The sequence below is a fragment of the Vibrio sp. 947 genome (assembly GCF_033339115.1).
Classification (GTDB): domain Bacteria; phylum Pseudomonadota; class Gammaproteobacteria; order Enterobacterales; family Vibrionaceae; genus Vibrio; species Vibrio alginolyticus.
On the sequence record NZ_JAWOTX010000030.1, the window covers coordinates 1 to 56,748 of the forward strand.

The 56,748-nt window shown below is 46.5% G+C and carries 60 protein-coding genes (1 of these 60 only partly in view); 11 read left to right on the forward strand and 49 right to left on the reverse strand.

Features of this window, described 5'->3' with window-relative positions; genetic code table 11:
• Positions 1-43: 43 nt before the first annotated feature.
• On the reverse strand, positions 44-409 hold the full coding sequence (locus tag R7Q39_RS25090; RefSeq protein ID WP_318077007.1) for a PAS domain-containing protein: 366 nt from the start codon (positions 407-409) through the stop codon (positions 44-46).
• Positions 410-773: 364 nt separating this feature from the next.
• Between R7Q39_RS25090 and R7Q39_RS25095 the strand changes: the two genes are divergently transcribed.
• Positions 774-1,094, forward strand: a complete 321-nt coding sequence (locus tag R7Q39_RS25095; RefSeq protein WP_318077008.1) for a DUF2623 family protein — start codon at positions 774-776, stop codon at positions 1,092-1,094.
• 211 nt (positions 1,095-1,305) lie between these two features.
• Here R7Q39_RS25095 and R7Q39_RS25100 read toward each other — a convergent pair whose 3' ends face one another.
• The 15 genes from R7Q39_RS25100 to R7Q39_RS25170 form a co-directional block, all read right to left on the reverse strand.
• Complete coding sequence (locus R7Q39_RS25100; RefSeq protein ID WP_042522713.1) at positions 1,306-1,566, reverse strand: hypothetical protein; 261 nt, start codon at positions 1,564-1,566, stop codon at positions 1,306-1,308.
• The gene (locus R7Q39_RS25105; RefSeq protein WP_318077009.1) at positions 1,559-2,044 is read right to left on the reverse strand and encodes a hypothetical protein; all 486 of its coding nucleotides are present in this window, start codon (positions 2,042-2,044) and stop codon (positions 1,559-1,561) included. The genes R7Q39_RS25100 and R7Q39_RS25105 overlap by 8 nt, the downstream gene beginning before the upstream one ends.
• Before the next feature lie 14 nt (positions 2,045-2,058).
• A complete protein-coding gene (locus R7Q39_RS25110) occupies positions 2,059-2,697 on the reverse strand; it encodes a DNA N-6-adenine-methyltransferase (protein ID WP_025558929.1) in 639 nt (212 codons plus the stop codon).
• Complete coding sequence (locus tag R7Q39_RS25115) at positions 2,675-2,917, reverse strand: hypothetical protein (protein ID WP_237306696.1); 243 nt, start codon at positions 2,915-2,917, stop codon at positions 2,675-2,677. The genes R7Q39_RS25110 and R7Q39_RS25115 overlap by 23 nt, the downstream gene beginning before the upstream one ends.
• Complete coding sequence (locus tag R7Q39_RS25120) at positions 2,910-3,206, reverse strand: HU family DNA-binding protein (RefSeq protein WP_158159308.1); 297 nt, start codon at positions 3,204-3,206, stop codon at positions 2,910-2,912. Before R7Q39_RS25120 ends, R7Q39_RS25115 begins: the two co-directional genes overlap by 8 nt.
• The gene (locus tag R7Q39_RS25125) at positions 3,206-3,529 is read right to left on the reverse strand and encodes an HU family DNA-binding protein (RefSeq protein WP_318077010.1); all 324 of its coding nucleotides are present in this window, start codon (positions 3,527-3,529) and stop codon (positions 3,206-3,208) included. The genes R7Q39_RS25120 and R7Q39_RS25125 overlap by 1 nt, the downstream gene beginning before the upstream one ends.
• The gene (locus tag R7Q39_RS25130) at positions 3,508-3,747 is read right to left on the reverse strand and encodes a hypothetical protein (RefSeq protein ID WP_318077011.1); all 240 of its coding nucleotides are present in this window, start codon (positions 3,745-3,747) and stop codon (positions 3,508-3,510) included. The genes R7Q39_RS25125 and R7Q39_RS25130 overlap by 22 nt, the downstream gene beginning before the upstream one ends.
• 149 nt (positions 3,748-3,896) lie before the next feature.
• Positions 3,897-4,595, reverse strand: a complete 699-nt coding sequence (locus R7Q39_RS25135; RefSeq protein WP_017634077.1) for a hypothetical protein — start codon at positions 4,593-4,595, stop codon at positions 3,897-3,899.
• A 26-nt stretch (positions 4,596-4,621) separates the two neighbouring features.
• Positions 4,622-5,350, reverse strand: coding sequence for a VRR-NUC domain-containing protein (locus R7Q39_RS25140; protein WP_318077012.1), 729 nt, complete (start codon positions 5,348-5,350; stop codon positions 4,622-4,624).
• A gap of 2 nt (positions 5,351-5,352) precedes the next feature.
• Complete coding sequence (locus tag R7Q39_RS25145; protein WP_318077013.1) at positions 5,353-5,565, reverse strand: hypothetical protein; 213 nt, start codon at positions 5,563-5,565, stop codon at positions 5,353-5,355.
• The gene (locus R7Q39_RS25150) at positions 5,537-5,689 is read right to left on the reverse strand and encodes a hypothetical protein (RefSeq protein WP_318077014.1); all 153 of its coding nucleotides are present in this window, start codon (positions 5,687-5,689) and stop codon (positions 5,537-5,539) included. Before R7Q39_RS25150 ends, R7Q39_RS25145 begins: the two co-directional genes overlap by 29 nt.
• A gap of 139 nt (positions 5,690-5,828) precedes the next feature.
• Positions 5,829-6,128 (reverse strand): hypothetical protein, encoded by a 300-nt coding sequence (locus tag R7Q39_RS25155; RefSeq protein WP_033905414.1) that lies wholly within the window; start codon positions 6,126-6,128, stop codon positions 5,829-5,831.
• Positions 6,129-6,131: 3 nt separating this feature from the next.
• Positions 6,132-6,623, reverse strand: a complete 492-nt coding sequence (locus tag R7Q39_RS25160; protein WP_033905415.1) for a single-stranded DNA-binding protein — start codon at positions 6,621-6,623, stop codon at positions 6,132-6,134.
• 3 nt (positions 6,624-6,626) lie between these two features.
• Positions 6,627-6,929: a helix-turn-helix domain-containing protein gene (locus tag R7Q39_RS25165; RefSeq protein WP_017634072.1), complete on the reverse strand. Its 303-nt coding sequence runs from the start codon at positions 6,927-6,929 to the stop codon at positions 6,627-6,629.
• A complete protein-coding gene (locus tag R7Q39_RS25170; RefSeq protein ID WP_213868158.1) occupies positions 6,904-7,182 on the reverse strand; it encodes a hypothetical protein in 279 nt (92 codons plus the stop codon). The genes R7Q39_RS25165 and R7Q39_RS25170 overlap by 26 nt, the downstream gene beginning before the upstream one ends.
• A gap of 292 nt (positions 7,183-7,474) precedes the next feature.
• On the opposite strand from R7Q39_RS25170, the gene R7Q39_RS25175 reads away from it, so the two are divergent.
• Complete coding sequence (locus R7Q39_RS25175; protein ID WP_318077015.1) at positions 7,475-7,708, forward strand: hypothetical protein; 234 nt, start codon at positions 7,475-7,477, stop codon at positions 7,706-7,708.
• Positions 7,709-9,509: 1,801 nt separating this feature from the next.
• On the opposite strand, the gene R7Q39_RS25180 is transcribed toward R7Q39_RS25175, so the two are convergent.
• Together R7Q39_RS25180 and R7Q39_RS25185 are read right to left on the reverse strand one after the other, a co-directional pair.
• Entirely contained in the window at positions 9,510-10,586 is a 1,077-nt protein-coding gene (locus tag R7Q39_RS25180; protein WP_054577229.1) for a replication initiation protein, read from the reverse strand.
• Positions 10,587-10,675: 89 nt separating this feature from the next.
• On the reverse strand, positions 10,676-11,593 hold the full coding sequence (locus tag R7Q39_RS25185; protein WP_318077016.1) for a hypothetical protein: 918 nt from the start codon (positions 11,591-11,593) through the stop codon (positions 10,676-10,678).
• A gap of 549 nt (positions 11,594-12,142) precedes the next feature.
• On the opposite strand from R7Q39_RS25185, the gene R7Q39_RS25190 reads away from it, so the two are divergent.
• Complete coding sequence (locus R7Q39_RS25190) at positions 12,143-12,496, forward strand: hypothetical protein (RefSeq protein WP_136976906.1); 354 nt, start codon at positions 12,143-12,145, stop codon at positions 12,494-12,496.
• Between the two features lie 91 nt (positions 12,497-12,587).
• Here R7Q39_RS25190 and R7Q39_RS25195 read toward each other — a convergent pair whose 3' ends face one another.
• Positions 12,588-13,541, reverse strand: a complete 954-nt coding sequence (locus tag R7Q39_RS25195) for a hypothetical protein (RefSeq protein ID WP_318077017.1) — start codon at positions 13,539-13,541, stop codon at positions 12,588-12,590.
• Between the two features lie 13 nt (positions 13,542-13,554).
• A complete protein-coding gene (locus tag R7Q39_RS25200; RefSeq protein WP_050550056.1) occupies positions 13,555-15,228 on the reverse strand; it encodes a portal protein in 1,674 nt (557 codons plus the stop codon).
• Between the two features lie 381 nt (positions 15,229-15,609).
• Between R7Q39_RS25200 and R7Q39_RS25205 the strand changes: the two genes are divergently transcribed.
• The 5 genes from R7Q39_RS25205 (at position 15,610) to R7Q39_RS25225 (ending at position 25,179) form a co-directional block, all read left to right on the forward strand.
• The gene (locus tag R7Q39_RS25205) at positions 15,610-22,329 is read left to right on the forward strand and encodes an SNF2-related protein (RefSeq protein WP_318077018.1); all 6,720 of its coding nucleotides are present in this window, start codon (positions 15,610-15,612) and stop codon (positions 22,327-22,329) included.
• Between the two features lie 38 nt (positions 22,330-22,367).
• On the forward strand, positions 22,368-22,793 hold the full coding sequence (locus tag R7Q39_RS25210) for a hypothetical protein (RefSeq protein ID WP_213963484.1): 426 nt from the start codon (positions 22,368-22,370) through the stop codon (positions 22,791-22,793).
• A 455-nt stretch (positions 22,794-23,248) separates the two neighbouring features.
• Entirely contained in the window at positions 23,249-23,488 is a 240-nt protein-coding gene (locus R7Q39_RS25215; protein WP_017634062.1) for a hypothetical protein, read from the forward strand.
• Positions 23,489-23,491: 3 nt separating this feature from the next.
• Positions 23,492-24,265, forward strand: a complete 774-nt coding sequence (locus R7Q39_RS25220) for a ParA family protein (RefSeq protein WP_054579117.1) — start codon at positions 23,492-23,494, stop codon at positions 24,263-24,265.
• Complete coding sequence (locus R7Q39_RS25225) at positions 24,262-25,179, forward strand: ParB/RepB/Spo0J family partition protein (RefSeq protein ID WP_318077019.1); 918 nt, start codon at positions 24,262-24,264, stop codon at positions 25,177-25,179. Before R7Q39_RS25220 ends, R7Q39_RS25225 begins: the two co-directional genes overlap by 4 nt.
• Positions 25,180-25,202: 23 nt before the next feature.
• On the opposite strand, the gene R7Q39_RS25230 is transcribed toward R7Q39_RS25225, so the two are convergent.
• The 21 genes from R7Q39_RS25230 to R7Q39_RS25330 form a co-directional block, all read right to left on the reverse strand.
• Positions 25,203-25,535, reverse strand: coding sequence for a hypothetical protein (locus tag R7Q39_RS25230; RefSeq protein ID WP_318077020.1), 333 nt, complete (start codon positions 25,533-25,535; stop codon positions 25,203-25,205).
• 92 nt (positions 25,536-25,627) lie between these two features.
• On the reverse strand, positions 25,628-27,073 hold the full coding sequence (locus tag R7Q39_RS25235; RefSeq protein WP_213963482.1) for a hypothetical protein: 1,446 nt from the start codon (positions 27,071-27,073) through the stop codon (positions 25,628-25,630).
• A 28-nt stretch (positions 27,074-27,101) separates the two neighbouring features.
• On the reverse strand, positions 27,102-27,224 hold the full coding sequence (locus R7Q39_RS25240; RefSeq protein ID WP_017634057.1) for a hypothetical protein: 123 nt from the start codon (positions 27,222-27,224) through the stop codon (positions 27,102-27,104).
• A gap of 125 nt (positions 27,225-27,349) precedes the next feature.
• The gene (locus R7Q39_RS25245; protein WP_318077021.1) at positions 27,350-28,054 is read right to left on the reverse strand and encodes a hypothetical protein; all 705 of its coding nucleotides are present in this window, start codon (positions 28,052-28,054) and stop codon (positions 27,350-27,352) included.
• Positions 28,055-28,101: 47 nt separating this feature from the next.
• Complete coding sequence (locus R7Q39_RS25250) at positions 28,102-32,895, reverse strand: hypothetical protein (protein WP_318077022.1); 4,794 nt, start codon at positions 32,893-32,895, stop codon at positions 28,102-28,104.
• On the reverse strand, positions 32,892-33,518 hold the full coding sequence (locus R7Q39_RS25255; protein ID WP_033905426.1) for a hypothetical protein: 627 nt from the start codon (positions 33,516-33,518) through the stop codon (positions 32,892-32,894). The genes R7Q39_RS25250 and R7Q39_RS25255 overlap by 4 nt, the downstream gene beginning before the upstream one ends.
• Positions 33,511-33,924, reverse strand: coding sequence for a hypothetical protein (locus R7Q39_RS25260; protein ID WP_136976912.1), 414 nt, complete (start codon positions 33,922-33,924; stop codon positions 33,511-33,513). The genes R7Q39_RS25255 and R7Q39_RS25260 overlap by 8 nt, the downstream gene beginning before the upstream one ends.
• Positions 33,921-34,244, reverse strand: a complete 324-nt coding sequence (locus R7Q39_RS25265; protein WP_017634052.1) for a hypothetical protein — start codon at positions 34,242-34,244, stop codon at positions 33,921-33,923. Before R7Q39_RS25265 ends, R7Q39_RS25260 begins: the two co-directional genes overlap by 4 nt.
• A gap of 400 nt (positions 34,245-34,644) precedes the next feature.
• The gene (locus R7Q39_RS25270; protein WP_318077023.1) at positions 34,645-35,205 is read right to left on the reverse strand and encodes a hypothetical protein; all 561 of its coding nucleotides are present in this window, start codon (positions 35,203-35,205) and stop codon (positions 34,645-34,647) included.
• Between the two features lie 96 nt (positions 35,206-35,301).
• Complete coding sequence (locus tag R7Q39_RS25275) at positions 35,302-37,272, reverse strand: hypothetical protein (protein ID WP_318077024.1); 1,971 nt, start codon at positions 37,270-37,272, stop codon at positions 35,302-35,304.
• A gap of 94 nt (positions 37,273-37,366) precedes the next feature.
• A complete protein-coding gene (locus R7Q39_RS25280; RefSeq protein WP_318077025.1) occupies positions 37,367-38,485 on the reverse strand; it encodes a hypothetical protein in 1,119 nt (372 codons plus the stop codon).
• Between the two features lie 71 nt (positions 38,486-38,556).
• A complete protein-coding gene (locus tag R7Q39_RS25285) occupies positions 38,557-39,816 on the reverse strand; it encodes a hypothetical protein (RefSeq protein ID WP_318077026.1) in 1,260 nt (419 codons plus the stop codon).
• Positions 39,816-40,277 (reverse strand): hypothetical protein, encoded by a 462-nt coding sequence (locus R7Q39_RS25290; protein WP_033905433.1) that lies wholly within the window; start codon positions 40,275-40,277, stop codon positions 39,816-39,818. The genes R7Q39_RS25285 and R7Q39_RS25290 overlap by 1 nt, the downstream gene beginning before the upstream one ends.
• Positions 40,278-40,333: 56 nt before the next feature.
• The gene (locus R7Q39_RS25295; protein WP_054579128.1) at positions 40,334-41,173 is read right to left on the reverse strand and encodes a hypothetical protein; all 840 of its coding nucleotides are present in this window, start codon (positions 41,171-41,173) and stop codon (positions 40,334-40,336) included.
• A 156-nt stretch (positions 41,174-41,329) separates the two neighbouring features.
• Positions 41,330-42,727 (reverse strand): hypothetical protein, encoded by a 1,398-nt coding sequence (locus R7Q39_RS25300; RefSeq protein WP_318077027.1) that lies wholly within the window; start codon positions 42,725-42,727, stop codon positions 41,330-41,332.
• Positions 42,724-43,071 carry a hypothetical protein gene (locus tag R7Q39_RS25305; protein WP_033905435.1) on the reverse strand — a complete coding sequence of 116 codons (348 nt, stop codon included), beginning with the start codon at positions 43,069-43,071 and terminating at the stop codon, positions 42,724-42,726. Before R7Q39_RS25305 ends, R7Q39_RS25300 begins: the two co-directional genes overlap by 4 nt.
• A 3-nt stretch (positions 43,072-43,074) precedes the next feature.
• Positions 43,075-45,747 (reverse strand): hypothetical protein, encoded by a 2,673-nt coding sequence (locus tag R7Q39_RS25310; RefSeq protein ID WP_318077028.1) that lies wholly within the window; start codon positions 45,745-45,747, stop codon positions 43,075-43,077.
• Entirely contained in the window at positions 45,722-45,937 is a 216-nt protein-coding gene (locus R7Q39_RS25315) for a hypothetical protein (protein WP_152560875.1), read from the reverse strand. The genes R7Q39_RS25310 and R7Q39_RS25315 overlap by 26 nt, the downstream gene beginning before the upstream one ends.
• Entirely contained in the window at positions 45,876-46,688 is an 813-nt protein-coding gene (locus R7Q39_RS25320; protein ID WP_318077029.1) for a hypothetical protein, read from the reverse strand. Before R7Q39_RS25320 ends, R7Q39_RS25315 begins: the two co-directional genes overlap by 62 nt.
• Positions 46,688-47,203: a hypothetical protein gene (locus tag R7Q39_RS25325; protein WP_049878014.1), complete on the reverse strand. Its 516-nt coding sequence runs from the start codon at positions 47,201-47,203 to the stop codon at positions 46,688-46,690. The genes R7Q39_RS25320 and R7Q39_RS25325 overlap by 1 nt, the downstream gene beginning before the upstream one ends.
• An 11-nt stretch (positions 47,204-47,214) precedes the next feature.
• On the reverse strand, positions 47,215-47,775 hold the full coding sequence (locus R7Q39_RS25330) for a hypothetical protein (RefSeq protein WP_318077030.1): 561 nt from the start codon (positions 47,773-47,775) through the stop codon (positions 47,215-47,217).
• Between the two features lie 224 nt (positions 47,776-47,999).
• On the opposite strand from R7Q39_RS25330, the gene R7Q39_RS25335 reads away from it, so the two are divergent.
• The 3 genes from R7Q39_RS25335 (at position 48,000) to R7Q39_RS25345 (ending at position 50,187) form a co-directional block, all read left to right on the forward strand.
• Complete coding sequence (locus R7Q39_RS25335) at positions 48,000-48,287, forward strand: type II toxin-antitoxin system RelE/ParE family toxin (protein WP_318077031.1); 288 nt, start codon at positions 48,000-48,002, stop codon at positions 48,285-48,287.
• Positions 48,288-48,385: 98 nt separating this feature from the next.
• Positions 48,386-48,715: a HigA family addiction module antitoxin gene (locus tag R7Q39_RS25340; protein ID WP_318077032.1), complete on the forward strand. Its 330-nt coding sequence runs from the start codon at positions 48,386-48,388 to the stop codon at positions 48,713-48,715.
• 140 nt (positions 48,716-48,855) lie between these two features.
• A complete protein-coding gene (locus R7Q39_RS25345; RefSeq protein WP_318077033.1) occupies positions 48,856-50,187 on the forward strand; it encodes a Fic family protein in 1,332 nt (443 codons plus the stop codon).
• Between the two features lie 65 nt (positions 50,188-50,252).
• On the opposite strand, the gene R7Q39_RS25350 is transcribed toward R7Q39_RS25345, so the two are convergent.
• The 8 genes from R7Q39_RS25350 to R7Q39_RS25385 all read right to left on the reverse strand — a co-directional run.
• Complete coding sequence (locus R7Q39_RS25350; RefSeq protein ID WP_169629044.1) at positions 50,253-50,750, reverse strand: baseplate protein; 498 nt, start codon at positions 50,748-50,750, stop codon at positions 50,253-50,255.
• Between the two features lie 13 nt (positions 50,751-50,763).
• Positions 50,764-51,372, reverse strand: coding sequence for a hypothetical protein (locus tag R7Q39_RS25355; RefSeq protein WP_169629043.1), 609 nt, complete (start codon positions 51,370-51,372; stop codon positions 50,764-50,766).
• Positions 51,373-51,381: 9 nt separating this feature from the next.
• Positions 51,382-52,050, reverse strand: coding sequence for a hypothetical protein (locus R7Q39_RS25360; protein WP_169629042.1), 669 nt, complete (start codon positions 52,048-52,050; stop codon positions 51,382-51,384).
• Positions 52,051-52,072: 22 nt separating this feature from the next.
• Positions 52,073-53,647, reverse strand: a complete 1,575-nt coding sequence (locus tag R7Q39_RS25365; RefSeq protein ID WP_318077034.1) for a hypothetical protein — start codon at positions 53,645-53,647, stop codon at positions 52,073-52,075.
• Positions 53,640-54,071: a DNA-directed RNA polymerase subunit alpha C-terminal domain-containing protein gene (locus R7Q39_RS25370; RefSeq protein WP_054577210.1), complete on the reverse strand. Its 432-nt coding sequence runs from the start codon at positions 54,069-54,071 to the stop codon at positions 53,640-53,642. The genes R7Q39_RS25365 and R7Q39_RS25370 overlap by 8 nt, the downstream gene beginning before the upstream one ends.
• Positions 54,072-54,117: 46 nt before the next feature.
• Positions 54,118-55,767: a hypothetical protein gene (locus tag R7Q39_RS25375; protein WP_318077035.1), complete on the reverse strand. Its 1,650-nt coding sequence runs from the start codon at positions 55,765-55,767 to the stop codon at positions 54,118-54,120.
• A gap of 281 nt (positions 55,768-56,048) precedes the next feature.
• A complete protein-coding gene (locus R7Q39_RS25380; RefSeq protein WP_318077036.1) occupies positions 56,049-56,399 on the reverse strand; it encodes a hypothetical protein in 351 nt (116 codons plus the stop codon).
• Positions 56,399-56,748, reverse strand: the 3' portion of a protein-coding gene (locus tag R7Q39_RS25385; protein ID WP_318077037.1) for an N-acetylmuramoyl-L-alanine amidase. 202 nt of this gene lie beyond the right edge of the window; only the last 350 of its 552 coding nucleotides appear in the window; its start codon lies beyond the right edge, outside the window — the gene reads right to left on this strand; it ends in the stop codon at positions 56,399-56,401. Before R7Q39_RS25385 ends, R7Q39_RS25380 begins: the two co-directional genes overlap by 1 nt.

A 56,748-nucleotide genomic window follows, 5' to 3' on the forward strand; every position in this document is an offset into this window, starting at 1 on the left:
GTGCCATGGATTCTGAGTACCTATTGAAGGTGCTAGCAAGCCTTTATTGATGGGGATGTTCATGATTTTTCCGTGCCGTTCTCAGCCACGACTCCTCACCATTACCTTTAAGAACCTGTAATGCGCCATTCCAAAACGCTTTATCTTGAACAGCTCGTCTCATCCTATGAAAGTGCTCTGTACCTCGCGCGTTAGGTGGCACTAATTCTGAAATACACTTATTTAAAACATCAGCATCATTTAACAGCATTTGTTGCTGTAAATTAGTATTTATTGAAGTAATACAACCTTTGCCATCGAGTGTTAAACAAAGCATTTCCTCATTTAAGCTGCTATGGATCTGTTGCAGTCTATGTAAATCCTGCTTTAATCTTTGGTTTTCTTTCTGAAGCGATTTGTTGAAAAACATGACTCTCTCGTTTAATTAGCTTCAACGCTAATTCACATTTTATTCTTTGTATTTTCATTACCTTGATAAGCACGAACGTATTCAAAATTCCATTGCATACCAGCCCACATCTAGTTAATAGCGTGAGCTTATCAGGTTATTTTTTCTACGGCACTCATTGTGGGCAGTATACTTAATTATCCTAATGACCCAAGCGATTTGGCTTCCAGGCTGACCTTTACAAACAAGCTTGTTGCTGAAATTGGCACCTCTCTACTTTTCATGCTTTGAGTAACATTATGTATTCTCTGCACTTCGATTGGGGCAACAATAGATAAGTGATAGCATTGCCTAATATCTCAACCGAAACAATTAAGGATTTAGCATGGACGACGCACAGTTTGAGCTAGGGAAAAAGGATGGTTACTCAGCTGGAACGCTTGTATCAGGGCTTGCTATGAGCGAAAAACCTCAGAGTTATGCTGTAGGTTATATTGCTGGATATGCATCGTACGTAGCTAGCATGGAGCATGGAATAAAGAGAGCAGCATACGAGTCAGGAAAGCTTGCTTTTAGATACCGTGTTGCTAGGGATATTATCAAGGCCATTGTCCTCGATGACATTCTAAAGACTACAGATAATGCCACTTATGAATGGTTCGAGAATGGTGTAGAGGCAGAGCTCGAAGACTTCGATAAAGATTAACCCTATACCGAAGACCAAAGGGCTGACCCTCTTTCGAAGATCAACCCTTTGCCCTCTTTGGGAGCCTGTAGGTTTTACCCTACAACGCTTGCACAACCTTATTAAACAAGCGCACCGTATAGGAAGTCGTATCCGTCACTGTCCTATGGGAATAATACTAAACCCATTCCGAACACATCACAATATTAGTTTGTATTTAATTTTTTGTTTTTTACCCATTTAAAGATTGTTTCTGTCGCTTTTTGCTGGTGGCTTTCTTGAGTGTTTCATAGTAGCCAATCTTTATCAAAAACAAGTACCAGAGCGCATTAAGAGTCGTGATTTGCCTAAACTGTAGGTCAGCAAACCAGAATCGCTTTTTCAGATGCTTAATGGCCATGTAGGCTAACCATTGGTGTTTGAATCTAAGTACCGTCACTAGGCGCGTTTTCTTCACCTTAAGCGTGAATACATAAACCCTTGGTTTACTCATAGCTTGCTTTCCCCTCTAACTGGTATCGAAGCGGAGCAGTAAGCCATCCCCAACGTTTATGTCGCCATATGTCGCTAATCGTGGACTGGTGTACCCCGTATTCCTCGGCTAGCGTGTATTGGCATACCTGTTTAGTGAATAACAGCTCATAGATGCGTAGAACTTCACTAGGGGATAACTTGGATGCGCAGTTCTTTCCTCGGCGGTCTACGTTGTCCTTTACGGCCTTTTCAGCGGGTACACCAGCCTTAAGGCGTCTTAGCACTCTGCGGTAACTGGTATCGGTAACGGCGCATAGCTGTCTTGCGGTCATTACCTTGCCTTGGTAGGTCACAAGGTGCTTGGTAGCCTCGGCCAGTAGTTCCTCTCCGGTTCGTAGTCCTTTGTGATACGCGCGATAAAGGGAAGTCATTGGATAGCCAGTTAACTGAGCGAGACGGTACACGCTCATCGATTGACCCTGATATTGAACACTCATAGTAGCTCACTCCCTTAAGCCACTTTAGCGATTTGCTCATAGATACCAGTAAGGTGCGTTCTGCCAACCTTACGGTTAAAGCGCATGGATGGTGTTTGTAGACCTTTCTCGGTAAAGAGCACTAATGCACTGCCGAAGTTCACACCTTGCTTTTTGGTGTGTCCATCTGTCTCATAGAACGGGTAACGACCATCCGGCTTGTAAATCATCGTGGCGTAGCCCTCAACCAAGTCCAGCCACCACGTTGTGAGTTCTTCATGTGGTAACAGCATCATGCCGTCACGACCTTTCCTGGCTTGTTCTAGCGCCTTTTCCAGAAACTCAAACTTAAGGTCAAACGGGGGATTGCACCACCAGCCATCTTCCCATTCGCCTTGTAGGCCATCGAACCCAACACAAACAGGGTTTAGGAGCTGAGCTGCCTTGTGTTTTGGCTTAAGGCTTGGGAATCCACTCGGCTGTTCGTTAATCCAGTCAGGAGCCACGTAGAAGCGGTTCACCTTGGCGGTTTGTGGCTCGGCGGCCACATCTAAAACAAACTCTTTTCCGGTATCACGTCGAAAGAGGAATTGAGCATCAAAGAAACAGTCCCAACGAGTCGCCCATTTGTTCTTTGCGCCCTCGACGGTCTTACTTTTGACTAGGTGCGCCATTCTCTGACTTCTCCCCACTCTTGGCCGCGACAGTAATGCGCTCGATGCGTTCTGCGTCCAAATCAATCTTCACTCGCTCTATCTTTGGATAGACCACCAATCCATAAAAGCTGTATGTGCCAATACCGATAACAGCCACCAGCGCTAACACAATGGTTATGGCCAGTAGCCGAACAGAGCCGATAAAGACACGCAGCCCAATTGCCTTGCTATCATTCATGGACGCGTACCATGCCCTTGTAAGCAGAGAACAATACGCTGTGCTCGGTTTTGACACCTAAGCGCTCTTTCGTCGCCGGATTAATGGTTGTGCGTTCACGCTCTATGTGACGGAAACGGCCAAAGCCTCGAATTTGCACCTCACGGCCTTTCGCAATCTCAACCAGAATGTGATTGATCATTGCATCCAGACAATCGCCCACCAGCTCTGCATCATCACCAGTAAGCTTTAAGCCAAGGCGTTTAGAAATGTTTCTTTCAATGTCAGTTCGGTTTAAGCGTGTGCTCATTAATGTGCCCCCTTGATCTCGTTTACCTTGTTTGCCAGCTCATCGCGGAATACATCCGATGCACTAAAAGTCAGCTTGTCTCGCGCAGCTACAATCGCTGGTGCTCCCGTTTTTGGATTACGGCCAGCTCGCGCTTTCTTAAGGCGAGGTGCGAACGTACCGAAACCACTAAGCAATACAGCATTGCCCTCAATCATGGTTTGAGTTGAGATTTCTTCGATAAAGGCATCAAAAACCAGCTCGCATTCTTCACGTGATGCGCCCGTTTCTTTTTTCATTGCTGAGATCAGTTCGTGCTTACCTACGGCTTTTTGTTTAGACACGCTAAGTCCTCTTGAATATCTTTCAGATAAATTCCGTGCTGTTGGCCTAGAAGATTGATGGCATAAAGAACCAGTTCTTCTCGACTGCTACAGCCAAGTTCTATTTGGAGTCGCCTAATTTGCTCTCGTTGTGTCGCGCTGGCGCGATAGTATTGACGTTTAATGTCAAACCTAGCCATCTTGGCAAGATGACGATTCCAGCGCTGCTGAGGTTTCAAGGCGTTTTTCTTGGGTTTACGTCCTGCTATGAGACGATTATAATCATTCCGAACACGCCGTAAATATTCCGAACACGATTTCTGTTTTTAATACAAAAAAATACCGCCCATATAGGCGGCATTTGTGGAAAGATGATCAAGGATTGGCGTTAAGCTCGTTTGAACTCCGAAAAGTGGCTGCGCATGCCATCACGAACTTTGAGAGGCGTTTTGCGCAGCTTGGCGCGTGTCGCTGTGTCGTATAAGTATTGTTCCCATTCCCAATAGGACATATCACGTAGTCGGCCTACTGGCTCACCAACACTATTCATGAATATGTAAGTGTTCTTGGCTTGGCCGTTCGGGATTGAGTTGCCATTACCATCCAATATCTCAAAGACACCTCTCGCACCGACAAACGTCACGGTCAGACCATATTGTGCCGCTGTAGCATCAATCATTGCGCTAGTGAGGTAAACATTCTCGCCAAAGATTTTAGTACGGAGGATTTCACGACGATATTTCTTAATGTCTCGAACCCATTCAAAGATAACGCAGCGAGTATGTGGCGTTCGGATGTTGGTTTTTACTTTGATTAGACCAGCATCGAATAGCATTCTAATGACTCGATAGTTGATCTTCTCTCTTGGTGCAATTGTGTCGCCAGTAGCATCGTAGTCACAAATATGACCACCAGTAAGCCAACGATACGCTTGAGCGCTACCAAATTCCCCTGCGGGAGCATAGCTTAGCAACAACTTGTCATAGTAAAGGTAATCGCATAGGAAGTTACGGACTACCTTTGTTGCTTCTAACACGTCTAAATCAACTGGCTTTTGGCCAATGCTGTGATATTCACTCGCTAACATGAGATAACTAAGCCCTTTTTATATACTTATGCGGCTAGTCTAGTTTTGTTATCAAATGTTGGCAATTGGAGATAGCTATTAATTTGACAAATACACTCATCAAACCCCTTGGCCAGAACCACGTAACACCCTAGATTTTGGAACATTTTTATCTTTTCCTGTTGTTCCTTACTTGGGCGACCTTTTTCCGTTTTTACCTCCAAAAAGAAGCCATGATATACCCCTCTCGGGATAGGAAAGAATATGTCCGGCACACCTTTCTTTTGTCCCTCATAGCTCATCATCGAAGCCGCTTTAGGTGTTCGGTAGCCACCATTAGGGATTGAGAAAACCAGCGGGTAAATGTCCTTGTACTGCGTCTCTAACGTGTAGAACAAACGAACCTGTAACCAGTGTTCGGCCAGCTTCGTGTCGTTAAACTCTTTCGGGCGCTTAATCCCTTGTGCAAGGCGCGTTTTGTGTGGTGAATCCAGTTCCACTTTCTTCTGTGTTGCAGCGCGCGCAACGTCATTGTCTTTCTCAAGAATACGGATAAGCCAAGCTGGCAATTCCGACTTGTCCACCAGCGCGGTATTAGGGACGTTTATCGATACCGGATTGATGATGTGATTAACAGAACGGTTAATCTCGTTAAGTGCTGCATCGATATTGAAGTCGCCACCGTGGCCAGCTTTCACGCCTTTCCTTTTCCACTTCTTGCGCTTGGCGACTTGGTTTGCGAGGAAAGAGTGATCGAATCGTGGTGCCTTGGCCATAACTAGATAAGCCCTTGTGTTACTAAAATCTCTTGTTCCTTACGGCGGTTAAAGTAGGCAAATACCTCGTCCTTGGTGAATTGCTTAGCTACCACTTTGCGGCGGCCACCTTGCGAGAAAACACGCTTAGCAATGTCCTCAGATAGCGTCCAACAAAGTGCGGTTTCGATTTCGATTTCGGATTCGTCATTGATAGCTCGGTAGGCCGTGATCACCTTGGGTAGCTTGGCGAACGCCTTGCGCTCTGACGATTTCATCACCTTGTGCTTGTTGCGTCTCGGGCACGTAAACAGGGACGACCACACACATTGATGTTGGTGCGAGCCTTGCGCTTTCCATAGCGTTCCAAGCACGTCCCAATAGGTTGAGTCATCTTGGATAGCTGGCGCACCAAGGAAGCTCTACAGTAAAAACATCGCTCATCGGGCAATTTCTCTACTACTCAAAAATTGGGATAAGGGAATAGGGTTAAAGTGTTTTATTCTTGGTTAGCAAAGCGCTCTAGGCGTTCTTCTAAGTCATCCAGCCAAACCAGTATTTCGCTACCTTTGTGAACGTAGTCGAGGTAGCTGTCTTGGATTAGTTCGGCCACATGACCCGAACACCCGTTTACTTCTGCCGCGATTGCACGGTTACTGAAATAAAAAGCACTTGGTGTGTCCGTAAAATCCGTTTCGCCTGTCGCCTCGCGCATTTCCATAAGCGCTTTAGTGGTCATTCGACGCAATACAATCAGTAAGTCGTCTTGAGTTGCTAACGCTAAATTTTGCTTACTCACCGTTCAAGCCGCCACGTAACTCAGCATCTTGTAATGACGAAACTCGTTCTGGAACGGTATTTCATCGTCAAAATCCATTGGTGGCTCGCCGTATTGCTGTTGAGATTGATCCCAACCGCCTTGTTGTTGCTGGCCACCAGCTCGGTTATTGCCAAGCATTTGCATCACGCCATTAAAGCCTTGAACTACTACCTCTGTGCTGTAACGGTCTTGGCCTTGCTTGTCTTTCCATTTGCGAGTCTGCAATTGACCCTCGATGTAAACTTGTGACCCTTTGCGTAGGAACTCCCCCGCTACTTCGGCCAACTTGCCGAACAACACCACTCGATGCCACTCGGTTTTTTCTCGGTTCTCCCCTGTCGCTTTATCGCGCCAAGTTTCGGATGTAGCGATCGTGATATTCGCTACTGCGCCGCCATTTGGCAGGTATCGGATTTCGGGATCTGACCCCAAGTTACCAACCAGAATGACCTTGTTAATGCCTCTTGAAGCCATTCGTTATTCTCCGGTATCTCTCTTTACCGCTTCGTCTCTGTTAGAAATCGCATCACCAAAGAACAAATAACCCACGTCTGTACTTGTGTAGACCGCTATCAGTTCTAGGTTTTGCACCCTTGGGTTCACCTCGCCATTCTCGATTTTTCGATAAGTGTCTGGTGATAACCCGATTAACCTGCTCATTTCGAGTATGGTTAAATCTGCATGCCGTCTCGCTCGCTTGATTCGCGCTGCACGTTGCTGTCGATACTCAAGCGATTGGATTCGAGCGGCCTGTTTAGTCTTTGCGTCTCGCATTTTCATAGAAGCTCTCCACTTCACTTGCTAGTCGTTCTTCCTCGGTTGTTGTCGCCTTAATCAATGCAACGCGATATTCATGTAACCGATTCTTTGACCAATCGAGGCAGAGCTTTTGCCACTTGATAACGGCAACCGGATCGGAAAGGTCGTAACCAGTCCCAAAACAGCTACAGCACTCCCACTTGCTAAATAACGACTTGGTGTAACCTGTGCCATTGCAAGTCGGGCAGCGATCCGGTTTGTCGTCCAATGTCACATCGGCATCTTGTAACCGGTTCGCCAGAGCTTCGCGTTCGTCCGTAAGCTCTATGCCCTCGAATGTATCCAGGATTGATGGTGAGCTTTTGTCTCGTTCTCTTTGCCGTTGTTCCAGTTGAGATCGCTTAATTTCAGAAATCTCCTCACCCACCTTTAATTCCGAACGAATATAATTTATAGGGAGTATAAATTCACTTAAAAAACAATGCAAAAAGTATTAACACAAAAACCAAAACGATGGATTTTTGTATCAGCAAACAGGCTAGCAGACTCATATGAGGAATCAGAAAATGTCAGAAAACAACAGCAAAAAAGTTCACGACCAAATCCAAGCAGACGTTAAAGAGTACATGACCAACACCTCGAACAGCGTCTTAGACTTCGCTTTGGCCAATGCAATTAAGAGCGGTCAGAACAACCAAAATGAATTGTGTAAAATGTGGAGAATCCCAGTAGATAAGCTACTTAGCAAGTTAAACACTTCTCTTCTCAAAGTGAATGATGATAAAATCCACCTCGCATAGACGGATACGTTTAGCTATCGGGATAAGAGTAATGGAAAGCTTCGGGGAAACTCGAAGCTTTTTTCCGCCTCAATACTTAATCCGAACATTCAAGAATTTAAGGCACAAAAAAGCGCCCACTCATAGATCGAACGCTTTACATTCGGAATTTAATAGAACACCCACCAGCAACAGTAACAAACAACAGCCAACCAAACAAAATAAAAGTACTGTCGTGTTATAAAAACAAAATAAAAATTAGAAAGCATCAATCGCGAAAGCTGGTTTGAATTGATTCATCAAGAAAACTCGACCGTTAGTCCTACAAACACGCATTCAATTTAAAAAAGCGGTATAGTGAAAAACAGACGCCTTACGTGACGATGACGACAGATCGTTTAGCATCTTATCAACGTCAAATAGTTGAGTTTAATGCTGTCAACACTTAGGCTAATTGGAAATTAGTGGGCAAGAAGTAGCCAAAATGATAGCAAGCTTAACCACTTAAGTTGTACGGGGAAGCATTTTTGTTTTTAACAGGATAAGATGAGTTAACAGCAATATATTGAATGCGCTAACCCATCTGCTGGAAGCGGCAACTTTCTTTTGAGGTTGGCATCAAGCAGAAAGGAAAAATGAACATGAATTATTGGATAAAAATCTTGCTCATATCCCGATTCATGTAGAGAAATTAATATTTTTCAAAGCGTTTCTTTATGAGAGGGGAATTATCTGATAACAATGGTAAATAAGGGCTTGGGAATTTTTGTTCCCCCAAAACCTTATTAGAGTGACCAAGGCGTTTGGGCGTTTGCAAAACTGGCTAAGAGTCTGAAATACTCAGCGCAGCAAGGATTGGAACACAACGTTCCCCCATAACCATTGCTGGTGTAACGAATATAAAAAAAGGCTGGATTCGAAGAACCCAACCTTTAGTTAACTAGGAGGTAATTATGTAATCACCATCCAAGCTCGAAGTAGCTAAAAGCTTTACTTCAAGTAATGCGCATTAGGTGAGTACCAGTCACTTAATACGACTTACATAGCTACAACAATCAAAACCGTCGGAGGTTTTATGAGTAAGCTCATTGAGCTTGCCATAGCTGTTATCAACCTAGTAGCAGCTATTATTCAAGCACTATTCGGTTAACCAACGCTGCTGCTCTAGAAGTACATTGTTGCTTCTAGAGCACACTTACAACTATCCAATAATTAATATTTCCTGTCAATTCGTGTTTTTGTCAAGAACTCACACAAATGCGGTCGCTATTCGTTGAAGAATGCCGTTGTCTATAGCTAGGATCATTAACTCATCCAAACAACAAAAACTTGTTGTGTATGTGGGAAACTGTGTAAATCTTTGATTTTCCAGTTATCCACATACGCTATAAAGATCTATATTTAACTATATCAATCTATGAAAACTATAGAACTATAAGATCTATAGGGAACGTAATGTCTTGATTTTAATGGATTTTAACTCGTCTAAAGATCTTTTTTTAGGTCTTTAAGTAACAAGATCTAGGTTTAATTGATCATTTATTAGGTGTTTGTGATCTTCTTACAGGCTTTAGTGTTACATAATCTAGGTGAAAGTGATCATATATCAGGTGATTGGATAACAGATTTTAGGTGTTTCTGCTCTTGAATGACATATTTTAGGTGTGTGAGATGGTTGTATAGGAGTCTTGTCCGGTTTTTTCTACTTTCGAGTCAATGATCACGTCGAATTCACTCCCATATACCTAAAATGTGTCACATAGCTCATTTCAACCTAGAAAATGTCATCTATCGAGCCCAATGACCTAAAACTTGTTAGCTATCAGTAATCGTGTGTATCGGTTAGTTCTGAAAGGGTATCTATCTTTTCCATTAACGACTCTAATTCATGCATTCCATCATCATGCTTTTGTTGCTCTTTTTCTGAGTGTCGCTTTGACAAGCTAGCTTCAACTTTAAGAGCGTGGTCTTCTTTACCCACATAGCGGTACGCGATGGCAAGTGATTCTAGTTCAGACTCGGTGAGTCTGACTTGGTTTTGAAGCCTTTTCAATTCAAGTTGTCGAATTGTCTTAAGAGCATCGTGTTGATTTAGTTCATCAATTGAACCTAGTTTAACCCACCGAAAGAGAAACTTGATTCCAGTAATGGTTCTACCTTTCTTTACAACCTCAAAACCCTTATCACCTTGGCTGCTTTCTAAAAATAGAAGCTCTTTGCTAATCTGAGGGTGTTCAGAAAGTTCTTTAATGCTTTCCCTGATACAACGTTTCATAAATACGCTGTTGTTTTTGAAGGAACTTTTATCTTTTTTCAGCTTCCCTGATTCGTCCAAAAGCCCAAATATTCCTTTCAGTTCACTAAGCTTTTGCGCATGCATTTCAAAGCCCTTGTCTTTGAAGCGACTAAGCAGTTCGTACAAGCGCTTAGAATACTCCTTCTTTACCTCAAAGAAATTGCGAGTATTAATCAGAGCAAATCCTTGATTATATTCAATATACTCAGGTTTGAGCATATCGTTAGGAACCATCGTAAGTATGCCGTGTTTATAAGCGATATGTTTAAAAAGAGGTCTATAGTCGAATTCAATATCACCTTTCGGGGTTTCCACCTTTATCCCGATTTTTCGACTAGCTAGGCGGTTCGCTACTGGACTTAAGTTGCTACCGATATGTTTAGACTCAACACCTAACCACTCTGATAATTGATGTGAAGTAAACTCATAGTGTGGTGTTTTCTGTTCCCAATCACTTGGTTTCATATGTGCAATCATCAACGCAAACATATCTGCTTCCCTAGCGGATAGATCTTGACGACTAAAGACCAGTTGATGGCCTTTTTTGATATGTTTCGGGAGGTTATCGCTTACCGCAGGGTAGAAATATTCTTCATCACTCATGCAAATGCACATCCATAAATAACAAGATTTAGGTAATTATGACACATTTTAGGTCACGCATGTATAGAAATACTCACATCAAGCAGTGATTACAGATACCTGACTTGTACTCGCCCGACTGCGTCACGATAGTATTCAACTAAGCCTTGAGACTCTTTCTCGGAAATGGTGTTCATGTACTCTGCTAACATGGTGGCTGTATCACGAACCTTGTTCACGCTAGCTTTCACGGCGCTTGCAGCCTTGTTGTGCCAGCTAGCAATCACAAACTTAAGGTATGACACGAACTTAGGCGCTAAAGGCTGTTGGTGCTTGTTGTACAGCTTGATAACACGACGAGCTCCATTAGCTGATAGGCGGCCTTGCTTAGCTGCTAGTTGAAGTTGTTTTACTTCGTCAGCGTCACGTTTGAAGATCTTCAAAAACCAAGAATCAGACGGGACACCGTTATTAATTTTATTTTTACTCTCTGTAGAGAGATCTTTTGTATTTATAGTGCCATTTTTGTTTTTGTCTGATTGCTCGCAAGCCTTGTCAGCACTGGCCTCAAGAGGTTTTTCCACAGAAGCCCCCCCTGAGTGCCGTTTTTGTCTATTAAAACGCTTTTGTGCAGCTTGTAGCGCGTATTTGTATGCGCCAGCGAACATTTCTTGGATGGCGTCTACGCATAGAGTGATGTGACGTAGATTCTGACCTGTTGCATTGTTTGGCTTCTGTTCTCGGACAATTAAGTTCAAGTCTTCTGCTGTTTTCAGTTGTTTTTTGAGAGTGTCAAAAGTGGTTGGACGACAATCATAGCGATCGCAGTTCTCGTTGTAGACCTGTACCAATCGAGTAGTTGATGCAAAGCAGGTATGGCCATGCTTAAGAATATGGCTTGAGATAGTTTCTAGTAGGCAAGCAAGTTTACGTTGTGCCGACGGTTTATTGGCTTTGATATTGGAGGCTTGGGTTCTGAATCCTGACTTCCAGTAGCAAGGATGCAGTAAAAGCGGTGTGTTTTGCATAAAATTTAATCAAAAAAAAGGCGTAAAAATTTGCCACCGATCTCTTTGAACGTTATACTTACACCTGCTTTAGTGTGGTGTAATTTGTGTTAACGTTCGCTGAGATTGATGCTCAATCTAAACTGTTAAACTAATTACTAACCATTTGAGGCATTAGTCGCCAACTAAATGTCTCGCCTGATTAGGCTTCGGTCTAATTCATTACGGCATAATGACTTTCCTTAAGTTCGTTTGTCGTGACGCTTTAAGTTAGCCGCTTAAAGCTCGATTGCAGTAAAAAAGCCCGCTCGCCAAAGCGGGCTTTTTTATTTTCTGTTGCCCGAAATCGAATCACTTTCTCTCTATCACGGTATCGCCATGATCTAATTACAGAAAAACTCCCCTATTATTGATCGTAAATGGTTGATTAAACAAGTCCCTGTATCAAAGCGATTCCGAACAAGGTGCGTTATCATCTGGCGCTAGAGTTTACCAAAAATTTTATCTATTTAAACTCCTTTTGGACGTGTTAGTATTCCGAACACACCGAATTTTGTGGATAACTCTGTGATGAAATTTACTCCCCCACTAAGTGCTGAACAGCAATTGGAAACTCAAGTTAACCAATTAAAACAACAATTTAAGCGCCGTCAGTTCCCGAAAAAGAACGCACCAGCGCTACCGTTGGATTTGTTAGTAACAATCTCAGGTTGCACCTTTGGTTTGCATAGCCAAAAAGACGGTAGACTCGTTCTAAAGGCCGATAAGGCGATTAACTTTGATAAGGGTGTCAATGTGTTGCGATCAGTGTCGTATATTGCTGGCGCGCGAGATAGCGTATCTATCGCTGGTTGGGACTGGCGACCAACGCACTTCAAGAAAGATAAACTCTATTTGCGTCCTGTCGCGCCTAGTGATTTATAAAATTCCGAATTGGCCACCAGTATTTTCGATTTAATTGAGTGTTTTTTGTACTTAATTACTAATCGCTGGTGGCGCTTTTTAATTGATCAACTTATTGGAATTTTCGTGATGAAGATCCGAAGTTTACGAATTGCTGTTTAATTTGAGGCGCAACACTCACTTTTTGCTCTACTGGAACGTAGCTATTTGTCGGTAAAGCTGCCATTTTTCGGGAACCTAGCGACTCAAACATAGCTCGCACCACTTGATGATCTTCCTTGGTGGCCATGTTGGCGATCGCTTTGCGCTGCGCATCGGTTACATAGATAGGTAAAGAGTCCACAACATCAAGCAGCATCGAGGTTGCCTTAGCGTTTTGCTCTACCTGTTCACGCAATTCTGCGTTCACGCTTTCTAGGTACATAAGCTGGTTAGTAAGATCACCGACAAGCTCAACATTGGTCTGTTGAGTCATGTTCGCGTAGATATTACGCGCGGATTCCTCATCAAAACCTTGTTCCTGTAGCGATTTGAGGATCATTTGCTTGCTGTTCGCACTTTCCATCATCATGGCCGGATGGTCTAGGCTGATATAGTTCGGCTGCAACACGTAGTCCATACCGTGATATGAAGTCGTGATCGATGCCTCGCGTGTATCTTGGCCACCAGTCGCCCAACTCCAACCACCAGCACGGCTATTGTGCAAACCTAAAGCGATACGGCCTGTATCGGTAGCTAAAAACTCTTGAGTGTGTTCAACAATACCGTCATCTGAACAGGTGATAGAGACTGTGCGGTTAGATGGCACGTTTTCTACCACAACCGGACGACCATTAATCATGATCACCTCAGTTTCACCGATTGAGAGCTTATTAGCGCGTTGGCGGGATTGATGGCCATAGTAACCATACGCTTCGCCTAGTCGTAGTAGCTCTTGAGTTCGTGGGCTGTTGATCATCGCTTGCACGGCTTTGATGATGTAATTGCGCTTGTTGGCGCTAAGCTTGCGACCGTCATTGAATAGGCTGAAACGGTCGGATACTTGTTTAAGTGCTTTTGCTGTCACTTTCTTTTCTCCATTAATGGCTTTGGATTTCGGTTAGTAGGTCGAGAACTACGTCTCTAACGAATCGTTCCGCTTCGCTTTGGTCAGTCATGCCAATGGATTCCATCATTTTGTCGTTCTTGGCCACTTGAGCCGCGAGCTCGGAAATGACTTCATTGGCCAGCTCGGAATCGAGGCCAACAACGGACGTGTAAAGATGGTTTTTGAGTTTCGGAGACTTGCCGATTGGGGATTGCTCGATAAGGTCAAGCACGGTGGCCAGCATGGTTGCGTAGTTCGCTTGAGATTCCATTGCATCGGCTTTCTCTTGCTCAATAGCGGTATTGAGAGAGTTAAAGCGGATCTCGAATGGCATATCGTTATCGTTCCACACCTTGCCGTCTCGGTAGATGGTGTGAATATCGATAGCGCGCTTAACGAACGCCACCACGGCTGCGCGGATTTGGTTGGCGCGTAGTGCAGATTGAATCGATGTGCGGAAGAAGCCGCCCTCGCCTAGTCCACCAGAAAGAAGATCACCAAACCCAAGCATGGATGGGTCTACGCCAAGCGTTCCGGCTAAGCGTTTAAGGTGAAACATAATGTCTTCGATGTGGGAGATATTCGGGTCAGTGGTAAAGGTATCGATCTGCAAGCCACCTTTAGCGCCGCCCATAAATGGCAATAGCGTGTTGATAACGGTTGGAATGAAACCTAGCTTGCGGGAACGGTCTACTACCTCTTGACGGTCTTGCTTCATCTGGTCAGCGACCATGTTGATGTATTCCGCAGCTCCGGCCGCATCTAAGCCGTCAGTGTTTACCGCTATCATGCGATCGATAAGTGAAGCATTCACACGACTTGCGCCGAGCGCTGCAATGGACTGGCGAAGCATCGACCAAGCCTCAAAACAGGTCAGAAGAATGGATGTGCCGTAGTTCTGCGTCTCGATTGGCATGCGTGAATACGCATCGTCATAAAGTGAGTAGCGCTGGCCAGTGTAGTTAACTGGCGGTATATCCATATCTGGTCGCCAGATTGGCATTTTTAGTGGGATAAGCGCCCAAGGCTCGGCAAGGCGTACCTGTTCGCCGTTCGCTCGGGTTTGTAGATATTCCGCAGTAAATCCCGCTAGCTCGCCCGAACGTTCGTACTCACGAATTTGGTTTGGCAACGTGTAGTAGTTGGCCTCAAAGTGAGTAATACCCACGCCCTCTTTCGTGTATGGGCGAACATAGTTAACCCCATAAACCAGCGTTGAATACGTCCAGTTCATTAGGTTTTCGTTGATTGGAGTTAGCAGCTCTCGGTTAAGACGGCCTACGTACTCGGCGTACTTCTCATCGGTTGGATGAAGATACACAGCCATGCCATTGTCGTTTGATACCGAAAGAGCGTGACCAAGGTGCAGATTGAGCGCGGCATCAATCGTGCTGTCCTCGGCCATTTCCTTGAGTATCGGATATAGCATGAAGCGATCTTTCGGCAGCTTGTGCAGAAAAAAGCGGTCTGAGCTTTTTCGACCGTCATTGGTCAGAGCGCCGTTGCTTTCATCTAATTGGTGTTCGCGATCGTGGAATGGCGATCCTGTGTATCCAGCGCCAGATTCAAAACTTATCCCACTCTCTTTATCGTCATTCTCGTTAAAGAAAGGGAACGCTTGTTTTAAAGCTGCCGCTAGCCCAATTGATGCCTTGTTTTGCGACATGTGCGACCTCGGTAATTTGAGGCGCTTTTTACAGGGATGGGGATGATCTTGGATGATAGCGCATCGCGTCAACGTGACCAATACGCTAATAAATCATTGATTTTCTATGCGTTAATTTTTTTAGTCAAAGTTCAATTGCTTGCCTTTGAATCTTGGTTACTCACCAAAAACACTAATTTTTATTCTTGATGATAATAACCTTGTTCGGAATAATTGTCTCGTCCCTAAAAATCTACTTCCTTAGATATTTTAGATTATTCATTAACTTGAATTGATATTGATAGTGGCGTTTTTTTGGGATGGGGAATAGGAAAGGAAAAAGTCGGGCGAAAGCTCGACTTTTTTTTTTGGCTTTTATCCAAAGAATAAAAGGCACGTTCAATGAACACTGATTTAACCCGCAGTATTGAACAGGCGACAACAATCGATGAACTGGTACGCCAGTTTGAAGCCTTGCTCGCTGTCGATATTAGCGACACTCCAAAAGGCCACCAGCGCCTTAAGGCTAACCAACTAGCCAAAGATATTCTCGCCAAGTACAACGGCGACTACTCCAACGTTTCACCCGAAGATAAAGCAGCTCTGCGCGACTACACAGGTTTTGGCGGTATCGGTGGCTCCACCAACGAATACTACACGCCCAAATGGCTGGCGAGCGCGACTTGGGATGCAGTTCGTTCCTATGACTTTACTGGCGGTAGCGTACTTGAACCAAGTTCGGGCGTGGGCGTATTTAGCGAAACCAAACCTAAAGGCACCCTGACTACATCGGTAGAAATGGATCAGACCTCAGCGGCCATCAACCAAATTCTTCACCCCGAAGACCATGTAATCCAATCGGCATTCGAAGCGGTAGCAACTAATCCTGGCATTGGCGACTTTGACCTAGTGATCGGCAACCCGCCTTATGGTGTTCGAGACGCTAGCGCGATGAAAGACAAAGCGTACAAAGACATTAAGTACGCCGATCAGTATTTCGTTTCTCGTTCTATCGATAAAGCGAAAGCTGGTGGCTTGATTGCCCTAGTGCTGCCAACTCGTATTTGTGATGCGAAAAACCTTGAGAAGTGGCGTACACAACTCGCGCTTAAAGCGGAGTTTTTGGGCGCGCACCGACTACCAACGGGCACGTTCGCTGATACGGGCGTAGTAACTGACCTTGTTATCTGGCGCAAACACAGCGACCAAGCGAAAGCACTGATTGATAGCGCCGACCGCGACACACTGATTGAATCTAACGTACTTTGGGACACTTGGCTCAAAGGTAAGTGGTTCGAGCGCGAGGGTAAGAAATTCATCAACGGCGAACAGACTGTTGAGGGCGTAGGTAAGTTTGCGCGCAAAGTCGTGAAGCGTGGCAACCGTTCTAACGATGATATTAAAGAGTCGTTAATGCGCCGCTTTGACAGTCGCATTGATTGGATGTTACTCGATGAAGCGGTTAGCGAGCCAGTGAGCGCGAAATACTCCGATGGAGACACGATTTTCCGCAATGGCCAGCAGTACGAAATGATTAATGGCGAATGGGAGCTATCTGAAAGCAATGCGAAAACAGGCGTTATCAGTAAGGCGACCTATGGCGTAGATAACACCGATGAGATCGGTTCTATCACCTACTCTACTGAATCGATGCTTAAGCTATCGGCCAGCCAAGCGCTCAAGCTTTTCGAAGATTACGGTTACTTGTGTCATGACGACTTTAAAGCCCTAATGCGCGAGATTGCCAAGCTGCCAAAAGCAAGCCAAGAACACGCTTACAAAGGCATTCTACTTGGCATGAAAGTTCAAACACTTGCAACGCTGGTTGCTGGTAGCCGAACGACATCCAATAGCGACTTGGCCAACATGGCAATGGGCGCGGAGGACTTCCAGACCGAACAATATCGCGTGAAGTTAAGCGGCGAAGTGTTAGAGCTGAACGCACTAATGGGCGGCTCTAAGGTATCGAAGAAAGCGCTAAGCAACTTAAGCGAGAAGTACGTCTCTGCATGGAATTACTACCACTCATCGATCGATTCTAAGGGCAAACTGTCTGACCTACTCAAAGGCGACCTTAAGCGTGAGCTGACCGTTCAATACCGTTCGTCTCGCATTGGTGACGTGTTCCATCTATGTGACCGTGAACTAGGCATAACCACACTGACACTGCATGACGTTCGCACGTATTACACCGCAAGCGGTATCGATGCGATGAGCGATGAGCAGTTGCTTGATTACCTAGCGAACATGGATGAGGTAGCGGTAAACCCTGACGGCACGGTGACGGCATTCCATAAAGCGACGACTGGCCTAGTCGGTAAGCGCATGGATCAGCTGACCGCACAATTAGTATCGGCCACCAGCGATACCGTGAAAGCTAACATCATGCGCCAAATCCAAGCCATCGAATCTAAGCGAAACAAGATCTCGATTGCCGATGTGAAGATGAAGCTTACCGATAAGTGGATTCCTAAAAACATCATGCTTGAGTTCCTGCATGACCGTGGCTACACGGAATTTATCTTGGGCGACTTTACCGAGGATAAGGACGGCTTTGAGGATTTCGTACAAAGCGAATCCGGCCAATACCTTACTGGCTACCGTTGGCGTGATGGCGAATGGATTGATGGCCTAACTCGTAATGGCGTGAAAGGTAAAGCAGCGAACAGCGATGAGCGATTTGAGCGTCAAATTGAATCGTACATCAACTATGGTGCGGTTCGTGGCGGTAGTAAGAACGAAGATAAATCACTTATCCGTGAACAAATGCGCCGCCTCGATGATGAGTTTTCCACATGGATTGCATCATCTGACCATTCAGAATACTTGGAACAGGTTTACAACAATACGTTTAACGGTTGGATTAAGCCGGAGTTTGATGACTCACCACTAACGCTAAATGGCGTATCTGGTGCGATTGAGTTCCTACCTTACCAAAACTCAACGATTCGCCGTCACAGTGCAGACGGTAACGGCATTATTGCCTTTGGTACTGGCTTGGGTAAAACGCTCACTGGCCTTGGCCTCGTGCAGCACAACCTAGAAACCAAACGCGCCAACCGTGTGGCCATCGTTGTTCCTAAATCCGTGTTAGAGAACTGGTTCTATGAGTCTGACCTGTTCTTTGGTGAAAGCAATCTATCTGACAAGGTATTTATCGGCCTTGAAGTTCACAAAGACGATGACGGAAAAATCATTCGGGAACCGGTATTAGATGAAACGGGCGAACCGAAGTTAGACAAGAAAGGCGACCCTATCTTGCGCGCCAAACTGACCGTAGACACAAACGGCAAGCGCGTAGCAGAACAGCTCCACCAGCTTACACAGTCAACCGCTCGCATCGTGGTAATGACAAAAGACGTGTACAACCGCATTCCATTGAAGCCGGACACGATTTCGGCCAACGTGCTTGAAATGCGCGATGCTGGTTTGATTGCTGGTTCAAGCAAGCTAGTTCAGGAAGCGGAAAGCCACACAGATCAAGCGAAGAACGCGCGCTTTGAAGCGAAATATGCTGACGATGGTACGGCCAAAAACGAAGAACTACCGTACTTTGAGGACTTGCTGTTCGATTCGGTTATGGTCGATGAGGCGCATGATTTCCGCAACTCGTACAAGGGCGGCTCATACCGAAACAATCTGGCATTCTTGCCTAGCCAAGCGCAAGCCGATCGCGCTATCGATATGCAGCTTAAGAACAACGTCATTAAGGCTCGCAATGACGGTCGAGGCGTTTACTTCCTAACAGCTACGCCAACCGTAAACAGCCCTGTTGATATGTTCAATATGCTGTCCCACATCATTCCGGCAGACACGTTTGCCAAGATGGGGATCTTTGACAGCGACGACTTTATCCGCATGTTTGGTAAGACTGGCGAAGCGCTGGTTACTAAGATTTCGGGCGAAGTTGAACAGCGTGAAGCCCTACTCGGATTCCAAAACCTAGACGCACTTCGAAACATCGTTAACCGCTACATGACGATCGAGGATGCTAAATCCGTTGGTGCCAACGTTCACATTCCTGACCTGATTAGCCAGCAAAGCGTTGTCCAAATGAATGGCGAACAGGAAGCGCTATATGAGGAACTACGCCAGCGCGCTGACGCAATCAGTAATCCAGACAAAGACGAAAACCAAGAGATTGTCGAGCAATACCCTAACGACACGGTTTTCGGCCTAATCCGTAAAATGGACAAGGTAAGTACAGACCTTGATTTGTACTATGAGCGTGTTACCTACCGATTCGCCAAGGACAACAAAAAAGAGGTTGAGGCGGCAGTAGCTAAGCTACCAAATACCGTCACGGTCGCTTTTGAGGATGTGGCACCAGACGGCACGGTTAAGCTAAGCAAAATCCAAGTTAAGGTTGATAAGAGCGTTAAGGTCGAGGGCGATCACTGCGTGGTTCAGCTCCACCAGCAACTTGATGACCGATTCACAAACATTTGTGACAAGGCCAAGTTGAAATTTACGCACCCTGTCTCCCCTAAGTACGCCAAGTTCCTTGAGAACGCGCGCGAGATTTATCTGGCTGGCGGTAAGCAGCTTGTCTTTACCGAAGAAAAAACACAGCACAAGAAAGTCGCGCGAATCATTGCGGATTTTGTTGGTTGTAAGCTGTCTGAAATCGGTATTTTGAACAGCGATACCGTTGCGGGTAAGAAAGGCTCTAAAGCGACTGAGGACGATGAGGAAGCGGGTTTGGAAGCAATGGCCAATGCTTACAACACCTCGAAATACAAATTCATGATCCTCAATAAAAAAGGCGAAGTCGGCATCAACTTGCATCATGGCACAACCGATATTCACCACTTAACGCTACCTTGGACTCCAATGAGTATCACACAGCGTAATGGCCGTGGCGCGCGTGTTGGCTCTAAACAAAACAGCGTGAACGTTCACTACTACACGTCGAAAGGCTCATTCGATGATTTCCGCTTGGCCACAATCCAACGCAAAGCCACTTGGATTGAGACAATGTTCAAAGGTGATGAAAAGTACATTGCGAACGCCGATGCAGACGCAGCCGACGAAACTGCAATCATGCTGGCAGCAAATCCAGAAGAAGCGAAAGCCCGTATCGAAGCGGCTAAGCGTCAAGCTGAGCGCAAGCGCAAATTAGAGGAACGCCGACTAGCAAGTATTAACGTCAGCAAGTACATCAAAGCTACCCAAATGCTTGCTTTGGATGTGAGTGCGGTTGAGGGCGAGCTGGCCGAACTACGCGAGAAGTTAGAGCCACTACGCAAAGAGGTGGAAGAAGATCGCCTACGTGCAGAGGGCGAGAAGCGCGGCAGTTGGCAGCACAAAAACTACCAACGCACCAAAGGCAGACTGTTTGCGCTAGAAAGCCAAATCAAAACCTATGAGGCAGCGATCAAAAACCGCGACAAAGCGAGCGATACCATCAAGAAATTGAAACCAGCAATGGAGCTGGCCATCAATGACGGTGTGTTAAAGGATTACCCTGACTTCCTAACTCATCCAGAGTTATACATTGTTCGTAATGGTGTGATTGTGCGTAATGGCTACACCTACAAAGCCGAAGTTAAGAGCCGTTCTTGGAGCGCCGAGTACGATTCAAAAGCAACAATCATGATCACCAACTTCGACCGTAAATCTGGCACGGTGGACGGCTTTATTACTGAAATGGACGGCGAGCCAGCGTCACGCAACTATGTCGATCTACCTGTTGAGCGCATCATTGAAATTGCGCCAGTGAATCAGGATAGAGCTGCGCTAGAAGCAAAAGCGCTCCAAGGTGTACCACTAAGTGAAGTCGCTCATACGTTTGACCGTGAGACGTTCTTTGAACTGGTTGCAGAAAAGAAAATGAAAGCCTACGGTAACAGCCGCCGTTGCTTGGTGCGCAATGCTGACGGCTCATTCTCTACGCCGTGGGGATTGGATGTTGAACCAGACCAAACGCTGATTTATCCAGATGCGAGCGATAAAGCGATCGTGAAAGCCCTACTCGACCAAGTAACCAAGCAATTGGAAGATAAAGGTCGCGTGATGTTGGAACACGACATTCTAAGTTTCTTTATCGGTAGCGATTGGGACAAACAGGCGATGGAAAACGGCAACCAAGTGAGCGAACAGGAAGTTGTTGAACTGGTGACACTTGAGATCAAAGCATTCGAGGAAAAATACCCTGAGCTTTATCAAGAAGCGCTACTGAAAGCAGAGACGACTTACAAAACGTCTATTACTTTCCTTAAAGAGCTAGATAACCATCTAAGCAATTTGAAATGGACAGGTTACACCAACGCACACGAAGCGCGCCGCCTATCGGCTCGTGAGTTCACTCGTTACACCGATATTCTGACCGAACGCTCTAGCGAATACCGCACAGAGCTGGAAGATAAGCTATTCGCTGACTTCACTAAGCTGGTGGCTAACGACCCTGACCGTGCGAAACGTCTATCACAGATCGCGTACTGGATGACGCAATACAAACCAACGACCGATACTCACCTACTGAAAAAGGTCGATGCGATTTACGGCGAAAACTCACAAGAAACCATGCTTAAGGTATGTGCCGACCTACACGCTATTGGCGAACGTGAGTTCCTATCCGGTGATGGCCTAATCTTCTCGGATGACTGGTCATTGAATCGCATGAAAGGTGCGTATGGTTCGCTATTCACTTATCGCAGCGCACAGCGTGAGGAATTTATCGAGAAGTACCTAAATGCGGATAAGCCGGAAAAGGCCGAGGTTAAAGTGACCGAAACGCAGAAAGTGAAGATCGATAATATCTCTGCCATTAACGTAGAGAGCATCGAGAAGTTTAGCGAACTAATGTCAGGCATTGGCATCGACGTTAAAATGGTGACTTCACCAATTAGCTGGAAGCCTAAGCGCGGTCGCAACCGAAAAGAGATTGTTGTAGAGCCATACGAGCGCATTGGTTTGATGGACAACAATGGCCTTAAAGGTTCGCTTAAAGTGATGTTCGCTGGTGACAAGGAAGCTAAGGCCGAGTACGGCGCTGACTTCGCATCAAACGCAAGCAGTGAATTTAATGGCGGCTGGTGGTTTATCTCTGCGAAAGCGGATTTGGAATTGCTAGCGAAATCGCTATTAACCATTCATAACACAATGGCCGAAGCTGCCTAACTCAAATTTTCGCATGCGAAAACTTTTTGGAGACAACAATGATTACCCAAGTGAAATTGCCTACCGTTGAAGATCTACAGCCCTTACTCGATGAGGCGCTAGAAACAGCGCAAAGCAAAGAAGCATTTATCCAAGCTCAAGTAGATGGCATTTACAAAACACTTAAAGCCAATCCGCTCATGTACCGTCACTATGGCGCTTATTGGTGGGCGGTTAAATCGCTCATGGCCAAGCATGGTTATGACCTTGGCAGCGATTCAGAAGTGATCACAGAGCAACACTTCAATTTCGAAGACCCTGCGATTTTGTTGTGTGCTGCGTGGGCGTACCAGCAAGAGCAAGTTGATAAAGGCTGCTGGCAAGCAAACCTACATACCTACTACGTCGATGATGAAGAATTTGAATATTCTATCGAGGACGTAAATCTCGAAGCGTGGAGTGTTAACAGCAAATCGATGCGTTAAGTTTTCGCATGCGAAAACTTTTGAGATAGAAAAAATAAACCCCGCCACTGAACAAATGGCGGGGATTGCACGTTGAACAGATAAGCTTTGATGCAATCAATCCTACCCCTAATAGTTTTGTTGCCGCCTATCTGTAATTTAATGTATATGAAATAATTTTCATATACAACAGGTTTTTCAGTATTTTTTATTAAAAACAATGAATTATGCAACTAGGTGCTTTTCCTTTCTTATGCCTGTTGACGCTGCTCTTTGTAACCTAGTTAAGTAATAGAATTGTCAAAAAGTTTTCGCATGCGAAAACACATGGAATCAATCTCACAATTTATCTAGTGTTCTTGCATGCGAAAACTTGTGCAATCGGTTCTGTTTGTTACTTTTTTTTCTTGTGCTGTTGCTACTGGCAACGTATAGTGTGTGCCTGTTGCCAGTGACAACAATCGAGAGGCATTGATATGGCATCCAAGGAACGATGCGAAAGATTAAATCAATTAGTCCAAAAGGCAGGAAGTACCAGAAAAGCCAAGCAGCTCATTGATGGCGTTAAGGGTGTAAGCCCTTGCCACACTGCCATTTACAAAGCAATGCACGGCGGCGGTACAACTGATTACGTAGTTCAGTGCTATATCGAGGATCTTGAGGTAGCACTGAGCAAACCAAAACAGCAAACAAATTCCACCAGCAAAGGAAATTAATTAATGAGCATTATCATGGCGATTGCCAACCAAAAAGGCGGCGTTGGTAAAACAACTTGTACTTACAACTTTGGCATTAGCATCGCTAGCCAAGGCAACAAATGTCTATTCCTGGACTTTGACCCACAAAACAACTTAGGCGGTTCAATCGCACCGGAAATGGTCGAGAATCCAGAGTACACATCTGCGAGCTGCCTACACAACGCTTACAACCTTTTTGAAAATCCAGTAAAGGCTAAACCTTTCGAAGTCAGCGAAAACGTACACGTTATTGGCGGCGATAAGCGCATGGGTAACATTACTCAATCACAAATCTTAAACGTGGCTGAGTCTATCGACCTTATCAAAGACGACTACGACTATATCTTTATCGATTGTCCACCAGCGGCGAACGCGCTACAGCATGCAGCGCTACTTGTGGCCAGTAAGCTACTTATCATTAGCCAAGCACAAAAAATGTCGATCAAAGGCGTTAATGAGCTGGTTAAGACCTCGCGCCAAATCCGTCGAATGAACCCTGACTTGGAAGTATTAGGCATTGTCCTAAACCTTATCGAAGCCAACATTACAAACGACCAGCGCGAACAGGAAGCGGAACTTCGTAAAGAGTACGGCAACCTAGTTTTTGAAAACAAACTGATTAAAACAACGCGCGTAAGTGAAGCTCTAAACCAAGGCAAAGCACTGATTGAAACCAACCCTAAAGCGGCTGATAAATTCGGCTTTACAGCGGTTTGTGATGAGCTTTGCAAGCGCATGGTAGAGGTGACAGCATGACCAAAAGCTTAAGAGATCGAATCAAGCTTAGCGACCTAGATAATCTCTTGGATGAATCAGCGGTAGAAATCCGCGATGCAGCGAAAGTGCTGGCTATCCCTAAAGACTCTTTGTATTCAGTTGAGCAAGTTCGTGAAGAATTTAACGATGAATCACTACTTGAGTTATGCGAAAGCCTAGAAGAAAACGGCCAAATTCAACCTGTCGTTGTTTACCCGTTCGATGGCAAGGGATACAAAATCCAAGAGGGTGAACGACGTTGGCGCGCCGCTATGTTGAGCGACAAGCTGACTCACGTTGAATGTATTGTCCGTGAAAAGGGCGATATTTTTGGCCAGCTTATTGAAAACATCCAACGTGAAGATTTAACGGCAATCGAGTTGGGTAAGGCGTTTGACCAAGCAAAGAAAAAGCACAATCTGGATAACCGTGGCTTGGCTAAGCGCCTTGGCAAATCAGACGGCTACATTTCGAAATACCTAAATGTGCTTAAAGCCCCTGACTTTGTTTTGGAAGCATTCCAAAAAGGGATTATTGGTGATGTAGAGTCCATCAACGAACTACGCAAAGCAACCGTCGATAACTCTGAGCGCGTTCGTGAAGCGCTGGAAAGCGGCGAGAAGCTAACACGCCAAGATTGTGTAAAACTGCGCACTGGCGAGCTAGATAGCAAGGTGGAAGTTACCCCTAAACCTAGCAAACCAGAGAAAGCAGAAAAGACCGATAAGACACCAGTAAGCAAAAAGCCTACGGCAAACCAAAAGCCTACCAGTATTTGTGTCATGGTTAATGACCGTCATGGTTTGGTGTTCGCATCTGGTAAGTATAGCGACAAGCTAACGGTACTGTTTGATGATGGCGAACTTGAGCAAGTGCCAGTTGGTGAAGCTCAATTAGTGGGTTATCGCGTGTAAAGTTCTCGCATGCGAAAACTTTTTTAAAGCGGGTGGCTAATTAGCTGCCCGTTTTTCGTTAGGACGTAATGCCCGCCGTCACGGTAGACACCAACCACATAGTGATCGAGTGGCACGTCTTGCCAGCCAAATAGCCCTAGTTCGTCATCGCAATAAGCGACGATATTCACCAGCTTTACCTTTTGGACATGCAGTAGATAGATATTATCTAACGCCCCTTTAAATGGCCTGTAGATATACTCGCCATCTTTCCTTAAAGCGGGGATCTCATTCCCTGCGACTGAATGGCCATCGGCAACGCCGTCTTCGTTTATGTCGATTAGCCCGTAGTGATAACGATGCCTGATAGTAAACATCCCCTACTCCCAAATGCAAAAACGCCAGATTTGACAATTAAATCTGGCGTTTTTGTGTCTATAAAGGTTGTATAGGCAATATATGCCAAGAACTATTTTATAGCATGCCTCGAAGCGTTTGCAAGTTCGTCCAGTTGCACACTAGACTCGAACATAAAGCCTGTTTGTACCCCCTCGTTTTCTAGCTCTTGATTTACACGCCCAAGAATATCAATAAGCGATGCACCGCCGCCGCCAAACATATCCCCGAGCGCTTGGCCTTGGTGAAGCAGCTCACTATTGATTGCCTCGGCCATTGCCTTAAATGCCAGTGTCATGCGTTTTGCGCTTCGGTTGTTAGCAGCAATGAATCTCGCCAGCGCTTCGGCCTCGGGATCGTTGTCGCCAAACAAACCGGACTGAGCTAATAGCTCATCGATGTGCTGACCGGAATCTTTGGCCTGTCTTACTAGCTCGGTTGCTTGCACCAGTGAGTCAAGTGCTGACTTAGCGAGGTCAGGTTGTGAGGCGTTAATTTCCACGGCTTCTGCCAGCGTTCCAGACGTGTTTTTATGCACCTCTCCGCTAAGGTATTGCATCTCAACAAACGCGCTTGCTGCGCCGTTTAGCGCGCTCAAAATGTTGCGAATTTCGGGATCGGCTTCCTCGGCTACCAGCTTCACCAACTTCTCGTTTTTGTACGCCTTGGCAAACACGGCATTTTGCATGCGCTCAATCAGTTGCTTGGTTGGTCGGCCATCTTCGGTAAGTAGTCCGGCGGTTGAGTTATCCCCAATTTCAGTTAAGAAACTGTTTATAAATCCTTGGTTAGACTTGGCCAAAAGGTTGCCTGTTTCGCTCGGTTGGAAAAGGGCAATCATGCGGTCATCGATGCGCTCTGCGTCAATCCAAGCCGTCTCGGCGGCGCTCATCTGTTGCAAGTCAGAGAGGTTGGAGTCTCGGGCAAACTTAGCACGGTTAACTTTGGTGACACGTTCTCGAACCAACACTGGCTCGCGCATGCTCTCAACTTTCTCCGGTGATAGGTCGAAGCGCTCCGCATTGTCGATTAGGAACTGGCGGTACTTATCAGCCTTGCCCTCTCTATACGCTTTGATGATAGCGATGGTTCGACCGTTCCCCGACTCCACCACATTATCCGAGCCAACAATCGGTGCGCCGTGGCTAGATAGTCCAGAATCGGTTAATTGTTGTGGACGCAAATCGTTGGCCATCTTTGAGATCTGCAATTTTGAGGATACGCGAGTACGGTCGCGCGGTTGCAGTTCTTGCGGGAAGTTCGGATTGATTCGACCGTCTAAGTCGTTCGATGGAATAAGGTCGCTGGCTTCCACGACTTTAAAGCCTGTTTCCACTTCGTCGCCTTTTGCTGTCACAACGTAGCTGGTGCGACCTAGCTTGGGTTTTGGATTGTCTGTTGCGTACAGTTGAACAATCTCGGCTAGGTCATTGATGTTTTTCGCCTCTTTGATTTCGGCGCTAATTGATGTGAGTTGGTTCAATTTGACCGCTCCGGTTGGAGTGGCGAGTTTTCGCATGCGAAAACTTTTGGGACAGGGAAAAGGATTAAAGGCTCTTAAGCAATGCGAAAAGCGCCTTGGCGTAGTTATGACGTTCGCTGGCTGCTAGTGCAAGGTTTAAAGATTGCTTGTAGTAATAGTCTGCTCGGATTTTAGTGAAAACATTCATCGTTTTTTCTCAAGTTCTCTGAAAAGTTTTCGCATGCGAAAACTATATCGAACGAGATTCTTTAAAGTTCTCGCATGCGAAAAGTATATAGAATGTCATGTTTTAAAGTTCTCGCATGCGAAAACTTAAGCGGCCAGTTTGTCAGGATTGTACTCGAACCATTCAATCGCTTTTTGCTTGATGCTATCTAGCTCCAAGCCCTCTGAGTGAACATCTCGCATTACATCAACAAACAACGATGGCTTGGCTGTATTAAACTCCCCTGCAAGGAATCTCGCAACCAGTTCGCTTTGTTCAACTGGACGTTCGTCATTGTCGCGCCCATTCTGCTCAATGTGCTTAGTGATGGTCTTGATAGCCTTGCTACGGTCAGCGCGCGACCAGCTACCAAAACCACCATTTTTCTTGGCTGAGCCCGCATCGTTTTTCCAGTAGTCCAAACCTCGCGCAATATGCCCTTTGAAGCCAAACTGGAAGTTTTCGCCATCCTTGTAAACAACGTAGTTATCCCCCTTTTCAACCATTTGGTAGTTAGGGAAAAACGCCATTTCGTATTCGTACCAGTTAGGCAGAAGTAGCACTTCATTGAGCTTTTCAATCTTATCGGAGCGGCCTAACTTGGAAAATTCTTCTACCGATATTGGCTCATCCGAACTTGATACCGGTTCCTGCTCAACCTTTTGGTTAGCGCCTGTCAGTTTATTAAGAATTTCCACCAGCTCACGGTTCTTTTTGATGCGTTCACCAATCGATAGCTGGCCACTCTTAAGCTCTTTCAACAAACCCGCAGCATCGCGGTTGAGCGTCATTTTTTCTCTTAAGCTTAACACTTGATTCTCTCCGGTTTAGGCCGCCGATGTGGCGGCCTTGGTTGTGATTAGATTTGCGCTTGGATCATGCTGGTGATGTTGCTTAGCGCGGCATCCATCAACGCTTCGTTCTCTGCTATTTGGTCGTTAGCTTCGAAGTGGGCGTAAGCCTGTTCTAGTGCGGTTTGGAACTCATCAACCAATTCCGGCGTAGGTTCACCAGTGAAATCTCGGATTTCCTTTAGTTTCTCTACATGTTCCATTTCTTCGTTATTGCCCTCTGTTTCAGATTGAGGCGCCTCACTACTTAGATTGAACGCTTTCACTAATAGCGCTTCCATTTCCGCTGTATCGTCAAATTCACCGATCAAGTCGTTGCCTTGGTATAGCGCGAACTTGTACTCGCCATCTTTAGCGATCGGATAAATGTCAGCGTGGCTTTCATTTAACCATGATCGGGCGATTAGCGGAGCGTACACGTTCGCTGGCACTGAGCCATTTACTGAGTGGATACCTGCCGCAACACTTGGTTGTACCAATGCGCCTTTTTCGTTGTAGTAGGTATCCGCAGATTGCCAGTCCTTAATCGTCTCAAGTTGAGCTTTCGCTTTTTCGCTTAAGTCGGTCGCTAGAATGTCGAATAGAACGTCTAGGCTGTAAGTGAGTCCGTCCTCATCTTTCGCATTAATCGACTTCACTCGGCCTGTTGGGAAAGTCACTTCCTGCTTACCAAGTTTTAGCTCTAGGTTGGTAAAGGCTTCTAGCTGCTCAAGTACTTTCGCTTCTTCTTCATCTAAGCTTTCACGGAATGAGGTAACGTCTAACACGTCATCCTCTGCCTGTTCGCCTTGCTGGTGCATTTCAGTTAGAGACGCGAGCTCTACCACTTTGCGCTCTTTACCAAAATCAAAGTCCACGGTTAGGCGGCCACCAAAGAAATTGCGATCGTGGTAATCGGTCATCGTGTCGCTGTTGTTGTAGTCGTATTGGCCTACATAAGCGTTAACGAACTCGATCAGCTGATCTACTGCTTCGGTATAACGGCTCATACCGTGTGGCGCTGGCGAGTTAGGGTTATCAATCTCGAACTGTAGGTAAGCTGGATTGTAGAGCATGACGTTTCTTGGCAAGTCAGTCAGCGTTAGGTCTAGTGTGCCGTAGCGAGGCTTGCGTACTGAGATTTTAACGTCATTACTGATCTTGCCAGCTTTCTTAAGCTGAGCGATAAAGGCGCGGATTCGCTTAGCGATTTCACCCGTATCTCGAATGCCCTCGCTCTCATCGATTGAGCCAAATGAATATTGAGTTGGGTCTAGTGCGAGAAGTTGTTTTTCTTCCTCGGATGCACCCTTGCTCACTTCATCTGCTGTGTCAGATTCTACGGCGTTCTTAGCACCCAATAGCTCAAGCAGTTTGTTAGCACCGTCAACCGTTAGGTAGCTGCGAGAATTGGTGTTAGCGATAAAGCGTAGCTCTTTACCCTTGTTCGACTTCGCAGAGAAGAAACTGTAGCCAAATGTATTTTCCATTTGGTTCTCTTGTTCTTCGGTTAGCGCAATATCGTTAATCTTGCCGTCAGCGTCCACCTTAGCCAGTAGCTTGTCGGCGTTCTCGCGTAGTGTTGGGCGCGAGTGAAGCGAACCCGAGCCGTTAATGGCTAACGTTGAATACAATGATTCAAAGCCGTTGATTGTGGTGAACATGGCCGGACTGACAGGCTCTAGTGGTGCGCTGTATTCCGTCTCTGCAATTTGCTCAAGCGTTTTGCCGTCCTTAAGCATGTTAAAGATTGCAATAGTGCTTTCTTTCACTGCTTGGTCGTTTAGTTGAGTCGCTTTTTGCTGCGCTGCTGCGCCCTCTAGGCCAGTTTCTAGCACCTTGCCTGTGTACGTATCGATAACGCTAAAATCAGATTGGCCAATAGTGCCAACTGGTGCGTAGCGTTTCTCGCGTGTCGCCTTGAATTGACCTTTATGGTTCAAGTCAGGCAACGCAGCAAGGCTAGGGAAGCCACGGCTTTCGTATTCCGCTTCGATAGCTTTTGTGTACCACAATGGCATGACCGAGTTATGGATAGCGCGCGCCATCTGTTCATTGTCGATCTGCTCATCGTTATCCAAGTATCTAAAACCATGAATTGCCAGGATGTCTTGGTTGGTAACACTTGCCATTGCATAGTGCTGAGCAAAGAGCTCATCTGAACTTAGTTCGGATAGGTCAGGGTAGATACCGTCATCAATCGCCTTAATGAAGCGCTCAACTTTTTGGTAGTCCTCGCCTTGGTCTGCCATTGCTGGAATGACGGTTTCACCTTTTGCCTTGGTGTAAGCTACGTCTCCCTCATGGTAAACCGTAGTCGCGCTAAACGCTTTTTCTACGTCATCCAGTGCTAACGCTTCGCCGTTCTCAAACTTCTCGTATAGGTCGCCACGTAGCGCGCGTAGGTCGAACATTTTCGCCGTTGCACTAAAGAATCCGTCACGGTAGTTCAAGATGGCTTGCAGTAGGTCAGCGCGTTTCGCACGGCGGTTAAATGGAATGCGATGAGCCGTTAGGAAATCAGTGATCTCTTTGCGGTTCTTAAATTGCGCTTCCAGTGACGCTAGGGTTTCACCTTGTAGTGATTCCACTAGGTGCGCTTGTTCTGAAATACGCTTAGCTTGGTCATCCACTTTCTCGCCACGTTTTAGTGTTTTACCAGTACCTAGCGTTAGGTCAGCTAGCATAACAAGACGTTTGCGATCGCTTGGGTTTACTGACTGCATATCCTTAAGTTGGGATAGAGCTGCTTCTTGGAAGCGCATGCGGCCTTGCGTGTGTTCTGCTTGGCGCTGTAATTCAGCATCGCTTTGAACCAGCATTAGGTCTTCGGCAATCTCTTGAATCATGTCCGGCGTCACAAGGTCAATCGATGCGCTCCATAGCTTGTACGCGTTTGGATTTTCCTTGCGGTTCTTCATTTCTGGTTGCTGGCGTAGCTGCTTAGCGAACGCTGCTTTGAAGCCCACTTGTTTTAGGGTATCGAGCGTAGACTGAGGAATTTCATCAACGCCTTTGTCCTCAACCCATTGGTCTAGCGCTTCGGTTGCGATGCGCTCCGCTTCTTCTAGGTCGCCCTCAACCATGCCAAATAGCGGCTCTAGGTCAAAGTTACTTACTAATTCTGGTGGCAGTTTTTGGTCATAAGCGATCGCACCGTGGCGAATGCCATTACCAGCGTCAGCGAATTGCTCTTTAGCCGATTCTGGATCGAGGTACTTAACCACTTGATGTTGTGGCGGCGTCGTACCTAAGCCATAAGGGCGTAGACGTAGGCCATACCAGAATAGGTTATCCGTGGTTTCGTCTTTGTCTTGGTCGTTCGCGTTTGGCTCGTCGTTCTCAATTGGTTGTGGTTCTTCGTTGCTGTCATCGGTATCTTGAAGCAACTTAGATTCGCGATCGTAGTCAGCCAGAATAAGTGATTTAGCAGCTTCCCAACCTTGTAGATCGTCGCCACCAGCAAGCGGTGAACCCTCGCCGTAAGTGACAGCCAAGGTTTGGTTATCGCGCGCGTGGATCATGTACTGGCCAAAGCTATCATCGTCGTTCGCGTCAGGCGATTCGAAGTAGACAAACGGCTCGCTATCTTCGCCTTTATCCATCTTCCAGCCCTTAGCAATGGTCTTGCGACCAATAAGAGCCAATAGCCATTCTTTGCGCTCGATATTCGCTTTTCGTTCCCGTTCTTCGTCTGACAACTGAGGAAAATCGTTTTCAATTGAATCACGGATGTATTCTTTAGCCTCGGCAAGCTCTGATACCGTCATAGCACCTTTATCGAGGTCATAAATCACATCATTGATATACGACTCTGAATAAGTGCTAGGAACGTTTTGATTTGCTGCACCTGCAAACTCTAATGAGTCTTTAAACTCTTGGCTTAGCTGCTTAACAAAGGCATCAAGATCGCCATTGAAAGCACGGTTAATGATGAAGTCGCGTTTCTCTTGCTTAGTCCATGAAGCGTCCCATTGCTCGATCACTTGAGACGAACTACCACCAGCGTTTACATTTGTCGTTGCTGTATTTGCTGCTGGCTTGATAGCAGCAAGCTGTTTGCGTAGTTCTTCTTGGATTTCGTTCTGCGTAGCAATCTGAGTTTCCAAGCGCTTCTCTTTCTTGGCCAGCTCATCGAGCTTTTGTTCCAAGTCGGTAGCTTCTTCGCCTAGTTGCGCAGCTTGTTCATCAAGTTCTTGTGCCTTTTGTTGCGCTTCTTCCAATGCTTTCTTGTCAGCGTCTTTCTTGGCCTTAGTTGCGACAAATTTCTCACTGTTGTTTTCAAGCAACTGCGCTAGCTTGTTGGTCACTTCCTTAAGGGATAAATCCATGTTGCCCTTTGGCGCGACTACGTGAGTAATATCGCGCGAGTTCATTAGAAAGCGGAACGCGATTAACGTGTCATCTGGATTGATTTTTAGCGGATCGTTATCCGGCGCATGGAACGCAATAGAAATGCTCTGGCCATCTGAAAACGGGATTTTCACCATTTGGACAGCAACCGCACCAGACTTGCGCGGTTTGCCTACTTCAACGGCTTCTACCGATAAAGTAGGGGTTTTACGCTCCAAGTGCTTACCGAATTGCTGAGCACGAAATTGAAGCCTTGAGGCTTTCGATTTGAACGCCTCTAACATCATTTGTGGCACAGGTTTGCACTGATACAAGTAGGTGTTCTCCAAATCCTCAAGTGACAATGCCTCTAGGATTTGATCGGCGTTTTTACCTTGCAGCACCGCTTCAATCTGCTCCGGCGTGAGTTTCTTGGCCAGATGGTCGATGCGATCCACAATCTTGATTTGATTTTGACTGGTAAACATCATGACTTTGCCGCCTCTAATTGTGCTTCAAGTTCTTTGGTTTCTTGCTTCTCTTGCTCTAATGCAGTTTCGAGATCTGCTATGCGGCGTTGTTCTTCTTCCAACTTAGTGCGAACGCTATCCCGAGCGGCTAGGGCATTGGTGTAATTGGACTGAGCGACTTGTTCAGCCGCTTTGGCTTCTTCAAGTCGCTTAGCAATAGAACGTGTAGCTGGTTGAATGTCTGAGGTGTCTTTAACGGCTTTAGCCGCTTTACGTGCAACTTGCTTGTCAAACTTGCTTTGGTTGCGCTTCATTAGGCGAACCATTTCACGCGCAAGCTCGCGCTCGTTCTTCACGCTAGGGATAGGCTGTTTAGTGCTGTTGAGTGTCATTTGGAAAATATCACCCTCATCACCAATAAACAGCGTCATTGACTGGCCATTATCAAAGAATAACTTGGCGCGTTTAACTGTCTCGCCGTCTCGTCTCGTTCTCTTGTTCGAGGCTTCTACGTCTGTAACAGTCGCACCAGCTTGTTTTAACGCAGTGATCAGACTCTTAAGGCCGCGTTCGGTCACGTTGTCAAAATCGACCACCACATAGTTATGTGACTGGTCTAGTGCAAACTTACTGTTGTTACGCAATTTCAAATTCCTCTGAATATGTCGTACAGGTAGGAAAGATTTTGTACAGCGGATTGATTAGGGAACAGGAGCGCTCAATCTTAACGTCCAGAATCCACTCGCCATGCAGCTTTTCCCCCGCTTCGAGTTCGAGTAACTTGCGATCGAACGTCAGGTATTCGCTGTTATGTCCGGCGTGTGAAAAGTCGAGCTTACGTGTGCGAGTAATGACGGCTTTTGGTCGTTTTTTACTGCGCAACGAATAGGTTAAAGTCCCACTCGTTATGGCTCGCTGAGATTGATAACCAAGAACGAATCGAATCACATCGGGATCGTCCATCTGGTTTGCATGCAGTATTTTTACTGCGTTTCGTTTAAGCAAAAATCGGTCAGCAATGGCTAGGCCAATTACTGCAAATTCCATCATTTGCCTTGCCCTCCGGTATTAAAAAATCTCGCTAACATTTGGCTAGCCAGCTTGCGGATAAAGTTGATCGAGTCTGCTCCGTTGTTCGACGCAATGAGGACAAGCGCGCTGGTATAACCAGCCTCCACACCCTCGCTTTCACACAAGTAAGCGACTATCAAACCGACCACCAACGCCAGCGTTAGCTCGGTTAAAAAATCAAGGAATCCACCAGCTAGACGTTGCTCGCGTATGCCTTGGAGATATGACCCAACACCACTGAGGACAGATAGAGCCAGTACGCTAATCGCAAAGCTCTCACCAACAACTGACACTGGCATTAAATCCCCCTTTTATATATTACCTAGCGAGTTTATTCGGAATGGTGGCTTTTGCTCAATAGACGGGCGTTACTTACTTTTGAATGGGTATTAAATAGGGCTTTTTTGCGGAAAAAAGTTAGATTTCAAGAGCCTATATAAAAAAGAAGCCTCTCACCCAAAAGGCTGGTGAGAGGCTAATTCAAGCGTTTTGTTGCGCGGCAACGCATACAAAACTTCCAACGAGGATAGTCGAGTCTAATCGATATTTGACGAGGAAGATTATATAAATATTGGTTTTCGCATCAATATGCGCCCATGTTTTCGCATGCGAAAATTTTAGGGGATGTCATGTTTTAAAGTTCTCGCATGCGAAAACTTTTGCAAAAAAGGGACAGCATCGTGTCCCTTTGGTTGATGGTTATGGTTTGATGTAGCGGATCGAGAAATGCGAACCCCGAATAGGCGTGGATGCACCTCTGTCTAAGAATTGAATAAGCTCACCGTAGTATAATTTTCCTACCCATCGACAAGTCGTTGGCACGGCATCGAAGTCGTTGGAATCACTTTGAGCCTCCGCTATAATTTTATTGCTTTTGGCGATTGCAGAGTACACAGCCGATGAGTTTGAAGCATTGCGGCGTCGTATCGCAGTCCATTCAATTTCGTAATATCCCTCAACACGAACATCAAAACCAGCAACCGGAGCGTTGTAGTTAATCAAATCAAACGGATCGAGGAAGCATCCTATCCAATTCTTGAACTCCCATGTAATGCCATCTATCGTAAGGTTGCCCTCTCTTAGCCCCGCATTACAGCCCAAGGCAACCTCTCCAGCGCGTGATGAAACACCCGCTAGTTTACTATCAACGTAGTCTTTACGTGCGAGAGAGTTACCAGCCGAGCTCTGAGGCGAACCTGCATATACATTGCCGTCCTTAATGTCTACATACTTACTGCGGCGGTTAGTGTAGAAGCGCATCCGACCCTCTGAGTTAGATAGGATCTGAATACCAGAACGGATATTGGTGCCATCATAGTAAGAGGCTAACGCCCAATGCGCACTTGAACTATCTTTTCAGTTGATAATGAATCCCGCACGGCCATTCGTCGCCCATGATGAATCCATAAAACTATTATCCATACGAACGGCATCATTCGAACCAGTCCAAGAACCCGCCGTAAACTCACCATCAGTACGAACCAGTGAGCTACCGAAAAAGATACCAGAAGTAAACTTTCCTAAATCATTGATGCGAAGCCAGTTGCCGTCTGTATTACGAAATGCAGCTCGCCCACCTAATGAAATGCTCTGATTGAGCATTACATCAATCCCTTTAGCAAAGGTGAACGAGGAGTAAGAGTAAAAGCCGCTGGTGGCCTCTGTCTCCATGTGGCACCAAGATGAATTACGAGAACCAATCCAAGTTTTCTTTGTAGAGTAATCAAGCTCTAAACCCTTTTCATCAACAGAGTTGATTGCCCCTAAGTCTTTATTGTAAGACGTATAGCTAGTGACCATTCGCCCTTTGACAATACCCGCTGGCTGGCTTGCCCCCTTATTGCTAACGTATGGCGTTATGGTGTGACTACACATGTATCGAATAAGAATGTTCGTACTGTAGGCACTACGTGTTTTTACATAGATGGCGTAATTGTCACCGCTAGTATTTACCCAACCAAACTCACTAAATGGTAAGCCGCTAGGATGGTCTGTAATAACCTGACCATTTAGACCTTTAGGGTTTCCGTTACTGGCTCTCAGAATCATTTGATGTCGTGCCGACTGATAGTGCAAGTCAGTGTTAAAGCCAGCACCACCAAAGAACTCAATAACCGCAGTAGAGCTTGATTGAGGCATCGTTACATTGGCAACCAAACACCAAGAGTTGTCACTACCTAAAGAGGTGCGCACAACCTCTGTACGGTTAAACGCCTCTGTAACGACTTTATTCCCTTGTACTTCGATAGGGACACTGGAACTAAGCTTTGATCGAGTCAGGTCTAACTTGGCGTCCCCTCCATTATGAGCACCACCCACCGCGATTTGAACGTAAGCATCCGACGAATTAGAGCCGTTCGTTAAGTAAACCGCCCGACGATTACCAATCAACCCGTACCCGTCCAGCTTAACTTGCTCGCTCGATGGAACGTTATTACCAGCGCGAGTGCCTTGCACTTCAACACTACGATTCGAAGATACCGACTCTGTAGCGTTTAGGGAGCCGTATAGTGTTGATTCACCACCTTTGCGGATCTTTAATCGACTTGAAACGTCACTTTCTACAACCTCAAAGGTGCCATCGGTTTTCGTTTCAATATGAAAGCGCTTACCTGCATGACCTATGTGCAATTGAGAAACATTGGAACTGCCCTCATCAATGAGTAGGCCACCAGTCAATGTACCGCCTGACAGTTTTAGGTAGCGGCCATCGGCTTGCGCTTGCGTCATCTTTGAGGCTGCAAGGTCATACGCTTTCTTAACGGCACCTGCCGCCGCAAATTTCACATCGCTAGCATCATTAACCGCTGCTGTGAATGCGTAGTTCGGCACGTTTGATAGACCAACTTGAGCTTTCGTAACCTTGTGTGGGTTCGAGTAGTCTGATTTGTGTTGAGCAATGTTGGTTGTAATGGCCGCTACCGCATCTTCTTGATTCATGAGCGCGTCACCAAGCTCTTTGATTGTATCGAGCGCTTCTGCTGGCGCACCACCAATCAAAGCACTAATGCGGTTGTCAGTGTGGGTATTTGCGTTCGTCTCTGCTTGTTCTGCGCGGTCATAAGCTGCGTTACCGCGATTTAAACCCTCGATGCCTTTGTCGTATGCCTGTTTAACAGCACCAGCGGTCGCAAGTTTGCTGTTGGACGCATCTGTTACCGAGCTGGTGGCCGGATAGTTTGGTACGTTACCTAAGCCTACTTGTGCCTTTGTGACTCCGTGCGGGTTCGTTTTATTGCTAGCGTGTTCATCCACTTTTGTTGTGATTTCTTCACGCAATTTTCGAGCTGGACTACCACCAACTTGAGTCAATTTTTTTAATGCCATTCAGAAATATGCCTTTCTCAATTCAATGACCAGCAACTCCGACAAAGCGCCGGAGCACATCGTTAATGGGGAAGTAGGAAAGGAAAGGTCATGTTTACTTGAAGCCGATAACCGTCACGATGTCGCCAGCTTGTAGCTGTTCACCGAACGTGATTGTGTTACCAGATAGACTCCATACACCTGCGTTCTGCATTACGCCGCAAACGCTTAGAACAAGGATTGCTGAGACTGTACCCGCTGGCAGAGCCACCGTAGTTGATGCAGATTCGACAGTAATATCCACCGTTCGGATCGCGTCTTTGATTGAGGCGCCTAGACTATCCTTGGTGGCATACTTACCGTCAGATTCCGCTTTGGTGTATGACGCGCCGCTAGCTGCTAGACCGCTACGCGCTTGTGAAATGATTTGCGATTTAGTGGTGTTCTCAAGCTTCGCTGCGTTAACGGCAGTTGCGCCAGCGTCTAGTGCGCCCACGTCTTCTGCGGTTAGCTCGACGTTTGCGCTTAGCGCGTGACCGTTGATGGTGCGAGTCTTTGGCACTGCATTCACAACGCGAGAGTCGTTACCCTGCATCACTGTGTTAGCGCTAGTGCCGAAGTTTTTGTTGAATGCTGTTTTTTTCTCAAACGCTGGTTCCGCGCCAACGTCAGTCGCTTCAAGCACTACGTTACCGCGCTGACCATTAACCGACGAAACGGCGTCAGTCGGTGTTAATAGTTCTTGCCAGTTCGCTAGTGTGCTCGCTGGTTGGCGCATAAGAACGAATGATTTACGCAGATCCGAACGGATTGCCATATCACCCTCTTGCGCTGTAAGAGCAAGCATTTCCGCTTCTGACTTAACAGGGAACGTTTCTTTGATAGCGATAGCTGGCAATTGGCCTTGTGGGATCTTACCAGTGCTATCTAGTGTAGCCACACCCTCTGCAACGCCTTTCTTGTTGTTAGGGATGTAGTCGTGCGTGTGGCTTGCTGGCGCTGCGCCCACATCTGAGTGAGTCAGAGTCACATCGCCCGTTAGTGATTTGTTATTGATAGTGCGAGAAGTTGGGACAAGATTGGAGCGCGCTTCACTGACAACTTGTGCCTTGGTTTTCCCCTCTAGTTTTGATGAGTCTGTTGCGCGAGCGCCCGCTGGTAATGCACCAACGTCTTGCGCTGAAAGATCAGAAACAAGACGGTTGATGCGAGTTAATTTGTTTTGTGTAGCCATAAAAAATCCAATTTCGTTGTTAGTAAAAAGGGCATTTATGGGGAATAGGGCTAGGGGAATTTGAAAACTGATTAGCCGACCAAGGTGATCTCCGTTCCTGCTGCAATTTCGTCAACAAACTGGATAACATCACCGTCCGGTGAGATGGTGTAAGCAATATCTCTTGATTGCTGCACACCCTGTAGGAACACCAGCTTAATCGCGCGTTCTTCAAAGACTGGTGGAACAGTGAAAGTATTCGACGTACTAGCGAAGTGGCTATGGAATACTTCCATAGGCGCGCCAGCGATACCGCTGTTTATGATGGCTTCAAGGTTATCGATATGCTCTTGAAGCTCGGCAATGATAGAGCTTGAGCTTAGTGATGGGACACCTAGAGTAATCACCACTTCATCACCCGTTTCAAGTGGTTCGGCTACTTCAACCTCATTAGTGTCTTTCAAGAATTGCCAAGCACTGTCTTTGGTCTGCACGATACCTTGGATAGACAATGAATCTACTTCCGGCACTTCGTAAGGCAATGCGATTTTTGTTTCGCCACCAGACGCAATGTACGGCCAATGTTCAACCGACTTGTTGTATGCAGCAGCAGCTTTGTCATAAACCAACTTGATGGCTCTCGCAGTGGCGTAAAGCTGATCGTTATCTACGTTTATCTGACTGGTTGCGTCCCAGTTGTTTACCAAGCTAAGGCCAACTTGCGCTTTGGTTACATGGTGCGGGTTTTCACGGTCTGCGTAGTGCGCATTGGCTTCGGCGCGCATCGCATATTGCTTATGTGGATCGGGATGTGAAACGTGACCTTGTAGGTCATAACCGCCTTGTTCACGATCATCAAAGTTAAGGTGTTCACTTTTGAGTTGGGTAACGCCACCTGGCACGGTAGCGCGACACAATATCAAATGATGATCTTCAACCGCTTCCTGCGGAAGCACCTTAATTTCGGACGCTTCAATGTCTGACGCTAAATCGACTTGTTTTGTCTTTACGCCAAACTTATAGAACGCTTCGAGCACCACATAAGAAGTGGCACCAGCCGGAATCTCCACATCAACATCGTGTTGTTGTCGAACGGTTAACACATAGTCGTCGCGCTCAACTAACGCCACGCCAAATTGTTCACCACTGCTCACACGCAGTTTCATTCCACCAGCCGGAGCACATTCAAAACCACGGAAAATACCAGCGCGAACGATGCCGTAAAACTTACGGTTTAGGCTGTTACTGGCCAGTGGTTCTAGGTACTGCGTATCGGTGATAAGCGGTAGCGCTTGCCAGTCCGTTAGCAGTGGCGGGATGATGATCGTTTCTTCGAAGTTTGGGCGACTCATTAGGCACCTACCTGCGCCAATTGAGCGCTATCCGTGCGAGCCGTGTTAATCACGATTTCTATCGATAGACCACGGTCAGAGTAGATCCAAACTGGTTGAGTGACAGCCACTAGAATCAGACCGCCGCTCGCATCTTTCACGCCGACGCAAGAGAACTGGTATTGTTCATCTTCTGCTAGCGTACCCGCTGGCAAGTTTGCCGTGATGACGATATTGCCGTTCACATAGGCGTAGTTCGCCTTAGAACGGTAAAACACGTTTTCAACTGTTGTCTTATCCAGTGGGATAGGCATGCAGCTAGGCTTGCCCTCAATTTCTTGGATAAGGTCAAAACCCCATTCAAGATCGCCAAATTGGAAATAAGGCTCAGTACCATTGGTAGGCAACGACGACAAGGCGCGTTCGTCGTAATAACGGTTAAGCAGTTCACACTGCGATAGGACTACTTTTTGTGTAAGCACCTTTACGACCTCGTATAAGTCGTGGCGCTTTAATGGGACGGGGAATAGGAATAGGGTTAATAGTACCGTCTATCAATGGAGATCGCATCTAAGGGGATCGCATCCATTCTAGGTGTACCATACATAGGGCTAACAGGGCGTTCTTCCTGTGTCGTCGTTCCAGTCTGAACGAAATCCTGTTTATAGCTCGGTGTTGATTCTATATCGGTCGTGGTCTGTTTTCCAACCGTAACATGGTCAGAATAGTTAGGTATTTCCACCATATCCATGACTTCAAATTCAATAGAATACAATTGGCCATCTAAAACAATCCGTAATGGGATAAGAGGATGCACCACTCGCTTAATCTTCGCTTCGAATGCTCGAATGGCTTCCTCGGTAATGCCGTCCTCACCTGCAATGTCGTTCAAAGGGATGCGAATAGCACCGCGACTGGTCAGGAAAAAGTCGCTCGGGTTTAGTCCGTTTTGCAGCTCCAACTCTGACTCGGGAACTAAGAACGTGCCGTATGGAAATCGCTCTTGGTCTACTGGCGCGTAGATTCGTTCCCACTTAACACGTAACCCTTTAAATTCACGCGCGAGCGTTGAGATAAGTGGATAAATGGTCTTTTTAAAGTGAATTTCGTCCTTACGCTGCATCACAACGTGTGGCAAGTCCTCATCGGCCACTTCGCCTAGTGGGAAGATTTTTCGCAGCTCTTTAATGTCTTCTAGCAGCGATTCTTTGTCCATTTCGTACAGTGAAGAACGTGCTTTAAGCTTTTCAATGTATGACTCTACGTGAGTTTCAATTGACTCTGCGATCGCGCTTGCTAAATCTACCCAAGCGGTTTCCTTTTGACGCGCCTTGGTTAGCTGGCCAGATAGCCATTTTCTGAAGTCTCCAAATGCCATGTTTTTCGCCTTATTGGTGTAAAAGTTTTCGCATGCGAAAACTATACGGGATGATGTTTCTTAAAGTTCTCGCATGCGAAAACTATATAGTATGTTGTGTTTTAAAGTTCTCGCATGCGAAAACATCCGTGTCTTTCTTGCTCCGTGCGAAAACTTCTATGAGTAATCGAAGTTCAGTTGAATGGTTGACGCATTCACATCTAAATAGTGGTAAGTATCAATCGGGATGCGGTCAAGAATCCCAATAACTTCGACCTCAAACTCTTTAATGCCCAAAGTCACGTTGAGCTCTTGGATGACATCCCAAATTTGGTTTTTGGTAATGCGCTCATTGCGACTTGTCTGTTTGCCAAATTTCTCATCTAACGCATCGGCCAGTACCTTTGTCGCCCATTCTGGATTTGAACTTGGGTAAAGCTTACCTTTGACCGTCACGGTAAATGGCACGTCCTTACGCTCCACCAGCTTATAGCGCTCGTTATAGCCCTCTCGGCCAGCGAATAGAACTTGGATTTCCTGATTCAAAATCTCGTCGGTTTTATCGGCAGAGTAAGCACAAATAAAGATCGTATTGATGTTGCGAACGTCCGGCGTTCCTGTGAGTTTTTCCTGCTCCGCTTCACCCCAAATCGACAACCAAGTAACACCAGAAATATTGCGCTTAACAAAGGTCATGTAATCCGAGTCCCACGCTATCTGCTCGTCATAGATTGGCGAGTAAAGGGCGTTGTTTCGGATTGATTCAATGTCTTCCGGCTCTGCACCGCCGATGATGCTGGTGGACGTTTTGATTGAGAGTTGGTCTTTATAGGCGCTTTGAATCCCCATATCGATAAGCTCTAAAGGCTGCGCATCGAGTAGGGTAGTCACACCATTAGTCAGCCATAGCTCAAACTCAATTACATCACCTGTCGCTGGCGCGCGACCGTTATTGTTGTTACCAAAACGAACGCCTAGCTGGTCGGTTGGCTTGTAATACTCCATGTAGGCTTTGGATTTGCCGTCCGTATTACGAAACTTAAAGACGTGCGTCCATTCTTCTCCGTTCACGCGCACGATGATGTTATGAATACGCTTAGTCAGCTCTTGAGGGAACGCCACGGCCAACCAGTTTTTTCCTTCATCGACCGTGTAGGTCATCTTGGACACTTCGAACTGTTGCACCTCTACTGCGACGCTTTCTTTCGGCATAAGATCAATGGCTTCCATTAGCGTATAGCGCAATTGATTGTCAGCCACGCATTGGCTGTATTTCGGCAAGGTAACGCGCTTTGTTCCGGTATTGGTCACTAGCGCACGGCCTTTCGATGGCGCTGCTTTTCGCCCTACATAGCCCTCAGTTTCAGCACCCGCCAAAATGGAGGTGCGTTTAGTGGCTAGCGTTAGGTAGGATTCTTGCAATGCACGGCTACTGATTGCTGCCATGCGTTCAACAATCTTGGCCACAAATAAGCAAAGGTAGTCAACGAACTGCGAACCAATATGACGCGACCACCAGCTTGAACCAGCAATCGCCTCGTTAAAGGTCTTTTTGACTTCTTCTAACTTGCTCAAAACGTAATACCTCTCTCCAACGTTTGACCGTTCACAACGATCGTCAATTTGTAGGCATCGATACCGTTCACGCTTGGCTCTACGGCAATGCCTTGAACCACCGCGTCTTTCACGTCAATTGGGAGGGTTAATAGGATTGAGTTTTCGATAGCTGCTGCTGTGGTTTCGTTTATTGGTTCATGCTTGTATGCCCCTAATCTGTTGCCCCATTTTGGAGCGCCCCAAACTTGGCCTTGAGGTGTATCGAGCCATTCAGAGACGCGCGCAACGATCGCGTGTTTCTCATCGGCTACTTTTACACCGTCAATATCGACCCGTAGTAAGTAATCAATTTCTTGGCTCATCTATTACTCCATATCAGCGCTTTGACGCTGTAACGAACGGTCATCAAAGTTGAGAGGAATAGAGCCGCTAGCCTTAGTGGCTGACGCTGGCTTGTCTTTGCTTGAGCTGCCGCTAGGCGCTGCAAAGATAGTGGTCGGTTTGTTGTTATCACTGCCGCTAACCGCGCGCCCAATGGCATCCAGTGAATGTTTGCTAAGTTCCACGGTTTGAGGCTTGCCGCTCTCTTTGAGGTCTTTCATTGCTGCCTGTGCTTGCAGCACGCTAACTCTCTCATTGCGTTGAATGGATGATTGAGTCGCAACCGTCTTATTCGAGGTGTTTTCGGTGTCCACTTTCACCACGGATTGAGTGTCCGTTTTCTGGTTACTTAGCTCGGTATTGATGGATGATTCATGGCTGGCTGTGGTCACGCTGTTGGTTTGCGTGTTGTTTGCAGCCTTGGTTAGTGCGGCTACGGCCTCAGCCTCTTTACGGCGTTTGATCTCCGCATCGACGGCGGCCACTTGTTCAGCTTTCTTATCTGGCGAGTAAACTTGGCCAAGCTCGGGATGCTCGACCATGCCGGACATATCCATGCCTGTTTCATTAGCCACTTGCACACGTTTGTCCTGGCTAATACGTTTTTCTCTTTCTACAGCTAAGTAAGCTTCTTTGTAGCTAATCCCTTGCTCGCTGGCCTTTTGCGATGCCTCTTGAGAGGTCACTTGAATTGAGTTTTTCGCATCAAGTTCGCGCATGGCTTGGCTGTCATTGGACGCTTTAGCCGTGTGGTAGGCTTCGGCGTTCTTAAGGTGTTCTTCTTTCTCCGGTTGAGCTTTCTCAGCCTTAGAATCCTTAGCCTCTTTGTCGTCCTCAATCTCACCGCCAAATAGCTTGTAAATGCCTTTGGCCATATCGCCAGAATCAAAGGTCAACGCTTCCTTGGCGCCATCAAAACCGAACGCCCCAAGCGCCGAACCAAGCAAACCAGCACCGCCACTGACTAGGCCACCCAAATCGAGCGCGTTTGCCAATGCCATTGAGCTTTTCTGGCCAGTTGTCGCTTCTTGGCCATCTTTGAGATTGAACGTCTCTTTTTGTTTGTCTTGGTCAGTGAATCCGCTAAACGCATCGTAGGCCATTAAGGCCGGAGCAAGGAAAGGGATCGCCTTGCCAGCAACAGAGCCGATTTTAGACATACCTTTAAAGGCGGCACCCGCCATCGATACGCCCTTGTTGGCCACGTTTGAGGCTTTGCTACCAATGCCTGACATTACCGATTTAACTCGGCCACGCTTACCGTCAGCTTTACGACCACGGCGGCGTTCAAACATATCGCCAGCTAGGTCTAATAGGCCACCTTGGCCATCGTTCGCCACTGCTTTGGTTGCCGAAATCAGATCGTCGAGCTTATCTAGTACATCATCGAATTGGCGTTCACGATCAGCACTCGATTCATGGAGCACTTCAAGCATGTTTGCTCGGTAGCTCTGTTCTTTGGTGCTTTTGATCTCACTAGCTGTGCTTATCCGGCTAGAATCACTCCCAACAAGATTGACAGGCACGTTACCCCTAGCACCATCACGGTTAGGTCGATCACTAGACGTAATTTGCGTTGAATGGCTTGTCTCGAACGAATCTTTTGTCGCTGATAGTTGTTCATGGCTAACTGTCTCTATGGCTGTGACGGCCTGACTGTCTGCCTCTGGCGCTTGTTTGCCTCGGGTAAAGAGTCGGCCTAGTTTCGATTCTTTTAGCTTGTCTTTGGTTGAGGTGGCTTTTTCGGTCACTTCATCCAGTGCGTCTTTAGCGTCTTGCCCTAAGTGATAAAGCTCTTTAGCGGAGTAGAAGAACGAACCACCAGCCGCAGCGCCAGCCGCATCGGTCGCGTCGTTTTCTTCCTGTAGGAACTCTTTCACGTTATTGATGGCCAGTTGCTTAAGGCTGGTGGCCACCTTGGCAAAAACGTTCTGGCTGTCCTTTTCCGTGTCGGTTTGCTTTTCAATTTGGCGCTCTAATGCGGTTTGCTGTGCGTTCTTGTAAGCCGATTGCTCTTGCTTACTCGCATAACGACCATCGGAGCGTCGAAGCTTGCCATTAGCGTCTTCCCAATAGCCCTCAAACTCTGCCAGTGCGTCAGAGACAGCCTTTTCCAACTTCTCTGGCACATCATCAAGGATTGAGGTATCCAAACGTTCAGAATTGGATTCTGGCGCTTCTACATTCACGACAACGGGCGCTTGTTTTACTGGCTCGCGCGCGTCCTCGCTTTTCAGCGTGTCAGCAATCGACTTTACGCCACTTACAGAGCTGCTTTGCTCGATCGCTTTGGCGTCCGGCTTAGCTTGTGTTTCTGCTGGCTGACTAGGCGAAAATGACAACTCAATTTCACCTGTACGCTTGGTCTTGGTTGCACTTGGTTTAGGTGTGCCGCTTGATTGTTGTTTTAATCCTTTTTGTGGATTAATGCTCTGAAAATTAGAGACGTTAAGAGAGGCATTGGAAACGCGCTTAGTTACCGCCTTTTCGATGCCCTTAGTATCCACTGCAAGGACGGCCTTTTGTTGGCTCGTTGGTAGCGTCTTGCCATCGAGTTTGCGACGAATCTCAGATAGCACGGTCAGCTCTTTGTCACTGGCTCGCTTCACTGCATCAACAACCAGTGAAAGATCAACCTCTTGTTGGTTTCTGTCCATTTTTCACCTTGTCTTGGAGCGCTTTATCTAGGCTTATGGCCATCGTTTGAGGTGTTTTGAATACCGCATCGATAGGCTGGCCACCGTAGATCGTTAAGTTCTCAATCAGTACGTTCCAACCAACGTAATCAAAACGTTGTAATGAAGTCGTTATGCCGAAAGGGTAAGAGCAACGTTCGAGTTGCTTCACCTCCTTGCTCGATAACTTTCTGGCACTGCGGAATGGTGGCGACTAGGTAGTAACGCCCCTCGTCGTACTTGGTGAGCAATCCGTGACGCGCATTGCGTAGGCACTTTTCAACCTTGGCAAAGGCCACACGAAATTCCGTGTTGAGGTACATCGATTTCAATAGGTCGATTTTCCACACTAGGGCATCGTCTTGGTCTTTGGGTTGATCTTCGAACGTTAGGCAGTAGGCCAGCTCAGTGAGCGCCATGCGGTTAGCTTGTTGCTTCCATTCAGCGCTGTCCGGTTCGTACTGGTCGCGCTCATTGCGAATGTTCTCAAGTTGCTCCGCTTCGTAACCGGTTAGTGGTTTCACGTTCGCTAGGTATGACTTGCCTTTCACGCTTAAGGTGATCTCTTGTTTTGGCAATCCATTGAGCGCTTTTGCCGATTCCATTAGGTCGCCCATATTGAGATCGAGATAGTGAGCTTCTTTGCAGTGCTCGCACTCATAGCTAAAGGGAATAGTGCCTAGCTCGCTGGTGGACATAAAAATCCACCACAATGCTGCGCGGCGATCTTCACCAGTCCATAGGCCGCTATCACTCATAGGGCGCTTACTGGTGTCTTGCATGTGGTTCAGATAGCGAGTTGTGTTGGCTTCCTCTTGATACTCGTTAAGGTCGCAGAACAATAGAGCGTCTTCCACGGTTGGGACTCGAAACTCAATCACTTCTGAAATGTTACTTGGTAGTGGAAATGATGGAATGTGCATTACAGTACCTTGTTACCTACAGACATAAATTTTTGGAGAATGAGCGGGAATGATTGGATCTGGTTGCCGTTTTCGCGTGAAAACATCACGTTGCCAATCTTGGTAGGAAAGACTTGATAGCTCTTATAGAGTGACTTTTTGCCGTCCTCATTGAGCGTAAAAATGTTGACCTTAAACACGTACTCTTTAGGGATGTTGAGTGTGCCGTCTTGGTTTCTGACTTTCTTGATTCGGTTTTCAAACCACTTGGAGATAGTCAGGTTTTGGTCATCACGAACCGTTAGCGTGATTTCGCCAACGCTGCTGTATGTAGGCAGCGCAATCGAGCCAGAACCGACTTGGAATGAATCCGCATCGATAGAGCCAGCACCAAAATCAATATCCTTTACGTAAATATCAAAGTCCGTTGGCGCGTCCGGCGAGTCGATTTCTACCGCCCATTGCCAGCCTTGCAGCCACGGCTTATTCATAAAGTTATTGGTCGCGCGTTTGGCGAGCTGCATGTATGGATTCATGGCCGCCTCGCTTAGAGCAACGATACTGGTGGAACAATGGCACGGTTCGCGCGCATTGAGTTTTCAATCTCGGCTTTACGTGCGGCTAAGTCAGGTTCGGCAGCAATATCGGTCACATCCAACTTGCCAGCTATCGCAATACGGCGTTGACGCTCTGCGTTCGGGATAGTGATCAGCAATTCCAGATAGTCGCCAAGCAAGCTAATGCACGGCGTTGGAAGCTGGAACGAATCAAACGGCTCATTGAGTACGTTTTGCATGTACATCAATGTCAGTGGGAATGTTTCTGCGCCCGTTAATTTCAGTTCAAGAACGTTGCCCCAAACCTCGCTACGCACATAACGGCCACGGTCATCTTTGACCACCAGCCTTGCAGCAAAGTCGGACGGTAATTCAAACTGATTGCTATCGGCTAAGTCGCTTTGTTGGATGCGGGTTTTAGTGGTAAATCCGGCAATCTCTTGGTACTTGGCCAGCGCTTTACGCAGTAGGCTAAACAGCGCCTTTTCGTCGTCGTGTAGCAAGATAGGGAATCTCGCTTTCACGTCTTCGAGTAGTTCAATCGGTGTCATGGCCGCTCCGGTAGTGGCGGCGCATTTTGAGATGGGGGATAGGCTTGGTGAATCTTAACTCAAAGCGATAGGGCGCGCGATAGATAAAAAGCTTGCACAATAACGTTGTGCAGAAAGTTCTTGCATGCACAATGACGTTGTGCAATTATTATTTGGCAATGATACAAGGAGTCAGACAATGAAAACTATAAAATTGATACCGTATATTAAGGAGGATTCCTCACATGGAATTCAAAGATCAATATTTAGAAGATTTTTATGTAGATGATATTTCGCATAAAAAGATCCCTAGCAATTTAGAAGACGTACTGTACAGAAAGCTAGAAATGCTTGATGCAGCAACAGACTTTAGGGATTTGCTGGCACCACCAAATAACAGATTTGAACGACTAAGCGGCAAGCTTAGTGGATATTGCAGTATCAGAGTTAATAAACAGTATCGTCTCGTTTTTAAGTTTGAAAATGGAGAGGTTACTGATACCTATTTAGACCCGCACACTTATCGAGCTTAATAGGTAGACTACTGCCAGCCGAAAGGCTGGCTTACTTGGATTAGATATTGACCTACAGGCCAGTAATCTATGACTATATTGTGTATAGGAGACACCGCATGAGACGCACAAAGCGTAAGCCAGTAACAGTCGGCGAAATGCTAAAAGTTGAGTTTCTTGAGCCGCTGTCCATAACAAATTCTACATTAGCCGAAGCTATGGGCGTTCACCGTAACACCATTAGCAATATTATAAATGGAAAAACCACATTAACATCGGAATTAGCAACCAAATTAGCCGTAGCGCTTGGAAATACACCTGAGTTTTGGTTGAACATTCAACACGCAGTTGATGTGTGGGAAAGTAACAACAGCTTTGAAGATACCAAACTAAGTGTTAAGCCTTTGGTAAAGCTTGATAGCTCTATGTCAGATTTCGCAATGGCATGATGTGAGCTAGAACTTATACGTTAAAACCGCCAGTTACGGCGGTTTTTTTGTGCGCGAGATTCTAGATCTAATTATAGATTGATTACTTTTTCTTGTGTGCAATACTGGATGTATTAAACATTTTGAAAAAGTTTCACGGCATGAGCAAAAAGATTGCGGGGGTTAGCCTCCCACCAGCAAAACCCACTGATTTCATTAAAGTAGTAGAGCTAATCGACAAGCTAGACCCAATTAAATACGGGTTTGACAGTAGCGGTAACTACTTGCATTGGAATGACTTCCAGTACCGTTCAAAAGAGTTTAAAGGCGACCAAAAGGGTTACGCTTGGCATGCCCTAAAAATTAGACGTGGCCTTTATGACATTTCGCTTGTTGATGAAAACGGCAATCCGTTTCAACTTAGTGCCGGATGCCTCGACGCTAAGCTATTCCACATCGAGAAACAGCTCAAACTAGAAGATTTACCGTTATCTGCGCAAGATAAAAAGGCACACCTAGTGAAAAGCGTGAAGATGGAAGAAGCCATTAGCAGCGCCCAATTGGAGGGAGCGGCCACAACGCGCAAAGTGGCGAAGGAAATGCTTGAAACGGAACGTGAGCCTAAAGACGACTCCGAACGGATGATTATCAATAACTGGCGTTTGATCATGATGGCCGATGATCTTAAGGATGCAGAGCTCACACCGGAGTTGATTAGCGGGTTTAATGGCATCGCCACCGATGGAGTGTTAGAGAATGAGCACGTTGCTGGCCAATACAGAACGGATGCAGTCATGGTTAGAGACGTGGCCACTGGCGATATTATTCATGAAGCGCCAGAACATGAGCACGTTTTGAAGCTCATCGAGCAACTATGTGACTTCGCCAACACCGACCATACCACCAGCACCAATTTTATTAACCCAATCGTTAAGGCTTGTATTCTGCACTTCATGATTGGCTACATTCACCCATTTATGGACGGCAACGGGAGAACGGCTAGGGCGCTTTTCTACTGGTTCATCCATAAGCATGGCTATGAGAACTTTAAGTACGTCTCGATCTCTGCGCCACTTAAGAGCGCGCCAACCAAGTACGTTAGAAGTTACGTTTACACCGAAACGGACGACAACGACTTAACGCACTTTGTGGACTACCAGCTAACGGTCATCATCAATGCGATTGAGCGCTTTAACGAGTACATCAAATCTAAGATTGAAGATACGAGAGAGGTGCGCGAGCTGCTAGACGACTCCAAGCTTAAGGGCGTATTGAAACTGCCACACATTGTGATTCTGGCCAAGGGATTAGAAACAGCCGGACGTGTCTTTTCAGTTAAGGAAATTCAGTCTGATTTTGACGTGTCTCATACCGCTGCGCGCAAGTATCTTGAAAGGCTGGTGGAGCTGAAGTTATTGTTCAAATCAAAGGATGGCAACGAGAATACCTACATTGCACCAGCCGACTTGAAACAGAGACTAACCAAAGCTTAAGAGCATCAAAAAAGCCGCCAAACTGGCGGCCTTTTTGTAGGGAATAGAATAGGACAGGTTGGCGATTAGAAATCTACCCAGTTGTATTGCAGTGTGATAGCTGGCTTAACAAGTGCTGCTGTATCTTCTGTTGATAGGTCGATCACGTCTGAGCGCACTTTTACGTGCTCTAAGCGGAATCGATGCGACTTAGCGCCCTTACCTTTAGTCGATTCTGGCGTAGACTCGATAACGACCGTGACCATTTTCTTTTCACGAACGATCTCACGTAGCATATCTAGCACTGTACCAGTGATAGTTTCTACACACGTCACCGCGATTTCGCCTTTGTTCTCAAGCGCACCATTTTGGATGTAGCCCAAGCCCATTTGACCAAAATCTTCTACGTCTGCACGTCCCATTGCAGGAAACTGAGTTGAACGAACCAAAACGCTGATATTTGGGTATTCTTCGATTTTCATCTCGAACTCTGTACCCATCATCTTTTCGCCAGCTTGGACGTTCTTAGTGAATTTCTGTTTCAAGAAATTCATATCGCCTTTTGCGTTAAATGCTCCGGCCATAATTACACCTATTCTATTGGAAGTGGTTAGGGATCTGTGACTGATTAATCATCTGCTTAGGAGCGGCGGTAATAGTTACCGTGTTGTAAGCGAAATTCCCGTCTCGCGTCTTAGGTGCGTTAATGTCATAACTCACCTCGCTAATTCGCATAGGTAGATTGAGCGCTTTGCCAATCTTGAATCTCGCATCACTTGGAACACGGCCACCAAGGCCATCGGAACTGACTGGAACAGTATTTTGCAGCTCTGGACTTATCATCTGAGCCAAGTATTTAATGGGATCATTAACCTCTATTTTGGCATTGGTGAACGCGACAAATTTAAGCGTTACGGTTATCTCTGGCGGTTCGTTGCCTTGCCAAACTTGCTGACTGTTCCATAGTGTTTTACTCGTCTTATCCGACACGGTTTGCGCGATTGAGGACGTTTTATCTAGGGCGTTAATGTTACCCACGGAATCGCCCTCAAACGGCGCTTCCCATATCGCTCTAAAGGCAAGCTGACACTCATCAGTCATGTAACCAATGACCGTAATTTCTTGACCGCCTATGACTTGTGTAATGGCGCATTTATTGTGGATAGACACGCCATCATCATTAGGTACGCCGACAATTACAGCCATTGCTTATCCTTACTTGTCCATACCGCGAGAATCGCGCATGCGGTTAGCCTTTTTGCGAGCTGCTTTAGCCGATGAGCTGTGAGCTTTCGCGCGCGCTTTCTTAAGTGCTGCTTTTTGTGCTGCACTCATACGGCGCTTACGGCGATTCGTTTTGATATAAGTTACCTTGCCATCACGGATCACTTTCTTAAGCGCTTCAAGCATCATGGATTCACGAACGGCGAACTCTGCGATCGCTTCGTCTGAGTCCACGCTGTCTAGGCCACGCTCTAGAGATTCAAAAATGCGATCTGCTGCTTCTGGATCTTCCAGTGCTTCTAGCATGTCGCCCTCTTTCGGCTGGCCAACTTGAGCAATGAACTCGCTAGCCGCTTCCTGTAGCGATTCGTATAGTGCTGCTTGGCCATCGGTTAGCTCGGTATCGTCATCGCCACCAGCCATGCCAAATAGCATTGCGTCTAGGTTGTCGATTGAGCTTTCACCACCGTTAACCCACTGAACACAAGCCGCTGCTGCGTCTTGGCGAGCCATGATGGTTGATGCACGATTGATGGACTCAAGAAGTTGACCTTCTGTGACAGACTCAAAAAATGCAGTTTCAGTTTGTTCCTGCTCGGCCACTTGTGGCATCACAAATGGGCGAGCAAGAACAGAACCCTCAGAAAACATTGATTTCATTCTATTCTTGCTCTTATGTTGATTAACGGATTAGTACAGGTTCACCAAGGATTCGACGCGCAGAGCCAGTTGGACAGAACGACCAAGTGACTTTCCAGTAGTCGATTTCCACTTGCTTAACTTCCAACGTCCAAGCGTTCTCGCCGTCTTGTGCTGGATTACGAGGTGTCACTAGCGCACCAACGGCTTCATAGCCTTCAAGGATGCTGGCCATACCGTCAGTTAGACCCTCCAGCGTTGCACCGTCAGGTTGGTGTTTTAGGCGATTACCTAATGCGTAGAAGTCGCGTGAGATAGCGTCAGCAATAGACACGACTTGCTCAAAACGTAGGTAGTTTTCAGCCGCAGATGACGTTAGAGAGTCATCAATGAACAGGTTGCCGTTTTCGTCTGTGCCTAGTTTGTTTAGACGTGCCTTGTACATTTCTTGGTAGTTAGGCTCGCCAGCACCTTGGATTGGTTTTAGGCCAGTACGTTGGATAACAGCACGTTCAACACCCGCTGGTGTGTAGTGCCAACCGCCGACCGGAGAGGTCTTAGCAACGCCAAGCGCTTTAGCTGCAAAGCCGATACCCGAGCCGCCCCATACCGCCATGTTGCCGTAGAAACGACACTTCGCTTGGTAAGGGATATGCACGAATGAAGCGCGATGGTTGTTGAAGTTCAGACCTTTTTTGAACTCCAATGCCGCTTCGTGCGTTAGGCGAGGATCAACATCGAAGTAGCCAGAAATGCGTTTGTCTTTACAGATTTGCGCAAGGTCAGTGATTACAGCAGTGTCGTAGCAGCCCAAACCACAAACGTAGTTAAAGCTGTAAACGGTAGTGCGTAGTGCTTTCACTGCTTTCTGGTAATCGTCAGCCGTAATGTCGCTAATATTGCCGTTGGTCGCGCCAGTGAATTTGGTTTTCGCAATTGCAGTAACTTCGCGTTTCGCTACTTCTGCATCGATGCGACAGGTTAGGTACTGCGAACGTTCTTCAAGAACAGTCTCGATAAACGCAGCGCTACCCATTTGGTCTACTGCTGTTGGCTCTAGGGATACAACCCATTCTTCTAGCACTACAGAGCCACCAGCCGCCTGTTCTTCCTCTAGAGTAAGAGTGAACATGCCAGCGCCGTAAGTCGCTTCGTCTGCTTTCGCAAGCGTGATAGAGCGGTTATCGGATTGCGCACCGTCTTTGATAGCGATCGCTAAAAATTCGCCATCTTCAAGTGACAGGTCAGCCGAGTAGTTGATCGCTTCGTTAGTGATCGTCACTTCGTCTGCTGGTTTGGTTAGCTTGATAGCTGGATAGGTTGCCGTTTTTGGTACGACACGAACCACAAGGCCATTACCGCCGCGCAAGGCTTCATCAAGAACGCGCATGCCGTCAGCCAATTTGCCAAGGCTTGAGTGGTAAGGCTTACCTAGCTTGTCTAGGAAGTTAGCCGCCGTTACCGGAATCACTTCGAACGGCTTACCTTTTTGAGACACAATCACACCGCCAAACACTAGCTGGTTAGAGCCAGTGCCTTGCTTAGGTGTCGAGTCAGCGTTAATTGGCGAAACCGCAACTTGTGAGACGTTATCCATTGAAAATTCAATCTTACTCATCTTCTGTCTCTTTCAGCGTTAGATCCTGTGCTGCAAGCTGGTCTACAATTTCTTGCAAACCCGCTTGAGCAATACCTTTCACCGCAATCACGTTGTCTTTCGTCATTTCGGTTAGTTGCTCAACCGTTGTCACACCGTGGTTAATCAGTGCTTTTTCAACGCTCGCGCTTAGCTCAAGTGCTGATAGCGCTGTGCCTTTGTCGCTGGTGGCTGTGTCTGGTTTCGTTTGAACTTCTGGTAAAACCGTTGGCTCAAGGCGAACCGAAACGAGGCCGTTTGGATAGGCCGCTTCCACTTCGTGTTTGAAGCGGTTCACGTTGAAAACTGAGAGAGGGAAATCTTTGGCCAGTGGCGGCATAACGCGACCCTGAACCGTGATTTCCTTTGGTGTGTGGTTGGTGATTAAAACGATCGTTTCTTTCATCGAATCCCCCAAGAGCGGCAGCCCGTAAGACTGCCGCTTACTTGCCTTATGCCGTTGCTTCTACAGGAGCTTCATCGATAAGTTTCACGCGGTAGAAGTAGTCTTCTCCGTCGAATGGATGGATTTCGCCGTAGGCCAGTTCGTATAGCGTGTTAGACGCTACTAGACCTTTACCGATTGGATGCGTGTACATGGTTGCTGCGATTGCATCACCTGCTACGTAGCCCGCTTCTGAGTGAGAAGAACCGCGACCGTAACAAAGCATGTCGTTCGTACCGATCACTACCGGACACTCGAACACTTTCCACATGCCGAACAACTTGCCTGCGTAGTGGATAGCGTTTTTCTGTTGGTAGTTAGCCGGAGCTACGAAATATGGAGCACCTAGTGACTTAAGGATTGTTGACGCGCCAGTACCAGCAAAGATACCTGTCATGCCAGTTGTGCGAGTCGCTTGTAGGATCTTCGTAGAAACGTTTAGAAGAACTTCGTTTAGACGTTCACGATGTAGACGCCAATCTTCACCAGCCGCTACGTAGATATTGAATGTTTCTTCGCGTGTACAAGCAAAGTCCATATCTACTAGGTGGCGAGTCGCTTTTTCCGATGCCAATGTGTTGCGCATGTGGCTCATCTGCAGCGATTTGAGATCTTGGCCAAATTCGCGTTGCATTGTGAACATCGCTTGAATAGTCGCGTCTGCTGCGATTGCGTTTTGACGTGGGCGCAGTATACGAGAGTCCATATCATGGTCGATCGTTGGGATAAGGTCAGGGCGTCTTTCAATGTCTACTTCGAACTCGATGTGCAGAACCGTCCCTGATGGTAGGGCTGATGTTGGAGTGACGGTAACTTTGCCTTTTGCATGGTCAATCTGACAGTTAATAACCATACCGTTGTGAGTACCTGTCATTATTTGACTACCGTTGCTGTCTAGGTCGCGAGCCACACGTTTATGGTTAATAAATAGGGAAACAGATGTCTTAGTGAATGGGATCTCAAACTTGGTGTGTTTTAGGTCAGTCTTAGAGTCAAACACATGAGTTGTCTTAGTGCCGTCTGGTTGCTGTTCATCGACAAACTTGTAACGCTGACGCATAGACGAGTATTGGCCAACCGTTGCTTGGTCGATTTCAGTCCCCGCTGCGAAGTCACCAAAATTTGAGCCAGTGCGGCGGTAAACTTTGAAGATCTCAACTTCGTTCGCACCTGCTGGGATCATGGTTACAGCGTCAAGTGTTGCTGTCTCAAGGAGAACAGGAAGCACTAGGCCAACCATCTTCGCACGAATTTCAACACCCTCAGATGTTGATAGAGATTGACCGATAGACTCAAGCATCATTGCGCCTGTTGAGCCATCACGCTTAGCACCCTCTAGCGTCATCATGTTACGCATAGTTGCGTGAGCTGATGCCATTAGTTCATCACTAGGTAGGTGGCCGTAAGTCTTTTCGTATTCACGCACCGCAGACTGCATGCCTGATACGATGCTAACTGCTGTTTCTTGAGACACTGACTCGAACATAGGCTCATTCGCAATGGCTGACAAAATAGCCGCGCCACGAGAATTGTCGTCAGTTAGAAACATGCCTGTTTGTGAATCGAATTGGGATTCGATGCATAGATTACGCATTGCTTGAGCGCCTAAATGAATCGCCTCAATGCGTTTGTTGAAGTTAGAACGTTTATCTGCCATGTAAGTAAACCTTAATTATTAATTGATTGTGTTCGGAATGGTTAAGTGCTGGAAAGCGGTAAAAATTCGCTCAATTTCGGATAGTAATTAAGATTTATTTCGAAAAAAATAGGGGTAAAGTCTCGTTTAAATTATTGTTATATAATGAATTTATTTATTTTTGTGAGCTTTTGTGGGAATGGTAACGACAGGGGATTTCTATGTCGTTGATCGTGTGTTTTTGTTGAGAGAAAAGGGGATAGGAAAGGGCATCTAAAAAAAATTTAAAAAATTTTCAGTTGTTATAGGGTTCCTGCCAAAAAGCCGAACACGTTGCTTAGTAGCTCTTGTGTGTCAGTCTCTAAGCTTGGAAGCTCAACCCCATAGAAAACGGCCAAAAAGTCACGAACAATGAGTTGATAAACGACCACCAGCGCGATGCTCCACATCATAGCGGCGCGTCCAGTACGTACCAATGTGTTAGAGCTGGCCGCTTCAAGCTCTGCCAGTTTGTAGGCAAACTCTTTGCGTTCTTCGTCACTGGTAAACACACGATCACCAAACTCGGTCAGTTCGCGGATAATGCCACCTACTTTCTCGCTGGTGGCGCTCTTAAATAAACTACTTGTAAACACTTTTGCTAGTCCCATCATTAGTTGCTCTCTTTAATGTGTTCTGCGAACGCTTCTGCCAGTGCTACGGCTAGCTTTTCGCGCAGTTCCAATCCCTTTTGTAACGACTCGTCGTTAGACAAAAAGAACGGCTCCAAAATCACGGCTGGCATTTTGGTTTTCATCAAGAAACGCCAACCGCGAGTATCAGTACCAGTGTTCGAGATAGGCTTAAGGCCACGATCACGCTGTCCGATAAGTCCAGCCACCGCTTTTTGTAGGCGCTGAGCAAGTGCTTGACTCTTGTCCGACTTATGCCAATGCAATGTCTCTGAACCTTGAACTGACTTATTGGCCACGCTGTTACAATGTAACTCGATGGCATAGTCAG

What these genes read in the sequence shown, in the direction of transcription:
- R7Q39_RS25090 (WP_318077007.1), bottom strand. Translation starts at nt 409, where the DNA reads ATGTTTTTCAACAAATCGCTTCAGAAAGAAAACCAAAGATTAAAGCAG.
- R7Q39_RS25095 (WP_318077008.1), top strand. Translation starts at nt 774, where the DNA reads ATGGACGACGCACAGTTTGAGCTAGGGAAAAAGGATGGTTACTCAGCT.
- R7Q39_RS25100 (WP_042522713.1), bottom strand. Translation starts at nt 1,566, where the DNA reads ATGAGTAAACCAAGGGTTTATGTATTCACGCTTAAGGTGAAGAAAACG.
- R7Q39_RS25105 (WP_318077009.1), bottom strand. Translation starts at nt 2,044, where the DNA reads ATGAGTGTTCAATATCAGGGTCAATCGATGAGCGTGTACCGTCTCGCT.
- R7Q39_RS25110 (WP_025558929.1), bottom strand. Translation starts at nt 2,697, where the DNA reads ATGGCGCACCTAGTCAAAAGTAAGACCGTCGAGGGCGCAAAGAACAAA.
- R7Q39_RS25115 (WP_237306696.1), bottom strand. Translation starts at nt 2,917, where the DNA reads ATGAATGATAGCAAGGCAATTGGGCTGCGTGTCTTTATCGGCTCTGTT.
- R7Q39_RS25120 (WP_158159308.1), bottom strand. Translation starts at nt 3,206, where the DNA reads ATGAGCACACGCTTAAACCGAACTGACATTGAAAGAAACATTTCTAAA.
- R7Q39_RS25135 (WP_017634077.1), bottom strand. Translation starts at nt 4,595, where the DNA reads ATGTTAGCGAGTGAATATCACAGCATTGGCCAAAAGCCAGTTGATTTA.
- R7Q39_RS25140 (WP_318077012.1), bottom strand. Translation starts at nt 5,350, where the DNA reads ATGGCCAAGGCACCACGATTCGATCACTCTTTCCTCGCAAACCAAGTC.
- R7Q39_RS25150 (WP_318077014.1), bottom strand. Translation starts at nt 5,689, where the DNA reads ATGGAAAGCGCAAGGCTCGCACCAACATCAATGTGTGTGGTCGTCCCT.
- R7Q39_RS25160 (WP_033905415.1), bottom strand. Translation starts at nt 6,623, where the DNA reads ATGGCTTCAAGAGGCATTAACAAGGTCATTCTGGTTGGTAACTTGGGG.
- R7Q39_RS25165 (WP_017634072.1), bottom strand. Translation starts at nt 6,929, where the DNA reads ATGAAAATGCGAGACGCAAAGACTAAACAGGCCGCTCGAATCCAATCG.
- R7Q39_RS25175 (WP_318077015.1), top strand. Translation starts at nt 7,475, where the DNA reads ATGTCAGAAAACAACAGCAAAAAAGTTCACGACCAAATCCAAGCAGAC.
- R7Q39_RS25180 (WP_054577229.1), bottom strand. Translation starts at nt 10,586, where the DNA reads ATGAGTGATGAAGAATATTTCTACCCTGCGGTAAGCGATAACCTCCCG.
- R7Q39_RS25185 (WP_318077016.1), bottom strand. Translation starts at nt 11,593, where the DNA reads ATGCAAAACACACCGCTTTTACTGCATCCTTGCTACTGGAAGTCAGGA.
- R7Q39_RS25190 (WP_136976906.1), top strand. Translation starts at nt 12,143, where the DNA reads ATGAAATTTACTCCCCCACTAAGTGCTGAACAGCAATTGGAAACTCAA.
- R7Q39_RS25200 (WP_050550056.1), bottom strand. Translation starts at nt 15,228, where the DNA reads ATGTCGCAAAACAAGGCATCAATTGGGCTAGCGGCAGCTTTAAAACAA.
- R7Q39_RS25205 (WP_318077018.1), top strand. Translation starts at nt 15,610, where the DNA reads ATGAACACTGATTTAACCCGCAGTATTGAACAGGCGACAACAATCGAT.
- R7Q39_RS25210 (WP_213963484.1), top strand. Translation starts at nt 22,368, where the DNA reads ATGATTACCCAAGTGAAATTGCCTACCGTTGAAGATCTACAGCCCTTA.
- R7Q39_RS25215 (WP_017634062.1), top strand. Translation starts at nt 23,249, where the DNA reads ATGGCATCCAAGGAACGATGCGAAAGATTAAATCAATTAGTCCAAAAG.
- R7Q39_RS25220 (WP_054579117.1), top strand. Translation starts at nt 23,492, where the DNA reads ATGAGCATTATCATGGCGATTGCCAACCAAAAAGGCGGCGTTGGTAAA.
- R7Q39_RS25225 (WP_318077019.1), top strand. Translation starts at nt 24,262, where the DNA reads ATGACCAAAAGCTTAAGAGATCGAATCAAGCTTAGCGACCTAGATAAT.
- R7Q39_RS25230 (WP_318077020.1), bottom strand. Translation starts at nt 25,535, where the DNA reads ATGTTTACTATCAGGCATCGTTATCACTACGGGCTAATCGACATAAAC.
- R7Q39_RS25235 (WP_213963482.1), bottom strand. Translation starts at nt 27,073, where the DNA reads ATGCGAAAACTCGCCACTCCAACCGGAGCGGTCAAATTGAACCAACTC.
- R7Q39_RS25240 (WP_017634057.1), bottom strand. Translation starts at nt 27,224, where the DNA reads ATGAATGTTTTCACTAAAATCCGAGCAGACTATTACTACAAGCAATCT.
- R7Q39_RS25250 (WP_318077022.1), bottom strand. Translation starts at nt 32,895, where the DNA reads ATGATGTTTACCAGTCAAAATCAAATCAAGATTGTGGATCGCATCGAC.
- R7Q39_RS25260 (WP_136976912.1), bottom strand. Translation starts at nt 33,924, where the DNA reads ATGATGGAATTTGCAGTAATTGGCCTAGCCATTGCTGACCGATTTTTG.
- R7Q39_RS25265 (WP_017634052.1), bottom strand. Translation starts at nt 34,244, where the DNA reads ATGCCAGTGTCAGTTGTTGGTGAGAGCTTTGCGATTAGCGTACTGGCT.
- R7Q39_RS25270 (WP_318077023.1), bottom strand. Translation starts at nt 35,205, where the DNA reads ATGCGCTTCTACACTAACCGCCGCAGTAAGTATGTAGACATTAAGGAC.
- R7Q39_RS25275 (WP_318077024.1), bottom strand. Translation starts at nt 37,272, where the DNA reads ATGGCATTAAAAAAATTGACTCAAGTTGGTGGTAGTCCAGCTCGAAAA.
- R7Q39_RS25280 (WP_318077025.1), bottom strand. Translation starts at nt 38,485, where the DNA reads ATGGCTACACAAAACAAATTAACTCGCATCAACCGTCTTGTTTCTGAT.
- R7Q39_RS25285 (WP_318077026.1), bottom strand. Translation starts at nt 39,816, where the DNA reads ATGAGTCGCCCAAACTTCGAAGAAACGATCATCATCCCGCCACTGCTA.
- R7Q39_RS25295 (WP_054579128.1), bottom strand. Translation starts at nt 41,173, where the DNA reads ATGGCATTTGGAGACTTCAGAAAATGGCTATCTGGCCAGCTAACCAAG.
- R7Q39_RS25305 (WP_033905435.1), bottom strand. Translation starts at nt 43,071, where the DNA reads ATGAGCCAAGAAATTGATTACTTACTACGGGTCGATATTGACGGTGTA.
- R7Q39_RS25310 (WP_318077028.1), bottom strand. Translation starts at nt 45,747, where the DNA reads ATGGACAGAAACCAACAAGAGGTTGATCTTTCACTGGTTGTTGATGCA.
- R7Q39_RS25320 (WP_318077029.1), bottom strand. Translation starts at nt 46,688, where the DNA reads ATGCACATTCCATCATTTCCACTACCAAGTAACATTTCAGAAGTGATT.
- R7Q39_RS25325 (WP_049878014.1), bottom strand. Translation starts at nt 47,203, where the DNA reads ATGAATCCATACATGCAGCTCGCCAAACGCGCGACCAATAACTTTATG.
- R7Q39_RS25330 (WP_318077030.1), bottom strand. Translation starts at nt 47,775, where the DNA reads ATGACACCGATTGAACTACTCGAAGACGTGAAAGCGAGATTCCCTATC.
- R7Q39_RS25335 (WP_318077031.1), top strand. Translation starts at nt 48,000, where the DNA reads ATGGAATTCAAAGATCAATATTTAGAAGATTTTTATGTAGATGATATT.
- R7Q39_RS25340 (WP_318077032.1), top strand. Translation starts at nt 48,386, where the DNA reads ATGAGACGCACAAAGCGTAAGCCAGTAACAGTCGGCGAAATGCTAAAA.
- R7Q39_RS25345 (WP_318077033.1), top strand. Translation starts at nt 48,856, where the DNA reads ATGAGCAAAAAGATTGCGGGGGTTAGCCTCCCACCAGCAAAACCCACT.
- R7Q39_RS25350 (WP_169629044.1), bottom strand. Translation starts at nt 50,750, where the DNA reads ATGGCCGGAGCATTTAACGCAAAAGGCGATATGAATTTCTTGAAACAG.
- R7Q39_RS25355 (WP_169629043.1), bottom strand. Translation starts at nt 51,372, where the DNA reads ATGGCTGTAATTGTCGGCGTACCTAATGATGATGGCGTGTCTATCCAC.
- R7Q39_RS25360 (WP_169629042.1), bottom strand. Translation starts at nt 52,050, where the DNA reads ATGAAATCAATGTTTTCTGAGGGTTCTGTTCTTGCTCGCCCATTTGTG.
- R7Q39_RS25365 (WP_318077034.1), bottom strand. Translation starts at nt 53,647, where the DNA reads ATGAGTAAGATTGAATTTTCAATGGATAACGTCTCACAAGTTGCGGTT.
- R7Q39_RS25370 (WP_054577210.1), bottom strand. Translation starts at nt 54,071, where the DNA reads ATGAAAGAAACGATCGTTTTAATCACCAACCACACACCAAAGGAAATC.
- R7Q39_RS25375 (WP_318077035.1), bottom strand. Translation starts at nt 55,767, where the DNA reads ATGGCAGATAAACGTTCTAACTTCAACAAACGCATTGAGGCGATTCAT.
- R7Q39_RS25380 (WP_318077036.1), bottom strand. Translation starts at nt 56,399, where the DNA reads ATGATGGGACTAGCAAAAGTGTTTACAAGTAGTTTATTTAAGAGCGCC.